The organism is Pseudomonas sp. GW822-FHT03F08, assembly GCF_058801265.1.
In genome coordinates, this window is sequence record NZ_JBXANC010000011.1 from 172,689 (window position 1) to 229,763 (window position 57,075).

The following is a 57,075-nucleotide window of genomic DNA, read 5'->3' on the forward strand; positions in this document are numbered from 1 at the left end:
TGCTTCTGGTGGAAGACCACGTTCCTCTGGCCGATGAACTGATCGCCGGCCTGCAACGCCAGGGCTACGCCGTGGACTGGCTGGCGGACGGCCGTGATGCGGTCTATCAGGGCCGCAGCGAGCCATACGACCTGATCGTTCTCGACCTCGGTCTGCCAGGCGTGCCGGGCCTTGAAGTGCTGGCGCAATGGCGCGCCGGCGGGCTGGCGACGCCGGTGCTGATCCTCACTGCCCGCGACTCCTGGGCCGAGCGCATCGAAGGCCTGAAGGCCGGTGCCGACGATTACCTGACCAAACCCTTCCACCCGGAAGAACTGCATTTGCGGATTCAATCGCTGCTGCGCCGCTCCAAGGGGCAGGCCAACCAGCCGACGCTCAAGTCGGCGGGGCTGCATCTGGACGAGGGCCGCCAGTGCGTCGTGCGCGACGGCGCCGATATTCAACTGACCGCCGCCGAGTTCCGCCTGCTGCGCTACTTCATGCTGCACCCGGAGCAGATTCTTTCCAAAAGCCACCTCGCCGAACACCTCTACGACGGTGAAACCGAGCGCGACTCCAACGTGCTTGAAGTCCACGTCAACCACCTGCGCCGCAAACTCGGCAAAAGCGTGATCGAAACCCGTCGCGGCCAGGGTTATCTGTTCGGCGGACAAGCTTCGTGAGATCGATCCAGCGCCGCTTGAGCCTGGGTCTGATCAGCGTCATGGTGATCGTCGGTCTGGTGCTGGCGCAAACCAGCCTGTGGCTGTTCGAAGTGGGTTTGCAGCGTTACCTCGAAGCCGGCCTGCGCAACGACAGCGAGAGCCTGCTGGTGGCGCTGGTGCGCGGCCCGCAAGGCTTGCAGCTGGACGAGCGGCACTTGTCGCCGGCCTATCAGCGGCCGTTTTCCGGGCATTACTTCCGCATCGATTTCGCCGAGAGTCACTGGCGCTCCCGTTCGTTGTGGGATCAGGAACTGCCGCTGCTGGAACGGCCAGGCCTGCACAGCAATCTGCAACTGGGGCCGGACGGTCAGCAACTGCTGGTGTTGCGCTCGGATTACAAACGGCTCGGCCAGTCGATCTCGATCAGCGTGGCCCAGGATTACACGCCTGTGCGCGAGAGCTTCCAGCGCATGCGCCAGATTGGGCTGGGGCTCGGGTTGGCCGGGTTGTTGCTGATCCTGATCCTGCAACGGCTGACCGTGCACCGCGCCTTGCGCCCACTGGAAAAGGCTCGCGAGCAAATCGCCCAGTTGCAACAGGGCCAGCGTTCACAACTTGACGAGCAGGTGCCGGCAGAACTGGAACCGCTGGTGGCGCAGATCAACCATTTGCTGGCGCACACCGAAGACAGCCTCAAGCGTTCGCGCAATGCCTTGGGCAACCTCGGGCACGCGCTGAAAACTCCGCTGGCGGTGCTGCTGAGCCTGGCCTCGAACGAAAAGCTCGATGCTCATCCCGAGTTGCGCAAGATCCTCAAGGAACAACTGGAACAGGTGCAGCAACGGCTTAACCGCGAGCTCAATCGTGCACGACTCTCCGGCGATGCGTTGCCGGGGGCACTGTTCGATTGCGATGCGGAACTGCCGGGGTTGCTGGCAACGTTGAACATGATCCACGGCGAACACCTGGCATTGAGCTACGTCGCGCCGACCGGGCTGCAATTGCCGTGGGACCGTGAAGACCTGCTGGAATTGCTCGGCAACCTGCTGGACAACGCCTGCAAATGGGCGGATGCCGAGGTGCGCCTGAGCGTGGTCGAGACGGCTGAAGGCTTTGTTCTGAGTGTGGAAGACGACGGGCCGGGGATTCCCGAGGCGCAGCGGGCTCAGGTGTTCAGTCGGGGGACGCGGCTGGATGAGCAGACCCATGGGCATGGGTTGGGGCTGGGGATTGTGCGGGATATTGTCGAGACGTGGGGCGGGGTTTTGGTGCTTGGCGAAAGTGAGTGGGGTGGGTTGAAGGTAGAGATTCAGTTGCCTCGGCGTTAAACCCGCTCCCACAGGGATCTGTGGTGAGCGGGTTTTAGCGTCAGACCCGGAACTGATCCATAAGACTCTGCTGCTGATTCGCCAGGCTATTGAGCGACTGACTCACCCGCGCCGATTCATTCGCCTGCCCCGACAGCGATTCCGTCACATCACGAATCGTCGCCACGTTGTTGTTGATCTCTTCGGCTACTGCGCTCTGTTCTTCGGCGGCGCTGGCGATCTGCAGGTTCATGTCGCTGATCACCGTCACCGCATCGCCGATCTGGCGCAGTGCGGTCACGGCCTGGCCGACCTGTTCGACGCTGCCCTGAGCCTGACGATGGCTGTTGCCCATCGAACCGACCACGTCCTGGGTGCCGCTTTGCAGTTGCTCGATCACCTGGCGGGTTTCTTCCACCGATTCCTGGGTGCGGCGAGCGAGGTTGCGCACTTCGTCGGCGACCACCGCAAAGCCACGTCCAGCTTCACCGGCGCGGGCGGCTTCGATGGCAGCGTTGAGCGCCAGCAGGTTGGTCTGCTCGGCGATGGCGCGGATGGTTTCCAGCACCGCGCCGATTTTCTCGCTGTTGGCGGCCAGGCCTTCGACCTGGATCATCGCGGCGCTCATGTCGGCGGCGAGGTGGTCGATGCTGGCGGTGGTGCGGTCGATCACGGTCAGGCCCTGACGGGTAGCGCGATCGGCATCTTTGGCGGCTTCCGCCGCTTGCGCGGCGCTGCGGGCCACGTCCTGGGCGGTGGCGCTCATTTCGTGGGACGCGGTGGCGACCTGATCGACCTGACGGTATTGCTGCTCCATGCCGGCGCTGGTCTGGGTGGCAATGGCCGAAGACTGGTCAGCAGTGTTACGCGCGTCCTGCACCGAGCGTTTCACCTCGGCGATGATCGGTTGCAGCTTGTCGAGGAAGCGGTTGAACCAACCGGCCAACTGACCGAGTTCATCTTTCTTGTCATAGGCCAGACGACGGGTCAGGTCACCTTCGCCGCTGGCGATGTCTTCCAGCATGTGGGCCACGCCGAGGATCGGCTTGGTCACGCTGCGTGCCATCAGCCACACCAACAACAGGCCGACCAGCGCGGCGAGCACGCCCAGGCTCAGTTCGATCAACGTGCCCGAGGTGTTGCTGGCATCCAGTTGTTGCTTGAGCGCTTCGGCGCGGCTGACCAGGACTTTCTCCGGCACATCGAGCAGCACGCCCCACGACGGACCACCGGGAATCGGCTGGAACGGCGACAGCACTTTCAGTTGCGCATTGCTGTGCAGGCTGCTGACGGTTTTGCTCGAGGCCAGCAGGCGCAGCAATTCAGCGCCGCTGGTGGTGTCTACCGCGTCGAGGCGCTGGCTGAGTTTGCTGGCGTCCGGGCTGTAACCGGCGAGCAGGCCGGCGGGGCTGATGATGCTCACGGCGGTCTGGCCGTCATAGAGCTTTTTGCTGGCGCCCTGGCTGATCGCTTGCAGGCTGTTGAGGTTGATGTCCACCGACAACGAGGCGATGACTTTGCCGTTGACCATCAGCGGGAACACGATGCTGGTCATCAGCACCTTTTGCCCGTCGATCACGTAGAAGTAGGGTTCGATCACGCACGGCTTGAGCGTGGTGCGCGGGCAGGTGAACCAGGCATTGGCGGCCTGGCCGCTGGGGCCGGTGCTGGTGTCGGCCATGTCGCTTTCCGGCAGTGCCATCGAGGTGACCTTGCCCGGGGTCGGCTGCGACCAGTACAGGGCGAAGCGGCCCTTGTCGTTGCTGCCCAGTTCAGCCTGACCGGCAAACAGTTCATCCTTGCCGTCCAGCGCGTTGGCTTCAAAAACCAGAGACAGACCGAGCAATTCCGGGTTGGCCTGCAACGCGGATTTCACCTGACGGGTCATGTCTTCGCGCAGGTCGAAGGCATCGAGGAAGCGCTTCTCGGCCTGTTCACGCAAGAACAGCACCTGGCGCGAGAAACCGTGGCCATATTGATAAGCGTCCATGAACTGCTGGCGAATGCCTGCCGCCTGAACTTCGCCCTGGGATTCGATGCGAGCCTGGGCCGACTCGGTGAGCATTTCCATGCTCGAAGCTTTCACCAGTTCAGAACTGTGCTCCATGCGATACAGCGAAAGACCCACCAACAGGGTCACGATACCGGCCAGGCAGAGCCCGGCGAGCAGGGTGATTTTCCATTGGATGGAAAGTTGTCTGAGCGACATGGAGACGTCCTTATTCGATAAATATCTGAGACTTTGCACTGTAACGGCCGCGTTTCGACTTTCTTTATGGCGCAAATGCAATATGGCGAATTGACGCACGTTGTGGCGGATATGCCATCGTTCGCAGTTTGATCATGGAAAGTTACACAGTGTCGCGACCGGTCGCTTTGACACTGCGCCCGCTCTGCGGCACAGTGCGCGCCCTTCTAATAAGACCCTCTATGCAAATCCGCTGGCGACCCTCGTGGCTTGCCGGACGGACTCATCCTGTCTGGCGGTGAATGGCTTTACCGTCGTGTTTTTGAGGTAGTGAAATGAATGCAGTGATTGCTGCGGTCGGCGTCATGCTGATCCTCAGCCTGTCCCGTGTGCATGTGGTGATCGCGTTGATCGTCGGTGCGCTGGTCGGTGGCCTGACTGGCGGCCTGGGCATCGACGCCACGCTCAAGGCGTTCAACAGTGGCCTGGGCGGCGGTGCGACGGTGGCGTTGTCCTACGCGTTGCTCGGTGCTTTCGCGGTGGCGATTGCCAAGTCCGGCCTGGCCCATGCGCTGGCCGACAAGGCTCTGGCGATGGTCGACCGTCAGCATGCGACCGGGGGCGGCAGCGTCAAATGGCTGCTGATCGGCCTGCTGTGGGTGGTGGCGATTGCTTCGCAGAACATCCTGCCGATCCACATCGCGTTCATTCCGTTGCTGGTGCCGCCGCTGCTTTATGTACTGACCAAGCTGCAACTGGATCGCCGGCTGATCGCCTGCGTCATGACCTTCGGCCTGATCACGCCGTACATGGTGTTTCCGGTCGGCTTCGGCAACATCTTCCTCAACCAGATCCTGCTGGCCAACGTCAGCAAGGCCGGCGTGGACATCAGCCAGGTCAACGTCATGCATGCGATGGCGATCCCGGCGGCGGGCATGGTGTTCGGTCTGTTGATGGCGGTGTTTTTCAGCTACCGCAAGAAGCGTGTCTACGACCTGGAAAAGATCGAACAGGTGGAGCAGGTCAGCGTCGCCTACAACCCGATGACGATCGGCATCGCCGGCCTGGCTATTGCCGCAGCCTTCATTATTCAGTTGCTGCTGGATTCGATGATTATCGGGGCGCTGGCCGGGTTTCTGATTTTCTCGGCGTCGGGCATCGTCAAGTGGCGCGAGACTGACGGGCTGTTCACCGAAGGCATGAAGATGATGGCGATGATCGGTTTCATCATGATCGCCGCCTCAGGGTTTGCCGAAGTGCTGAAGGCTACCGGCGAGGTGCGCACACTGGTCGAAAGCGCGGCGGCGCAGATTGATCACAGCAAGGCCATTGGCGCGCTGCTGATGCTGCTGGTGGGGCTGATGGTGACCATCGGCATCGGTTCGTCGTTTTCCACAGTGCCGATTCTGGCGGCGATTTTCGTGCCGCTGTGCGTGCAGCTGGGTTTCAGCCCGATGGCGATTGTCTGCATCGTCGGCACGGCCGGTGCTCTGGGCGACACCGGTTCGCCAGCTTCGGACTCGACCCTCGGCCCGACCTCCGGCCTGAACATCGACGGCCAGCATCACCACATCTGGGACACCGTGGTGCCGACCTTCCTGCACTACAACCTGCCGTTGCTGGCGGCGGGCTGGATGGCCGCGATGGTCTTGTAAGCCCCAAACCGGATCGTTACTGCTCAGTGAGTGGTAACGATCTGGTTAAGACCCAGCTCAACTTTTGCTTTCGCGTGCCGTTAACGCCTTTAACCACGCCAATAAAACCAAAAGAGTGAGCACCCATGCGCCTGAGTCTCAAGGCTAAAGTCCTGTCCCTTGCCGTCCTTCCGGTCTTGCTCTTTGCGCTGGTGATCAGCCTGACCACGCTGTTCATCCTCCAGGAGCAGGCGCACAAGGAAGTCGAACAGACCCGCGAACGCCTGCTCGGCGACGCCAAGGCCACCCTGGCCAGTTATGTCGCCGTGGCCATGACCACCATCAAACCGCTGTACGACGCTGCCGCCCCCGGTGACGCCGACGCGCGGGCGCAGGTGATCAAACTGCTGTCGAGCATCAAGTACGGCAAGGACGGCTACTTCTTCGGCTACGACTCCGAGACTGTGCGCCTGTTCAAGTCCACCGACCCTGACGGCGTGGGCAAGAGCTTCAAGGACAACCGCGACCCGAACGGCGTCTACGTCAATCGCGATCTGGTGAAGGTGGCGAAGGACGGTACTCACTACCTGCAATACAGCTCACCATTGCCGGGTAACGCGCAGGTGTTGGTGCCGAAACTCGGTTACACCGAATACCTGCCGAAGTGGGACATGGCGTTCGGTACGTCGGTCAACCTCGACGGCATCGAGGCGCAAGTGGCGCTGGTTCAGGCCCAGGTTCAGGACCGAATGGAAGGCGTGGTGCTGAGCATCGTCGGCGTGGCGGTGATCGTGTTGCTGGTGATCGCGGTGGCGGGGCTGGTGCTGGCCAATACCATTTTGCGGCCGTTGACGCTGATGAAAGCCAACCTCGACGACATTGCCGCGGGTGAGGGCGACCTGACTCGTCGCCTGACCATCACCAGCCAGGACGAGCTCGGCGAACTGGCCGGCTCGTTCAACCGTTTCGTCGACAAGATCCACGGCCTGGTGCGGCAGATCACCGAGATGACTTCGCAACTGACTGGACTGGTGACGCAAGTCTCGGATCAGGCCCAGCGCTCCGATCAGGCCATGGAACGTCAGCGCCACGAGACCGATCAGGTGGCGACGGCGATCAACGAAATGTCCGCCGCCGCGCAGGAAGTTGCCAAGAGCGCACAGAACGCCGCTGTCGCTGCACAGCAGACCGACGAAGAAGGCCAGACCGCCAAACGCGTGGTGGCCGGCAGCATCAAGCAGATTCATGCGCTGGTGGACGACATCCGCAGCAGCGGCGTGTCCCTCGACAGTCTGCAGCAGGATGTGTCGTCGATTGTTGGCGTGCTCGGGGTGATCCGCTCGATCGCCGAACAGACCAACCTGCTGGCACTCAACGCCGCGATTGAAGCAGCACGGGCCGGTGAGGCCGGGCGTGGGTTTGCGGTGGTGGCGGACGAGGTGCGGGCGCTGGCCTCACGCACGCAGATCAGCACTCAGGAAATTCAGGGGATGATTGATCGCTTGCAGGCCGGTACGCAGTCGGCGGTCGAGGCGATGCGCCGTTCCAGTGAAGCGGGTGACGGCACGTCTGCCCAGGCCAATCAGGCGGGGGCGTCGCTCGACGCCATGGCGGATCTGATTGCGACCATCAACTCGATGAACGCCCAGATCGCCAGTGCTGCCGAAGAGCAGACGGCGGTGGCGGAAGAGATCAACCGTAGCGTGCATCAGATTGCGGTGGCGGTGGATAACGTGGCGGATGAGACCCAGTTGGGGGCGCAGACTTCGCGGAGTCTGGCTGAGTTGGGGCAGCGGCTTGGGAAGTTGGTGGGGCAGTTCCGTATTTGACCCCTGAAAGCCCCCTCACCCTAGCCCTCTCCCGGAGGGAGAGGGGACCGATTGGGAGATATTTAAGAAATGCACCGACTTGAACGATTGGCTTTGAATCCATAATCGACACGACTTTTCAGGTCGATGTATGACGCAAGACACCGCGGTCAGTCCCCTCTCCCTCCGGGAGAGGGCTAGGGTGAGGGCTGGCTTTTGATCTTCAGGGACGATCCCAATAAGGAACCTCCCCAAAACACTCAACGAAGAAATCAATCACCGTCCGCACCTTCACCGACAACCGCCGACTCCCCGGCCACAGCACCGAAATCTGCTGCGGCTCCACACTGTTCGACACCTGAAACTCCCCCAACACCGGCACCAGCGTGCCCTCACGCACCGCCTCGCCGATCAGCCATGACGGAAACATCACCAGCCCCAGCCCTTGCACAGCGGCCTGGGTCAGGGTGTCGGCGTGGTTGCCAGTGATCGGGCCCTTGACCGAATACGGCGTCCACTCGCCCTGATCCTGACGGAAAAACCAGCGCTGCTGGCCGGTCGCGCCCTTGTAGGCCAGGCACTGGTGGCGGGCGAGGTCTTCGGGATGCTGCGGTGTGCCGAAGCGCTTGAGATACGCCGGGCTGGCCGCGACCTGAAACCGGTGCGGTGCCAGGATCCGCGCCTGCATGCTTGAGTCGTGCAGCGGGCCGATGCGGAACAGCAGGTCGGCACCTTCCTGCAGCGGGTCGATGTAGTGGTCGGTCTGCTGGATGTCCAGTTGCAGCTTCGGATAGCGCTCGCACAAACGGCCGAGCCACGGCGTCAAGTGGCGCTGGCCGAACACCACCGGGGCGTTGATCCGCACCAGTCCGGTCGGTTCGCTTTGCTGTTCCTGCAACGCCTGTTCGGCTTCCTCCAGTTGCACCAGCACCAGCCGCGCGTGGTGGCCGAGCATGCGCCCGGCTTCGGTTGGTGTGACCGCGCGGGTGTGGCGGTAAAGCAGTTGCTGGTTCAGCGCTTGCTCCATCAACTGGATCTGCCGGGATATCGAAGAGGGCGCCACGCCCTCGCGGCGGGCGACTTCGGAAAAGCTGCCGTGATCGAGCACGGCCACAAACAGCCTTAGCGCCTTGAATCCCAGTTCGTTGAGCCCGTGCATCGTGTGTCCTGCTGTGCGAGTTGCGCAAAAGTGTTGTCCAGATGCTCCCATTTATCGCACAGCTGCGCCAGCCGATAATCCGCGCCATCGTTTCCTTCAGAGGTTTTTCAGATGCAGTCGTTTGATGAAGTGAGTGCTGCGCCGGCACCTGTCGCCCGGTCCGGTTTGCGCTTGTTGCTGTTGCCGTTGGTGATTCTGGCCGGCATGGGTTTGTCGGTGGAGGCCGGGTTGCTCGGGCCGCTGGGTGAGCAGGTCGGGCACCTGTGGGCGACCTTGAGCATCTTCGGGGTTGGCTCGGCGATTCTGTTTTTGCTGTTGCTGTTTGCGGGGCCGCAGAAGGGGCCGGCGCTGACGGATCTGCCGCGCTGGCAGTTGATCGGTGGGTTTCTGGGGCCGATGTATGTGGTGGTGCTGACGTTGGCGACGCCGCATATCGGGATTGCGATGACGATGATTGCGATTTTGTCGGGGCAGGTTGGCAAGAGTGTGCTGATTGACCATTTCGGTTGGTTTGGGGCTACGCGCAAGAAGGTCAACGGTGAGCGGTGGCTGGCGTTGGGGTTGATTGTGGCGGCTTTGGTTTTGATTGCGCGGGGGTGAGGTGATGAGTCTGGTTATTTTGTTGGCGGTGGTGGTGTTGGCGGGTGCGGTGTTGAGTGTGCAGGCGGCGATCAATGGGCGTCTGGGTGAAACCGTCGGCGTTCTGCGCAGCAGTTTGTTGACGTTTGTGGTGGGGGCAGTTTCGACGGGGTTGTTGATTCTGTTTTTTGAGCCTGCGCAGGTGGTGAGTTTGTTGGAGGTGCCGAAGTGGCAGTTGAGCGGGGCGTTGTTTGGGGTGGTTTATATGATGGTGATGGTGGGGGCGGTGCCTCGGGTGGGGACGGCTGTGGCGACGGTGGCGGTGATTGTCGGGCAACTGGGGATGGGGATGTTGATTGATAATTTTGGGTGGTTGGGGAATCCGGCGATTGAGCTGTCTTCGAGTCGGGTTTTGGCGATGGTTTGTTTGGGGTTGGCGTTGGTGTTTATGTATCGCAGTAGCGTGCGGGGGGTTGATTGAGTACATATCCGTTGCTGCGGTAACGGCTTCTTAGGGTTCCGCCCTTACGGCGGGTCACTTTTGGCAAACGCCCCAAAAGTAACCAAAAGGTCTGTGCCCTGACGTACGGCCCTCGCTGTGGCTCGGGTTCCTTCGCTCCGGGATTGATCCGGGGGCATCGCCTACGGTTTGCTTCGCTGCACCTCCTCTCGATGCATGCGGCTTCGCCGCACGGTCGCTGCGCTCCCACCCCCGGACCAATCCCTCCACTCAGCCTGCCGACGGGCCTGTGCGTCAAAAGCGGTACTCGAGCTAACGCTCATTGTGGTGAGTGGTGAGTGGTGGGGGAGTGAGTGATTTGGTTGTTGGGTGGTTTTCACCTTCTACACTGGTAGCACGGCTTGTTCTTTCAGCCTCAGACAACCACCACCAAAGGAGTCTGTTCCATGGCAGATAGAAAATGCGATTGTCCGGGATGTCGTTGCACGATCAAGGAGGGTGAGCATTCTTATGTGGCGCACGGTAAGCATTATTGCTGTGAGGCCTGCGCGCATCACCACAAAAGTGGCGAGGAGTGTTCTGGCAAGGGTTGCCAGTGCGCGCACCCGAAATAACGGGCTGCATGAAAGAGTGGAGCCTAGTCAGGCTCCACTTCCAGTTTCAGGCTGTCGTCGTCCAGGCGTTCGGTGTGGCGGACGGTGCCTTGCAGGCGTCGGCCTTCGACTCGGACGTCGACGGTTGTGGCCTGTTCGAGGTCTTCCGGCTGTGGGGCCGGGACGCGCAGGGCGAAGCAGTAGGGATCGTTTTCGACGGGTTCCAGGCCAACCGGGCAGTCGATGCTTCTGGTGACTCTGCCGGAGGCGGTGTCCAGGCTGTAGTCCAGGTGCGCCGGGCTGCTGATGGTCGTCATGTGTGTTCCCCCGAATTAGTCCCCACCTGCGCCACAGCTTAGCTTGCCGGTCGCCACGTGACGTTTTCCACGCCGAATTTTTCCGCCGCAGGCTTGCTGGTCTTTTGCACCTTTTCCCGACCGAAACGCGGGATGCGGCCCACCCCGGCGTCGCAGCTTGCCCAGTGCCACGCCTCGGTGTTGTCCATTTTGTCCGAGCGGATAATGAACGACTTTGGCGCGCCGTGAAGGGTGTATTCGATGACAAACAGTTTTGCGTTGTTCATAAAGCCCGTCTTCCTCCCTGTGGTAATAGAAGGATCGTCGCGCACCGGGAAAATTCACTCGGATTGTCCGACGGTATCTATCAATGGCGAGCGAGGGGGCGGACTGGTTACCATGGCGTTTCCGTCAACCCCGATGAATGTTCGCCATGGCCCTCGCCGCGCCCCCCGATCTGAGTGATACCGATGTGCCGGTGCAACCGCTGGCGCGTACGTATCCGCGTGGGCTGTTCATCGAGCCGCATGAGCATGTCTGGGGGCAATTGCTGTATGCGATGAGCGGGGTGATGTGGGTCGAGACCCCGCACGAGGCGTTGGTGGTGCCGCCGCAGCGGGCGGTCTGGTTGCCGCCGGGCGTGCCGCACGGGATTCGCGTGGTGTCGGATTTGCAGATGCGCAATATCTACCTGCGCCCGGCGCTGGCGGCGACGCTGGATGAAACCGTGCAGGTGATCGAGGTCGGTGGTCTGCTGCGCGAGTTGATCGTCGGGCTGGTGGAGCAGGGCGATAACGGCGATGCCGAGTATTACGAAGCGTTGGTCGGGCTGGCGCTGCTGGAGCTGAGACGCGCAAGGCGTTCACAGTTGAAGATTCCGCTGCCGGACGATGCCGACCGGCGGCTGATGAGTCTGTGTCAGGCGGTAATGGCTGCGCCGTCGCTGGAGATTCCTTTTGAGCAACACGCCGAAAACGCCGGGGCCAGCGTGCGAACGTTGGCGCGGTTGTTCAAGGAGGGCCTGGGCATGGGCTTTGCCGAGTGGCGGCGGCAGGTGCAGTTGGCGACGGCGGTGGCGGAGTTGATTCAGGGCGTGCCGGTCAGCGCGATTGCCCGTGAGCTGGGTTATTCGCCGAGCAGTTTCAGCGACATGTTTCGCCGCGAGTTGGGTGTCGCGCCTTCGCAGTTCAGTGCCGGGCAGCTTCCAGGCTGATTTGGCCGAAATTCAGAAGTCCTTGGCCGGTGCCGGTCGCAGCCTTTCCCTAGACTTTGCCCATTCCCTTTATGTGGCGGAGTGATCCCATGAACTACCTGATTTCCCTGGGCATCGGTCTGGGCGTCGGCCTGCTGTATGGCGCGCTGGATTTCCGTTCCCCGGCGCCACCGGCCATCGCGCTGGTCGGCCTGTTGGGCATGCTGGCGGGCGAGCAGTTGTGGCCGATGGGCCGGCAACTGGTCAGTGGCTGGCTGTCCTGAATTTCCTTTTTTCATTCGGTGGATGAACTCATGAAAGCACTGCAATTCGATAAAACCGGCGACTTGTCTTCCCTGCGCTTCGTCGAGGTGCCGACGCCGGTGCCGGGGGTCGACGAGGTGCTGGTGCAGATCAAGGCGGCGGGCCTGAACCCCAGCGACGTGAAGAACGTGCTCGGGCGTTTCCCTTACACCACGCTGCCGCGTATTCCCGGTCGGGACTTTGCCGGTGTGGTGGTCGAGGGGCCGCAGGCGTTGATTGGTCAGGAGGTTTGGGGCACCGGCCGGGAGCTGGGCTTTTTCGCCGACGGCTCCCATGCGCAATTCGTCAAACTGCCGGCCAATGGCGTGGCGCACAAACCTTCGCACCTGAGTTTCACCCAGGCCGCCAGCCTCGGTGTGCCTTACACCACAGCGTGGGATGCGCTGGAGCGCAGTCTGGTCAGCGCTGAAACCCGTTTGCTGGTGATCGGTGGCGGGGCGGTGGCGACGGCGGCCTTGGCGCTGGCCAAGGTGCGCGGCGCGCAGTTGCTGGCGGCGGCGCGGCGGCCGGAGCAGGTCAAGGATTTGCAGGCGCAGGGCTATCAGACGATCCAGCTGGACAAGCCCGAGGAGCTCGGCGCTCAGGTCAACGCGGTGTACCGCGGTGGCGCCGACGTGATCTTCGACACCACCGGGTTCTGGCTGCCGGCCTCGGTGCCGGCGCTGGCACCTTTCGGGCGCATCGCGATCATCGCCGCGCCGGTGGACGGGCATGTGCAACTGCCGGCGCTGGCCCTGTATCGCAAGGGCGGTTCCGTGGTTGGCATCAACTCCCTGCTGTACGGCGTTGAAGCCTGTGCGGCGATGCTCGAACAGTTCGGCCGGTTCTTCGACGAAGGCTTGCTGCCACTGCCGCAAGGGCTTGTCGAAGCGCCGTTGGCCGAAGGACTGGCGCGCTATGCCGATGTGAATCAGGGCAGTGGCGACAAGATCATCCTGATGCCTTGATCCTCAGGCTTCAGGGACGCCGTTCTCCCACGCCGACCAGTGCTTCAGGATGTCCTGCACCAGCGGATGACCCGCGCGGTAGAGGTTTTCCAGTGCCGGGACAAATCCGCCCTGATCGGCGTACTTGAGCAGGTTGTCCACTTCGCTGCCGCCCGGCGCCGGGCGGTCGAAGTCGGATCCGGCGCGCACCACGGCCAGGCGCTGCACGTCGACCAGGCCTTCGCGGCTGGCGCGTAGCAGGGCCTCGTAGGTGGAGTTGTCTTCCTGTTGGGTGGTGCAGTATTCGCCTTTGTTGTCGGTCAACAATTTGGTCCAGACCTCGGCGCGTTCGCTCAGGCGTGTGCCGGAGAACCAAGTGTTGCCCGCCAGCGTGTCGCACCGGGTGACCACCGGCGGCTGGTTGGCGGGTGCTGCCGGGTATTTCAGGCGCCACGCCGCCGATTCCTTGCTCTCGCTCAGTTCGACCTTGTGGCTCAGGGCGAAGGCCTTGGCCTGTAGTTTCGGGTTGAGTTCGAAGACTTCGGTCTTGTAGTCCAGCGGCGGTTTTTCATTCGGGCCTTTAGTGTTGATGCCGAGGTAACCGGTCGGCCAACTCGATGGCGCATCGCGCGAATCCAGTTCCCACTGGGTGCCGAACTCGACCAGATAATGCGCCCAGGCAGCGGTGCCGATGGTTCCGTGTTTGGGGCTGATGCCGGCAATCCCGGCGATCAGGAAGTAGCTTTTGCGCAGGTCGAATTTCGGCGACAGCGCCAGTGCCAAGGTCGAGGCGGCGGCGTTGGTCTGACCCATGCCGGTGGTCATCAGGCACACCTGCTGCGTGTTGCAGCGGATGCTCGGGTACTCGGCCGACAGGCCCGGCACGCGGATTTCCTGCTTGAGTTCGAGGCGATCGATCCAGTGCTGAGCTTCCGGGGCGAACATGGTGATCAGCACGACTTTCGGCTGAATCGGTGCCTCGGCCGCCCAGGCGGTGGAAGAGAGCAGGGCTGCGGTGGCCAGTGATACTCGCGTCATTGCTTTCATGATTGCTCCTGGATTCAGAACTGATAACCGATGCCGGCGTAGTAACCCCAGCCGTTGGAACGTGCGCGGAAGTTGCCGTCGCCGAAGTTGAGCTCGCTGCCGTCCTCCCAGTTGCCGCCGTTGTGGAAGTAACGGCCGACGAGGGTGAAGCGCAGGTGCGTGAACGAGTACAGCAACACGTTGGTCGCCACCGTGGCATTGGCGGTGCGCGCCGGGTTGTCCTTGTGCAGGTCCGAGCCGAAATCGAAGTTGGTGAAACCAATGTAGGTCAGCGAAGCACCGTTGCTGAACTTGTCGATCGGCACGATGTACTTCAGTTGCGCGCGGTAGCCGTCCCACGAATATTCGTTGCTGGCGCCGTAGTTTTCCCACTGGTAACGCCCGTACAGGTTGGCCGACAGGTTGACCCGCGAGTGGGTGTCGATGTCGGTACCCAAACCGCTGTACAGCGTGTTGGCGCGGTTCTCTTTGCGGCTGCCGTGGTCGTAGATCCAGTCGAACGCCACGTACCATTCCTTGAACGGCCCGATGGCCAAGCTGCGGCCGGCGAGGTAGTCGATGGAGATGCGCGGTTCGTGTTCCATGAACACCGGCGAGCCGTGATCCCACACGCCTTTGTCGTGGCTGTTGCCGATGTTGAAGATCTTCGGGATGTCGATATAGCCGTACAGCTCGAACGGGCCCTTGCGTCCGAAGTACTCGTATTCCAGATAGATATCGTCGGCCGGTTGCGGGCCGAAGCTGATGTCCTTGCTGCCGATCAGCATCAGGTCCTGGTTGTACCAGTCCGACAGGTACGCGCCTTTTTTCGGCGGGCTGGCTTCGGGGCTGAGGGCTTCGCCCTGGGCAGATTCTTCGGGCAGGGCAGGTTGCGCCAGCGCGGTGTGGCTGAGAACTCCGGTAACGCCGGCCAGTAGCAGGGAAACAGCAACGGTGCGCGCACCACGACGGCGGCGGCAGGAAGAAACGTGCATTCAAAGTCCTTTTTGCGGATCAAGGCCCGAAAAAGCGGGCTTGTACGGTTCTGTAACGAAATTGTGAGTAACGGCGACTCGCAAACGTTTGCACAACCCGTACCAGTTTCGCAAGACGCTGAAAAACAGATCAATTCAGTGATTTACCTGGCCCTTCGGTCAGGCATGGCTCAGGCCTTCCCCGAAAGCACTCAAGCCCGTGCTCAGAACGGCTCGGAGCATCGCTCAAGCGGCTTATCGCACAAAAGTATTAACACTATTTAACCGGTGCCCCATCGCAGGGCATCAACTAGCGTGTGTCTGGAATAGACGGTTTATCTGATGACCGTCATACGCTTGATACGCGTGTCGGATCTTGCCGCAGTTGCACGCCTTCAAGGATGAATTGGCCACGAAAGGAGTAGCCCGTGGAAGCAAGGTTTGGTGTCGCCCTCGTTTCGCGTTTTTCCCCACTTTCCCTTGCTGTGCACCTGAGCGTCGCCGGGCTACTGTTCGGCGGGGTCAGTGAGCAGGCGTTCGCCACCTGCTCGGCTGCCGGCTCCACGATTACCTGTTCGGGTGTCCCGACGCTGCCGCTGTTTCTCAATGACTACAGCAGTGCCACCAGCGGATTGACGGTCAACGTCACCAACGGTGCACAGATGAACGCGACCCTGGGTGGCAAGGTGATCAACCTGACCGGGGCCAACATCAACCTGAACAACTCCGGCACCCTCGACCCAGCCTTGCTGGGCCTGGTCTCGATCCTCAGTGGCGGCGCGTTCATCGGTACCGGCGCGACCAGCACGGTGAGCATCGTCAACAACACCACCGGGCTTATACGCGGCACCGGCATGCTGCTCGGCCTCAACCTGACCAGCATCGACGGGTTGGGGATAGCCGTGAACAACTCGGTGTCGGGCACTACGACCATCACCAACGACGGCACGATTACCTCGACCGGGCTGTCGGTCGGCGGGATCACCCTGGCCGATACCCCGGTGGTCGGGGTGTATGGCGGTTCACAAGTCAACATGACCAACAGCGCCACCGGCACGATCAACGGCCGGGTCGCGTTCGAGACGTCGGTGGCGGGCAACACTTTCACCAACGCCGGTAACATCACCGGCGGCGTGTCGATGGGGGCGGGCAGCACCAACACCTTCTACGCGATCACAGGTTCCAGCGTTAACCAAGGTGACGGTGCGCAATTGTCCGTCGGCCTCGGTGGCTTGATCGGCGTCAACCTGACCTTCGCCCCGACCGGGACGATCGATGGCGGTGCGGCCGGTACCAACACGCTGATCCTGCAAAACCCGATCGGCCTCGGCGGCGGTACCACCGGCACCGGCACGGCGTCCAGCCTGGTCTACGTCAACTTCAACAACCTGACCCTCAACAGTGGCACCTGGACCGTGCAGGGGCCGTTGGTCAGCGGCGCGACCACCCTCAATGGCGGTGTCGCGCAGTTCAACGACAACGCGGCGTTCGGCAGCGGTGTGCTGACGTCCAACGGCGGGATTCTCCAGGCCAGCAACGCCGGACTGTCGCTGGCCAACCAGATCAACCTGGGTGCCGGCGGTCTGACCCTGCAGGGCATCAACGGCATGACCCTGAACGGGGTGATCTCCGGCACTGGCGGCCTGACCAAGATCGGCAGCGGCCAGATCAACCTCAGCGGCATCAACACGTACAGCGGCAACACCGTGCTCAACGGCGGTGTGGTGCTGGTCGGCAACAACCAAGCGTTCGGCACCGGCGGCATCACCGTTGGCGGTTCTTCGAGCATCTCGGCGACGGCGCCGATTTCGCTGGCTAACGCGATCACGCTCAACAGCACCCTGACCGCGACCGGCACCGGTGCGCTGACCCTGGGCGGAGTGATCAGCGGCGCCGCGAACCTGACCAAAACCGGCAGCGGCAGCCTGACCCTCAACGGCATCAACACCTACACCGGGATCACCAGCCTCAGCGCCGGCACCTTGCGCGTCGGCAACAACAACGCCCTGGGCACCGGGGTGCTCAACACCAGCAACGGCACCAGCCTCGACAGCACCGGCAACGTGACCCTGGCCAACAACGTCGGCATCACCGGTGCGTTGAACGTGCTCGGCAGCAATGCGCTGACCCTCTCTGGCATCGTCTCCGGCACCGGCGCAATCACCAAGAGCGGCAGCGCCAGCCTGACCCTGACCGGCAACAACACCAACAGTGGCACCACCGCGCTCAACGGCGGCACTTTGTTCGTCGGCAGCAACACCGCCCTAGGCACGGGAGCACTTAACGCTGCGTCCGGCACCACCCTCGATGCAACGACGGCGGTGACGCTGGCCAACGCGGTTGCACTGGCGTCGGACCTGACCATCGGCGGCACTCAGGCTCTGGGCCTGAGCGGCGTCATCAGCGGCGCCGGCAACCTGATCAAGGGCGGCACCGCGAACCTGACCCTCAGCGGCAACAACACGTTCTCCGGCGGTACGGCGCTGAACAACGGGACGCTGATCGTCGGCTCCAACACCGCGCTGGGTACCGGCGCACTGACCACGGCGGCGGGCACTACCCTCGACGCCAGCACCACCGTGGCACTGAGCAACGCCGTCGCCCTCGGCGGCAACCTGAACATCGCCGGCAACGCCAACCTGACCCTCGGCGGTGTGGTCAGCGGCAGCGGCGGGCTGACCAAGAACGGCGCGGCCAACCTGATTCTCAACGGCGCCAACACCTTCAGCGGCGGCACTACCCTCAACGCCGGGACGCTGACTGTCGGCAACGCCGCCGCACTGGGCAGCGGCGCCCTGACCGTCGCCAATGCCGCGACCCTCGACAGCAACACTTCGGTCATCCTCAACAACAACGTCGCCCTCAACGGCAACCTGGCCATCGGCGGCAGCAACGGCATGATCCTGGGCGGCGTGCTCAGCGGTGCCAGTCAGTTGATCAAGAACGGCACCGCCAACCTGACCCTCAACGGCGCCAACACCTTCACCGGCGGCACGGCGCTCAACGCTGGCAGCCTGACCGTCGGCAACGGCGCGGCACTCGGCACCGGCACGCTGACCGTGGGCGGGGCGGGGGCAACGCTCAACAGCAGCGCCAACGTGACGCTGAACAACGCGATCGCGCTGAACTCCAACCTCACCGCTGGTGGCGCCAACCCGCTGACCCTCGGCGGGGTCATCAGTGGTGGCAGCAACCTGATCAAGACCGGCTCCTCGACCCTGACCCTGACCGGCAACAACACCTACACCGGTGCGACGTCGCTGAACGCCGGGACACTGATCGTCGGCTCCAACACCGCCCTCGGCACCGGCGTGCTCAACGCTGGCAACAACACCACGCTGGACGCCAGCACCACGACAAGCCTGGCCAACAACGTCAACCTCGGCGGTAACGTGACCATCGGCGGCAGCAACGCGCTGACGCTCGCGGGTGTGGTCTCCGGTGTCGGTGGCCTGACCAAAAGCGGCCCCGCCGACCTGATTCTCAACGGTGCCAACACCTACTTCGGCAACACCGCACTCAACGTCGGCAAGCTGATTGTCGGCAGCAATACCGCGATCGGCAGCGGCGCATTGAACGCAGCGGCCGGCACCACACTGGATACCAACACCGCCGTCACTCTGGGCAACCAGGTCAACCTGGCCGGTGCGATGAACATCGGCGGCAGCGCCGATCTGACCCTCACTGGCACTGTTGCCGGTGCCGGCAGCCTGGTGAAAAACGGCGCAGCCAATCTGAACCTCAATGGCACCAATTCCTACGTCGGCGGCACCACGCTGAACGCGGGTACGGTGACCGTCGGCAACAGCTCGGCACTGGGGACCGGCGCCTTGACCGTCGGCGGCGCAGCAACGCTCGACAGCAGTTCGCCGCTGGCCAGCCTGGCCAACGCGGTCGTGCTCAATGCGGCGCTGAGCGTCGGCGGCACCCAGGACCTGACCCTTGGCGGCGTGATCAGCGGCGCAGGCCAGTTGATCAAGAACGGTGCAGCCAACCTGACCGTTAACGGCACCAACACCTTCAGCGGCGGCAGCACGCTCAACGCGGGTACGCTGACACTGGGCTCGGCCGCTGCGTTGGGCAGTGGCGATCTGACCGTCGGCGGCGCTTCGACGCTGGATACCAGCACCGGCATGAGCGTCGGCAACAACATCACCCTCAACGCCGGCCTGACCCTGGCCGGCAGCAACACCCTGAACCTCAGTGGCGTGATCGATGGTGCCGGTAGCCTGACCAAGGACGGTTTTGGCGACCTGACGCTCAGCGGCAACAACACCTTCACCGGTGCGCTGAACATTGCCTCCGGCAGCGTCACCACCGTGAGCAGCGGGGCGCTGGGCAACACCTCCGGCGCCAATATCAGCGCCGGCGCCAATCTCTATCTCAACAGCAGCGCCAGCCTCAACGGGCTGAGCGGCAGCGGCAGCGTGCAGATCGCCGGCGGCAACACCCTGACGGTGGGCGGCGTGAGCGGCACCAGCACCTTCGACGGTGACCTCGGTGGCAGTGGCGCCCTGACCAAAGTCGGTACCGGGACGCTGAACCTCACCGGCAGCAGCGGCCTCACCGGCAACACCAACGTCAACGCCGGTACGCTGAATCTCACCGGTTCGCTGGCCAGCACCCAGCTCAACATCAACAACGGCGCCACCCTCACAGGTACCGGTTCGGCGCTGGGCTTCATCACCATCAACAGCGGCGGTCATCTGGCGTTGTCCTCGGGCAACACCTTGTCCACCTCGTCGCTGATCCTCACCGCCAACAGCAATGTTGACGCGAGCCTCGCCACGCCTTCGACCAGCTCGCTGATGAACATCGGCGGCAACCTGACCCTCGACGGTAACCTCAACGTCACCGATGCCGGCGGTTTCGGTGTCGGTGTCTATCGCTTGTTCAACTACATCGGCGCGCTGACCGACAACGGCCTGACCGTGGCCGGTGTGCCGGTGGGTTACGGCCTCGGCGACATCCTCGTGCAGACCCTGGGTAACCAGGTGAACCTGGTGGTGTCGGCGCCGAACACCAACCTGCGTTTCTGGGACGGCAGCCAGACGATCGCCAATGGCACCGTGGATGGCGGCACTGGTACATGGACTGCCGGCGGCACTAACTGGACCAATTCCAGCGGCACGGTGAACCAGACCTGGGCCGGCGACTTTGCGGTGTTCCAGGGCACGGCGGGCACGGTGTCGGTCAACGGCACGCAACTGTTCACCGGGATGCAATTCCTCACCGATGGCTACAACGTGGTCAACGGCACGTCGGGTCTGCTGACCGCCGTCAACGGCACTGGCGGCACCACGGCGATGCGGGTCGATCCGGGCGTGACCGCCACGGTCGGTGTGAACATCGACGGCAGCGGCATCCTCAACAAACTCGATGCGGGCACACTGGTGCTCAACGGCGCCAACAGCTACACCGGCGGCACGCAACTGGACGGCGGCACATTGGTCGTCGGCAGCAACACCGCCCTGGGCACTGGCGCTTTGATCGCCAACGCCGGCACGCAACTGGACAGCAACACCGCCGTGACCCTGGCCAACGCGGCCACGCTCAACGGCAACCTCACCGTGCTCGGCAGCAATGCGCTGACCCTCAACGGTGTCATTTCCGGCACTGGCGGCGTGATCAAGAACGGTTCGGCCAGCCTGACCCTCGGTGGCAACAACGCCTTCCTCGGGCCGGTGGCACTGAACGCGGGCGGATTGATTCTGGCGTCGAACAGCGCGCTGGGCTCGGCCACCCTGAACGCGGCGAACGGCACCACCCTGGATGCCAGTGGCGCCTTCACGGCGGGTAACGCGATCAACCTGGCGGGCAACCTCGGCATCGTCGGCAGCAACGATCTGACACTCAGCGGGGCCATCAACGGCGCCGGCAGCCTGACCAAGAACGGCGCGGCCAACCTGATCCTGAGCGGGGCCAACAACTTCCTCGGCGGCATCACCCTCAATGCCGGCACCCTGACCGCCGGCAGCAACGGCGCCCTCGGTCTGGGCAACCTGACCGTGGCCGGTGCGTCGTCGCTGGACAGCAACACCTCGGTGTCGCTGGGCAACAATGTGGTGCTCAACGCCAACCTGACCAACACCGGCAACAGCGACGTGGCCCTCAGCGGCGTGGTCAGCGGCAGCGGCGGACTGATCAAGAACGGCGCCTCCAACCTGACCCTCAATGGCATCAACACTTACAGCGGCGGCACCACGCTGAACGCCGGCACCGTGACCCTCGGTACCTCGGCGGGCCTGGGCTCCGGCGCGGTGACCGTGGCGGGCGCATCGACTCTCGACACCACTGCGCCGCTGGTGCTGGCCAACAACGTCAACGTCAATGCCAACCTGAGCGTGGCCGGTAACAACAACCTGACCCTGGGTGGCGTGATTGCCGGGGCGGGCACCCTGACCAAGAACGGTCTGGCCGACCTGACGCTGTCCGGCAACAACACCTTCAGCGGCACCTTCGATGTGCAGGCCGGCAGCCTGACCACGCTGGGCAACTCGGCACTGGGCAGCAACGCCGGGGTCAATCTCGGCGCTGCGGCGACCCTCAACCTCGGCGGCTCGGGCAGCCTCGCCAGCCTGACCGGCAGCGGTACCGCACTGATCGGCGGCGGCAACACGCTGAGCATCGGCGGCAACAACGCCAGCAGTATTTTCGGCGGTGTGCTCACCGGTACGGGCGAATTGAACAAACTCGGCACCGGTACGCTGACCCTGACCGGCCTCAACAGCCTGACCGGCAACACCACGGTCAACGCCGGCACCTTGAACGTCAGCGGCTCGCTGGACAGCGCCAGCGTACTGGTCAACAGCGGTGGCACCCTGACCGGCGGCGGCTCGCTCGGCGGGGCCGTGACCGTGGCGGACGGCGGTCATCTGGCCGGCGCCACCGGCAGCACGCTGTCGGTGAATTCGCTGGTGTTCAACGCCAACTCAAACTTCGACGTCGGCCTCGGCGCCCCGGTTTCCGGTGGCGGCAACGCGTTGGTCAACGTCGGCGGCAACCTGACCCTCGACGGCACCCTCAACGTCAGCGACATCGGCGGCTTCGGCAGTGGCGTGTACCGGTTGATCAACTACACCGGCGGCCTGACCGACAACGGCATGCTGATCGGCACCGTGCCGGGCAGCGTCACGCCGGGCGACCTGGCCCTGCAGACCGCGCTGGCCAACCAGATCAACCTGCTGGTCACCGCACCGGGCGTCACCGTGCAGTTCTGGGACGGCAACCAACTCGTTGCCAACGGTTCGGTGGATGGCGGCAGCGGCACCTGGGGCACCGGCACCACCAACTGGACCGACGTCAACGGCACGACCAATCAGGCCTGGACCAACAGCTTCGCGGTGTTCCAGGGCACGGCGGGCACCGTGACCGTCAATGGCGCGCAAACCATCACCGGCATGCAGTTCGTCACCGATGGCTACAGCCTGCAGAACGGCACGGCCGGTTCGTTGAATCTGGTCAACGGTTCGCTGGGCAATGCCACCGTGCGGGTCGATCCGAACGTCACCGCGACCGTGGGCGTCGCGCTCAATGGCGCCGGCACGCTGGGCAAATACGACACCGGCACCCTGGTGCTCAACGCGGCCAACGGCTACACCGGCGGCACCGCGCTCAACGGCGGCAAGATTGTGGTCGGCAACAACGCGGCCCTCGGCACTGGCGTATTGACCGCCGCCAACGGCACTGCGCTGGACAGCAACACGGCGGTCAGCCTGGCCAACGATGTGGTGCTCAATGGCGGACTCACCGTCGCCGGCTCCAACGCATTGACCCTCGGCGGTGTAGTCAGCGGTAGCGGCAGTCTGATCAAGACCGGCGCATCGAGCCTGACCCTCAACGGCAGCAATACTTACAGCGGCGGTACCCAACTGTCTGGCGGTTCGCTGATTCTGGGCAACAACAGCGCGATCAGCAGCGGCGCTCTCAGTGTGCTGGGCAACGGCACCGTCGACAGCACCTCTGCGCTGCAACTGGCCAACGCCATCAACCTGGGGGCGCAACTGACCCTGGCCGGCAACCAGAACACCACGTTGATCGGTGCGATCACCGGCAGCGGCAGCCTGGTGAAAAACGGCGCTGGCGACCTGGTGCTCAGCGGCGCCAACACCTACAGCGGCGGCACGACGCTGAACAGCGGCAGCACCCGTGGCGACACCAGCAGCCTGCAAGGTGCAATCGTCAACAACGCGGCGCTGACCTTCGAGCAGAACAGTGACGGCAGCTACACCGGCAATCTGACGGGCGCCGGCACCCTGAACAAAACCGGCACTGGCGCCTTGTTGCTCACTGGCAACAACACCTTCACCGGCAACACCGCCGTGCAGGCCGGTACGCTCAACGTCAACGGCGTGCTCAACAGCGCCAACGTCAATGTCGCCAGCGGTGCGAAGATCGGTGGCAGCGGTCAATTCGGTGGGACTGTGCAACTGGCCAGCGGTGCGACGCTGCTTGGCGGCAGCAACGCCGCACCGTTGTCAGTCGGCTCGCTCGCGTTGTCTTCGGGGACCAATCTGGACTTCACCCTCGGCTCGGCCGCCAGCTCCACGACCGTGGTCAACGTCGCCGGCAACCTGACCCTCGACGGCACGCTGAACATCACTAACGCCGGTGGCTTCGGCGTCGGGGTGTATCAGCTGTTCAGCTACGGTGGCACGCTGACCAACAACGGTCTGGTCTACGGCAGCCTGCCGGTTTCGGCGGCCAATCTGACCCTGCAAACTGCGCTGGCCAATCAGGTCAACCTGCTGGTGCAAGGCACGCCGGGCGAAGTGCAGTTCTGGAACGGTGGCAAGACCAACCCGGACGGCAGCATCGGTGGCGGCAACGGCGTGTGGGGGCCTGGCACCAACTGGACCGACCCGACCGGCACTCAGGCACTGGGCTCCAACGGCCAGTTCGCAGTGTTTGGCGGGCAGGGCGGGACGGTCACCATCCAAGGCAACCAGAACTTCACCGGGCTGCAATTCCTCGTCAACGGCTACAGCCTGGAACCGGATGCCGGCGACACGCTGACCCCGGTCAACGGGCCTGGTGGCACCCCGGCGCCAATCCGCGTGAATGCCGGCGCCAGCGCGCAGATCGATGTGCCACTGATCGGTACCGGCGGTATCGAGAAACTGGACTCCGGTACGCTGATCCTCACCGGCGCCAACACTTACAGCGGTGGCACCACGGTCAGCGGCGGTACGCTGATCGGTAACACCACCAGCCTGCAAGGCAACATCATCGATAACGCTTCGTTGGTGTTCCAGCAAAATACCAATGGCCAGTTCAATGGTGTTCTCAGCGGCCTCGGTGCGCTGGCCAAGCGTGGTGTCGGGACTTTGCTGTTGACCGGCGATCAACCGTTCAGCGGCACCGTGTCGGTCGATCAAGGCGTGCTGCAGGTCGGAAGCCGTTCAGCGCGGGCCTCCCTGGGCGGACAAGTGACCGTGGCCAACGGCGCGGCCCTGAGCGGTAACGGCAGCGTCGGTTCGGTGGTCAACCACGGTGTGGTGGCCTCCGGTGGCGCAGACGGCACCTTGAGTGTGGCGGGCAACCTGACCAACGCTGCCGACGGTGTACTGGCCCTGACCGTCAGCTCGCCCACCGCTACGCCTCTGGCTGTCGGCGGCACCGCAACCCTTGGCGGTGGCCTGCAAGTGAACAGCCTGGCGCCGTTCACCGGCAACACCGTGTATTCGCTGATCACCGCCGGCGGTGGGGTGACCGGCACCTTCAGCGCCGCCGATCTGCCGCAATATGCGTTCCTTGACACGGCGCTGGTGTACAGCCCTGACGCGGTGAACCTGGTGGTCAGCCGCAACGGCAATTCGTTCGCCGACGTCGCCGCCACGAGCAACCAGCGCAACACCGCCTCGGCGTTGATGAGCAACGGGCCGGCGGGTGCTGCGTTGCAGAACGAGATCGTCAACCTCAGCGTGGCCGGCGCGCGTCACGCTTTCGACAACCTGTCCGGGGAGATCCATGCCAGCACCGCCAGTGCGGTTCTCGAGGATTCACGCTTTGTGCGTGAAGCGGTCAACGACCGTATGCGTCAACCGACCTGCAGCGCATCGGATGATCCACGCCGTACATTGGCACCGAGCGACACCCAACTGAGCAGCAACGGCTGTCACGGTGAAATGGTCGGCTGGGCCCGGGCCATTGGTGCCTGGGGCGACATGGGCGGCGACAGCAACACGGCGAAAGTCGATCGCAGCCTCGGCGGTTTCATGCTCGGCACGGACAAGCAACTCGACGATCAATGGCGCGCCGGGATGGCAGCGGGCTACACCCGTGGCAACCTCAACGCCCACGATCGCAACTCCGATGCCAAGGTCGACAGCTACCACCTGGCGGGTTACCTGAGTTCGCAGTTCGATGCACTGGCCGTGCGCCTCGGCGCGGCTTACAGCTGGCACAGCATCGAGACCAAACGCGACGTCAGCGTCGGTGCCTACAACGATCGCCTGAAAGCTGACTACGATGCCCGCAGTGCCCAGGTGTTCGGCGAAGTGGGTTACGCCATCAATGCGGCAGGCGTGGCCATCGAACCGTTCGCCGGCCTGGCCTACGTCAACTACGACAGCGACACCGCCAAGGAAAAAGGCGGAGTGGGGCGCCTGAAGGGCGATGCCGATCAGGACATCACCTACTCGACCCTCGGTGTGCGCATCGGCAAGTTGGTGACCCTGGCCAACGGCAGCCAACTCACGCCACGGGCGGCGATCGGCTGGCGACATGCCTACGGTGATACCAAACCTGACGCCGACCTGACCTTCATCGATGGCGGCGCGTCGTTCAGCACCCAGGGCGTACCGATCGCCAAGGACAGTGCGCTGCTCGAAGCCGGCGTGGACTTCCAGATCAGCCCGACCGGCAAGCTCGGCATCGGCTACTCGGGTCAGGTGTCCAGTGACAACAACGACAGCGCGATGACCATCAGCTTCAGCCAAAGCTTCTGATCATGGTCGAAGCACTTTAGCCGCCCGAAAGGGCGGTTTTTTTTGGCTAAATACGCTCGAATCCGTGATCTCGGATCATGAGTGTCAGTTCGGCGGGTTAGTCGCAGGAAGAACGGCGGCAGGTGTTGTTTTATCCACGCATGTTTGGAACCCGACTTTGCAAAGTATGGCGTCATACCAGGCTCCGCTTTTGCTTGCTGTCGAAGGTTGTGCCCGCGCACTGGAGGACTTCATTTGCAGTTGCAGCTCAATCTCTACTCGCCGATCTGCGGCCAGGCACTCTTTGAGCTCGACGGAACCGAGATTCCTGGGGCAGTTCGATTTGGGAAAAAGCGAGCCTTGTCCAGTACTCTTAACCGGGACCGCTGGCACGCCGATGAACAGACTCTCCAACTCTGCATGCACACTTTCTGCGCGTCGCAAAGACAAGGCCGCGTTTGAATCTCCCGATTTCATGACCGGTGTTCTGTCCGTGTATCCGATGATTTTTGCTGACAGGATGTGTAAGTGATCCTTTTCGAGCTTTTGTTTGGTTTCGCTGCTGAAGGTGATCAATTGTTGCTTTCCGCTTGTGCTGACTTCGTCTTCGTAAGTGTCAAAAAGTGCATCGGAGTTAAGCGTGTGGCAGGTACTGAAACTGGCTTCCTTATTGGAGGCTTTCAAAACTTTCAAGCCACTGCGATCCAACTCGATTCTGGCTTTTGGTGACCAGTCTTTTCCGTTGTATGCAAGTATTTCCACGAGACTCCGTTCGCCCAAGCCATGCCAGAGAATATTGAAGTGATGAACGATGTTGGTTTGACTGCCGCTTTTCAGGCATCCGTAGACGGAAATATCGAATTCCTTTGCAACATCGCTGACGACTTTCTGGTTCTCTTCACTCAACGCCAACGAGACATCCTTCTGTGCGATGCCGATGAATCCGAAGGTGCTGCCAATGATGAGGCCCATGACAGGCACCGCCACTGCAATCGGCAGAATCAAGGCAGTGATGAACGTGGCCACGCGCATCCGTGCACGTTGGCGAATCTGTTCAATCGTCGCGCCGGCAGCGTCAGGTTTCCAATAGATGATTGAAAGGAACAACAGGGCGCCACTGAAGACGGGCGCTGCGAGTGGTGAAAAATCATGCATTAAAAGGGCGACGATGATCAGGCAGCCGATAAAAACAAAACACATGAAAACCGCGAAGGCTTTGTCCATTTTTTTGGAGCTTTTAGTGAAGTCGTGCGCGAAATACACGCCCAAAAATCCGAAAAGCAACCAGTAGAAATAGAGCAGTCCGAAGCCAAGCGCGATAAAAATAAACACCAGGCTGTCGGCGAGAGTTAATCCTGTGGGGAAGAAGTTGATGATGAAGGCGCAGTAGCCCCAGGTAATTCCTATACCCAGCGCCACTATCAGTTTGGCAGCCAGCGTTCCGTGTTTTTCCACTGCATCCAGTAACTCAGACATGTTCTTCCTTAAATGGTGTAGAAGCGGGGGGACGTGACCGTCCACTCGGCGAGCGCCGATTCTGGTGGACTGCACACTGATGTCAATATGCCCAATCCTGTTCAGGGTGTGACGCACTCGCAGCTCCATTGAGGCCCTCTGCTAGAATTCGCCCCTGTCCCTTCCCGGAGATTGCCCCGATGAGCGAGCCCATTCGTCTGACCCAGTACAGCCACGGCGCCGGTTGTGGCTGCAAGATTTCGCCCAAAGTGCTGGAGGTGATCCTCGCCGGCAGCGGGGCGCAGAACCTTGATCCGAAGCTGTGGGTCGGCAACGCCTCGCGCGATGACGCGGCGGTGTATGAGATCGATGCCGAGCGCGGCGTGGTGTCGACCACCGACTTCTTTATGCCGATCGTCGATGATCCGTTCGATTTCGGTCGGATTGCCGCGACCAATGCGATCAGCGATATCTACGCCATGGGCGGCGATCCATTGATGGCCATTGCCATTCTGGGATGGCCGGTGAACGTGCTGGCACCGGAAGTCGCGCGCGAAGTGATTCGTGGCGGTCGCGCGGTGTGCGATGCGGCGGGAATTCCCCTGGCGGGCGGGCATTCGATCGATGCGCCGGAGCCGATTTTCGGTCTGGCCGTCACCGGACTGGTGGAAAAACGCTTCATGAAGCGCAACGACACCGCCACCGCCGGATGCCTGCTGTACCTGACCAAACCGCTAGGGATCGGCATCCTCACCACCGCCGAAAAGAAGGGCAAGTTGCGCAACGCCGACATCGGTCTGGCCCGGGACTGGATGTGTACGCTGAACAAACCCGGCAGTCGCTTCGGCAAACTGGCCGGCGTCACCGCGATGACCGACGTCACCGGTTTCGGCCTGCTCGGGCATCTGGTGGAAATGGCTGACGGCAGCCACCTCACCGCACGCATCGTCTATGACCGGGTGCCGCGTCTGGACAGCGTCGAATATTACCTCGAACAGGGCTGTGTGCCGGGCGGCACCTTGCGCAATTTCGACAGCTATTCGGACCGGCTCGGGCGGGTGCAGGAGCTGCACAAACGGCTGTTGTGCGACCCGCAGACCAGCGGCGGGTTGCTGGTGGCCGTGACCCCGCAAGGCAACGCCGAATTCCTTGCCGTGGCGGCGGAGCTGGGCTTGAGCCTGGAACCGATTGGCGAACTGGTCGAGCGACAGACCCACGCCGTCGAGGTGTCTTGATGGACCTTGACTACGGCGATTACCGGGACATTTTCCTCAACGACCGACCGCTGATGGATGTTCGCGCGCCGGTCGAGTTTCACAAAGGTGCGTTCCCCGGCGTGGTCAATCTGCCGCTGATGAATGATCTGGAGCGGCAGAAGGTCGGCACTTGCTACAAGCAGCATGGCCAACACGCTGCCATCGAACTGGGCCACCGCTTGGTGTCCGGCGCGGTGAAGGCCGAACGTATCGAGGCCTGGGCCGAGTTTGCCCGGGCCCATCCCGACGGTTATCTCTATTGCTTTCGCGGCGGCTTGCGTTCGCAGATCACCCGGCAATGGCTCAAGAGCGAGGCCGGGATCGACTATCCGCGCATCCGTGGCGGCTACAAGGCGCTGCGCAATTTCCTGATCGACACCCTCGAGCAAGCCGTGACCCAGTGCGATTTCGTGTTGTTGGGCGGCATGACCGGCACCGGCAAGACCGAACTGTTGGTGCAGTTGGACAACGGTCTGGATCTGGAGGGCCACGCCAATCATCGCGGCTCAAGCTTCGGCAAACGCGCCACGGGGCAACCGTCGAACATCGATTTCGAAAACCGCCTGGCCATCGACCTCCTCAAGAAACGTGATGCCGGCATCGGTCAGTTCGTGCTCGAAGACGAGAGCCGGGTAGTCGGCAGCTGCGCCTTGCCGCTGCCGTTGTATCAGGGCATGCAGCAATACCCGATGGTCTGGCTGGAGGACAGTTTTGAAGATCGTGTACAGCGCATCCTGCGCGATTACGTGGTGGACCTGTCGGCCGAGTTTTCGGCAGTGCACGGCGAGCAGGGTTTTGCACTGTTCTCTGAACGGTTGCTCGAGAGCCTGAACAATGTGCAGAAACGTCTGGGCGGCGAACGCCACCGAAGGATGCTGCTGTTGATGGAAGACGCACTGGCAGAGCAGGGGCGCAGCGGCGCGGTGGATTTGCACCGGGGCTGGATCGAAGGGTTGCTGCGCGAATATTACGACCCGATGTATGTGTTTCAGCGCGAGAAGAAGGGCGCGCGGATCGAGTTTGCCGGAGAGCGCGGGGCGGTGATCGAGTATCTGCGCGAGCGGTTGAATCACAAACGCTGAAGCCGGAGACCCGGCACCGGCTCCAGAACACTCAAGTCGGGCAAGTGACCTTGCCGTTATCCAGCCCCTGCTTGTAACTGTGGCTCTGCAGGCTGGCCTTGCCGTTGTGCCAGGTCAGGGTCAGCACGTACAGCGAGTCATAGTCGCCGGACGCCCAGTCTTCGGTGATGGACTGTTTCTCGCCCACGGCCTTGCCGGCGACCTTGTTGATCAGCTCCGGCAGGTAGCCGTGGGACCAGGCGGTGTAGATGGTCGAGTTGTGATACTTGTCGGCGGTCAGCTCCCGAGCCAGGTCGCTGGTGTCGTTGGCCGAGAATTCGATGTTCACCGGCAGGCCGAGCTTGATCGCGGCGGGGCTGATAGTCATCAGCGGGCGGATGTAGCTGTAGGAGTTGTCCAGCTCGCCTTCCTCGACATTGCGCGTCGGGTTGGCGGCAAACACGTAGTCGGCCTTGCCGAATTTCTCCGGCAGCAGCGTCGACAGCTCGATGGCGCGGTTCAGGCCCTGGCAGTTGAGCTGGCCGAGGCCGCCGGCAGGTTTTTCCCCGTGGCGCAGGAAGATCAGGGTCTGGGTGCCATCCACCGGTTGTGCGCGGCTTTCGCTGGACTCGAGCGACAGGAACAGCGCGCTCATCGCCAGCAGCGAGGGCAGGGCCACGTAGGCGCGATGTTTGAAGCGTTTGGCGACTTTCATCAAGTTCGTCATGAGATCAGGATTCTTCAGCGTGTTCGGTTAAGGCTGACAAACCTCTACACCGCGGGCTGCCGGGCCGGGTGTTTTTCCCTGTCTTGATTGGCTTGCTTGGAGCCCCCGCAGGCCTTTTGGTTCGATCCGCTTGCCGGGGCGCACTCTAAAGGCATCGCCCAAAGGCTTGAGGGAAGGTTAGCGACAGGATGTTGCGGAATTAAGTAAGCGTGGTGTCCACGGCAAAAAAGAACCCGAGCCAGAGCGGAAAACGTGGATTATGCTCAGGCCTTTCATTTTGTGACTGGATGCTACACATGACCGATCTGTCCGCGTTCCCGATCACCCAGAAATGGCCGGCGCAGTACCCTGACTGGATTCAGCTCTATTCCCTGCCGACTCCCAACGGCGTCAAGGTCTCGATCATGCTCGAAGAGATCGGTCTGCCCTACGAGCCGCACCGTGTGGGGTTCGACACCAACGACCAGATGTCCCCGGCGTTCCTGTCGCTGAACCCGAACAACAAGATCCCGGCGATCCTCGACCCTCACGGCCCGGATGACAAACCGCTGCCGTTGTTCGAGTCCGGCGCGATCCTGATTTATCTCGCCGACAAAAGCGGCCAGTTGCTGGCCCAGGAAGGCGCGCTGCGCTACGAGACGATCCAGTGGCTGATGTTCCAGATGGGCGGCATCGGCCCGATGTTCGGCCAGCTCGGCTTCTTCAACAAATTCGCCGGCAAGGACTACGAAGACAAACGTCCCCGTGACCGCTACGTCGACGAAAGCAAACGCCTGCTCAACGTCCTGAACGCCCGCCTCGAAGGGCGCGACTGGATCATGGGCGAGCGCTACACCATCGCCGACATCGCCACGTTTCCGTGGGTGCGCAACCTGATCGGGTTCTACGAGGCGGGCGATCTGGTCGGCATCAAGGACTTCCCGAACGTCACCCGGGTACTGGAGCGTTTTCTGGCGCGTCCGGCGGTGGTGCGCGGGCTGACCATTCCCTCATAACCCTGTGGGAGCCGGGTGCGCGGATTATTGCGCGCCCGGTAATGCACTGTTGATTGATCCAGGTTTGTACCCCGTCCCCCGCAAGGCATAAGCTTCGCCCCCTACGACTTTCGTCTCATCTGCCCGTTTTCAGGAAAGGCCCCATGTCCAGTCAGTTCCCCGAAGCACGTCCACGCCGTCTGCGCCGCAATGCGAGCCTGCGCAGCCTGTTCCAGGAAACCGAGTTTTCGCTCAACGATCTGGTGCTGCCGATCTTCGTCGAAGAAGAGATCGACGACTTCGTGCCGATCAAGAGCATGCCCGGCGTGATGCGCATTCCAGAGCGCAAACTGGCCAGCGAGATCGAGCGTTACGCCCGGGCCGGGATCAAGTCGGTGATGACCTTTGGCGTATCCCATCACCTGGACGCCAACGGCAGCGACACCTGGCGGGAAAACGGTCTGGTGTCGCGCATGTCGCGGATCGCCAAGGACGCCGTGCCGGAAATGATCGTGATGTCCGACACCTGCTTTTGCGAGTACACCGACCACGGTCACTGCGGCGTGATGCACAACCATGAAGTCGACAACGACCAGACCCTGATCAACCTCGGCAAACAAGCAGTCGCGGCAGCGCGTGCCGGTGCCGATGTGATCGCACCGTCGGCCGCGATGGACGGTCAGGTGCGGGCGATTCGCCGGGCACTGGACGATGCCGGCTTCACGCAGATTCCGATCATGGCCTACTCGACCAAATTCGCCTCGGCGCTCTACGGCCCGTTCCGCGAGGCCGGTGGCAGCGCGCTGAAAGGCGACCGCAAAAGCTATCAGATGAACCCGATGAACCGCCGCGAAGCCCTGCGGGAATCGTTGCTCGACGAGCAGGAAGGCGCCGATGCGCTGATGGTCAAACCGGCCGGCGCGTACCTGGACATCATCCGTGACATCCGTGAAGCCTCGAACCTGCCGCTGTCGGCGTATCAGGTCAGCGGCGAGTACGCGATGATCAAGTTCGGCGCCCAGGCCGGGGCCATCGATGAGGATCGTGTGGTGCGCGAAAGCCTCGGTGCGATCAAACGCGCGGGGGCGGATCTGATCTTCACCTACTTTGCGATGGACCTGGCCCTGGCCGGGATATAAAAATCAAAGTCTTCATTTGAAGTTTCAGCTGATATAGATGCTCATATACCGAGTTGAGTATCTATTTCGGTTGAAAGGGGTTGCTGTTTAAAGGGTTGCGACAGGGTAAGTACCTCCAAAAGCAGATTCGCGATAAAGGTGGAGTAAGTTCTGGTTCGGAAGAACTGTCCGTGGGATTGTCTTAAGAAGTGCAAATTCTTCTACTAGTGGTTTGAATTTTTCGTTTCCAAAATCAGAAATGCAGTTGTAAAAAATCAACATCAACTCTGCGCTTGAGAGTTGGGCTCGTACGATATTTGTATAAAACTTTTTATCAATGTCAGGGGTGGTCTTGATTAGTTTTATTATGTTGTACAAGAGTCTAAAGTAGTGTCCGAGTTCGGGTTCGTGCTCTATGAAATAAACTGAGTATATTGCTTTGAACTCTTGTTCGTTGCAGTTTTTGATTTTTGAGATTTCACCTTCGATCCGTTTTAGAAAGACTCTGAAGCAATCTCTACCTTTTTTTGTTTTTTTTGCGGAATCGAGATCGATAGAGTTTACTATCGTGTTGTGTAGGTTGAGTAACTGAAAGAACGACCCCTCAAATTTTTGTTGACGGAGTGTTTCATTTTGCTTGGTTAACGCCGATGCCGAGTTTTTTAGCTCCTTTGTTGATATCTTTAGTTCTTTAATTTGTAAGCTAAAAGTTGCGAGTAAAGCGATTAATGCTAAAAAACTAAAAGTTGGGTTTAGTACACCTCCAAGAAAATCACCAAATTGCCCCCAGTGTTCTGGGTTTGGCGATAAGGGTCCGTAGAAATTGATCGCGTAAGCACAGATAAATATTAGGGAAAGTGAGATACCTATGTAGATTAGCCTGTTGAGTTGAGTGAAATGTTTTTCGGCCAATAGCAATTCATTTTCTGTGTTGACTTCTTGGTTGTTCAATGAAAAGTTCCTCTTGCCCTAAACAGCCTTGTTCGTTGTTAAAGGCCTACGACCCTGTTCCAGTCGGAAATGTACATGTACATTCTTTGGAATTCACTTGGTAGTAACATTCTGTTGTGAACGATGAAATTTCTGCTTTTCTCTAGTTCGTCCATACGTTGTTTTAACCAATGTTGAGATGGGATTATCGATTCAAAATGAACCCACTTGTTGAGTATTATTTGTGCAAGGTGTCCGAAATCCAGAAAACCTAGAATGTCCGTTTTTTCTCCCTCAAGCCATGAATCTAAATTTGCAGTTGTCTGTCTGTTATGGGCATGGGTCTTTATTTTTTCCGGTATCTTTTCCACCCATCCAATTCCTTCAGTTTCTTGGAGCGTTTGTCTTATAAAGTCGCGGACGTGATTCTCGAATGCGAAAAGCACTGCATACAATCTTGCCATCTCAAGCGAATTGTTTCTCAAACTGACAGGGAAAGGGGCAAGTGCCTCCGCTAGAAGCCTTTCTTCCGTTTCAGTTTGATCGGCACCTATTTTTATCCCCGCTCTCTGAAATACAGAAGCTTCTGCTTCAAATAACAGTCCCCTAAACATAAAGTCTCGCAGTTCTTTGTATTTCAAAATAAATGCTCTTTTAGTGATTTGAAAATTGCGTTGTACACTTCTATGTCTTTTGTGGCGGGTAAGTGAATTTGAATGTTGTAGTGTAAGCCGGGGGTTTTTATAAGCTGCGGCGGGGGTTGTGTTTGTTCCACCGTAACAGAAGATTTTTCCTCCGTGTCTTCGGTGGTCCGAGTTTTTGCGCTGGTATGTTTGGTGTCTGCGAGCTCTAAAAGCGACATAAATGTGCGTCGCATATTGGTAGCAACATTGTCGCTCGCGTTGTGATAGCTTTTGAATTTTCCTTCAATTGCGGCGCTGTCGGCGGAAGTTGGGTGCTCTTTGATGAGGAATATATCGGCGTAGGCTTCTTTTAGTGCTTCACCCATGATTGCTTTTGATTGAGAGTGGTCCCGGTAATCCTTATATCGAGCGGTTGGTTTTCCGTCTGGAGTTAAAAAGCCCAAAGCCTTTAGTAGAGGGATGTAAGCGCGCTGTTTGTTTGATTTGAAACCAAGATCTATTAGAAATTGGTGAGTGAATAGCGGAGGCGCTTGTCCATCTCGTATTCTGTTAAAAAACTCGCCTAGTTTTCCATAGGCTTCGGTATAGGCATTTGTTAAGGCCATTACTTTCCTCGACTATAGTCGCTTGCTGTTGACTCTCAGGATAGTAGTTGGGTTTTTTATGTTTTCCACTCTGCTGTAGGAAACGAAGAAAATACGAAAAAAGATTATTAGATTAAGCCAAAAAACGGCCGGATCCCGTGGTCACGGAAATACCGTTCGATCACCTTTGGATCCGCGCTGTTGTCGGCAATCGCCACGTAAGTATCCGGGCGCAGCAGGTAAAAGCCGTTGCGCCCCAGTCCTGCCGATTCAAACGCCGGGCGCCAGTCGAACACGTGCAGCGGCAAGTGGTGTTCATTGCACCAGGCGATCATCTCGTCGCTGGTGTCGCCGTACACATGCACCTGCCAGCATGGATTGCGCAGCGGTTCGTAATTATCCCCCTCGCCATCATGGGCCCACGGCAAACGGTCGCCGCCGTGCACATGCCCGGCCACGCCTTCGCTCAACGCCATGCCCCGATAATTGACGGTGATTTGCGAGACGGTGCGAAACAGGAATTCGCGACTGGTTTCGAATGAGGCCATTTTCGGGATCAGGAACGGTGCCAGTCGCGTGCGCAACAGATCGGCCATGCGGCCCTCGGCGGTAACGAAACTGAAGACTTTGTCGGTGGTCGATACCAGCCGCCGGGCGAAGGCAATACGTTCGGTTTCGTAGCTGTCGAGCAGCTTCGCCGTGGCGCCACCGCTGAGTACCGCCGCGAGTTTCCACGCCAGATTGATCGCATCGCCGATGCCGGTGTTCATGCCTTGGCCGCCGGCGGGGCTGTGCACGTGCGCTGCGTCGCCGAGCAGAAAGGCCCGGCCCTTGCGAAAGTGATCCGCCACCCGATGATGCACGCGATAGGTGGAGAACCAGTTGACGTCCTCGATGTGCACGTTCAAGTGCTCGATGGCGCGGCTGCTGACATCGGAGAATTCCAGGGTTTCAGCGCGATCTGCACGTTCGTCGCGCACGGTGCCGATCAGCCGCGCACGGCCTTCGCCGGCCAGCGGGAATACCGCCAGAAAATCCGCCTCATCCAGGTCCAGATGCAACTCGCCGTTGAGCGCCGGGCCGCTGGCCTGCACGTCGGCGACGTAGAAAATCTGTTGATAGGTGCCACCGGGGAAACCGGTGTCGAGGGTTTTGCGCACGACTGAACGGGCGCCGTCACAACCGGCCAGGTAGCAGGCCTGGCAGATCTCCTGCTCGCCATCCGGCAGGCGCAAATGTGCGGTGAGGCCGTCGCCGTTTTCCGTGAAGCTTTCGAGGGTGGTATTGCGCTCGACGAACACGTCGTAGTCTTCGAGGCGGTCGATCAGCAACCGCTCGTGTTCGTCCTGCGGGTAGATTTCCAGAAAGGCGTAAGGCGTCAGGCCTTCGCCGATGCGGTTAAGCGGCAGTTGTGCCACGGGGTTGCCCTTGACCCAGAAATTCGCCGCCGCCACCCGGTGCCCGTTGCGTACCACGGCTTCGGCGAGATCCAGTTGCCGGTACAACTCCAGCGTGCGCGCCTGCACCGCCAGCGCCCGTGAGGTGGTACCTGGCACGGAGCTCTTGTCGATGATGCGCACCCGCACGCCCAGTTTGCTCAGCCACAGGGCCAGTACCAGTCCGGTGGGGCCCGCGCCGATGATCAGAACGTCACTGCGGTTCATGGTCTGTCCTCCTCGCGTGCCCTTTGCCACTGAGTGTGCAGCAGCAAGTATGGATCAGCAGGCGAGGGCAGCCAGTCGGCCTGCCAAACGGGACGATGGAACAGCGCCGCCGGCCCGCAGTCCTATCCTGCACCCTGCGATTGAGCGTAGGGTTAACCCGCCTCAACGGACTGGATGAAGCGTTATGCACACCCCTCGATTATTCGTCAGCCTCGCTGCATTGCTGGTGCTGGCCGGTTGCGCAGGCCAACGCGGGCAGGAACCGGCCCCGCGTTCGCCGGCCGAGGTCAAGGCGCAGATCGTGCGTTTGCTGCCAGCGAAAACCGTCGACCGCCAGGGCTGGGCCACGGACATCTACACCGCGTTCGCCGCACAGGGCATCAGCCCGACCACGCAAAACCTGTGTTCGGTGCTGGCCGTCGCCGAGCAGGAATCCAACTTTCAGGTCGACCCGCCGGTGCCCGGCCTGGGCAAGATTGCCCGCGACGAGATCGACCGGCGCGCGGCCAAGGTCCACATCCCGAGCCTGTTGGTCAGCGGCGCCTTGCAGGTGCGCTCGCCCAACGGCAAGAGCTACAGCGAACGCCTGAGCGCGGCACGCACCGAGAAAGACCTGAGCGCCATTTTCGATGACTTCATCGGCATGGTGCCGATGGGGCGCACGCTGTTTGGCGGCTTCAACCCGGTGCACACCGCCGGGCCGATGCAGGTCAGCATCGAATTCGCCGAACAGCATGCCAAGGGTTATCCGTATCCGGTGAGCGGCACGATTCGCCACGAAGCGTTCACCCGTCGTGGCGGCATGTATTTCGGCATCGCCCATTTGCTGGGGTATCCGGTGAGTTATCGCGAGCCGCTGTACCGCTTTGCCGATTTCAACGCCGGGTGGTACGCCAGTCGCAACGCGGCGTTTCAGAATGCAGTCAGTCGCGCCTCGGGCGTTCCGCTGGCGCTGGATGGTGACCTGATTCGCTATGACTCGATCATGCCGGGCACGACCGAACTGGCGGTGCGCAAACTCGGCAAGTCATTGGGTATGCGCAATCCACAGATCCGTGACCAGTTGGAGAAGGGCAACACGCTGGGATTCGAGGAGACCAGGCTGTATCAACGGGTCTTTGAACTGGCGGACAAGGCAGAAGGCAAATCATTGCCCCGGGCGGTGCTGCCGGGGATCGTTCTGCAGAGCCCTAAGATCACCCGCAAACTGACCACTGCGTGGTTCGCCAAACGGGTCGATGAGCGCTATCGGCGCTGCATGGCCAGGGACTGAAGCGGCAAAAAAAGACGTAAAAAAACCCGGCTGAAGGGAGCCGGGTTTTTTCTGGATTGCTGCGGTAAAGCCCTTCATTCAGGCAACGCGGCGTTCGATCAGACGATCCGAGCCACCTTCGGCAACGCGACGTTCTTGCAGACGATCCGAGCCACCTTCGGCAACGCGGCGTTCTTGCAGACGATCCGAGCCACCTTCGGCAACGCGGCGCTCTTGCAAACGATCCGAACCACCTTCAGCGACGCGACGTTCCAGCAGACGATCCGAGCCACCTTCGGCAACGCGGCGTTCCAGCAGACGATCCGAGCCACCTTCAGCGACACGGCGTTCCAACAGACGATCCGAGCCACCTTCGGCAACACGGCGTTCCAGCAGACGATCCGAACCACCCTCGGCAACGCGCTGTTCGATCAAGCGATCCGAACCGCCTTCAGCGATCATGGTGTGGGCAGGTTTGGCGGCAAATGCGTTGAAGGCCAGAACCGAAAGGGCAATGCTGAGGATGACTTGGCGTTTCATGATTTTGTGCTCCGGGGGTGTTGTTTGTTTGGTATGGAGCAGATGTTACGCCCGGGATTTTTTAAGAGAACTTCATTGACGTGATGGTGAACATCGACGCCGATGATGGTTCTTCAGAGCACCTTCACCGCTCGGCCAATCGCCTGGATCGGCCCGGTGGGTTTGCCGATCGGCGAACCATTGGCGCCTTCCAGCGTCAGCTCGAACAACTGGTTAGGTTGCAGCGGCGGCAGCTTGTCCAGCGGGATCGACAGCGCTTGCCCCGGCTTGACCAGACCCAGCGACACCGGGCCTTGCCAGCCGTCGGCCTTGGTCCAGAACTCCAGCGCCTTGTCCGCCGGCACCTCGACCACGCCCAGCGGAATCAACTGAATCTCCCGGGGACTGCTGGCCTGGATCACCCAGCCCGGCGCCTTGTCCTGCGGGGCGACCAGTACCACCAGATAACTCGGTTTCGGCGTGGTCTGGGTTAACAGGATCGAACCCAATAACAAGGTTGCGGCCAACCCGGCAGCGCTCAAACCGCGCCACAGTGACAGGCGGTTCCACCATGAAGTCTCTGGCGCCATCTTATGGGGGAGTTGCCCGACACTGCGTTCAATGCGTTGCCACAACTGCGACGAGGGCTGATGCGCCGGGGCGAGGTCGGTCAGTTCCAGCAGACGCCGTTCCCAGGCATCCACGGTCGCTTGCAGCTCGGGCTCGTTCGGCAGGCGTCGCTGCACTTCGGCGCGTTCTTCGGCCGAGAGCGTGCCAAGCACGTATTCGCCCGCCAGTTCATCGCGTTCCTGCGCCGATTCGGTGGTCATCCCATGCACTCCCGCAACGCATTGAGGCTGCGTTTGATCCAGGCTTTGACGGTGCCCAGCGGCGTGTCGAGGCGTTGGGCGATCTGCGCGTGGCTGTAACCGTCGACGTAGGCGTGAAGGATGCAGCGGCGCCGTTGCGGTTCCAGTTGATGCAGGCAGCGGTGGATGCGCGTCGATTGCGCCAGCGTGTCGATGCCGTCATCACTCGCCAGTGATTCGTTGTGTTCGTTCAGCGATGTTTCCCGGCCATGATCGCGCAACACATTCAGCGCCAGATGCCGGGTCACGCTGAACATCCAGCCTCGGGCCGAACCGCGCGCCGGATCGAACCCCGACGCGCCGGCCCAGATCTTGATGAACGCATCATGGACGATGTCCTCCGCCAGCGCCGTATCACGCACCAGACGCCGGGCCACACCGAGCAGCCGCGGACCTTCCTGCACGTACAATTCGCGCAGCGCCTCGCGCTCGCCACGAGAACAGGCGGCGAGGCGGGCTTCGTAATCGAACAGGTTTTCGGGCAAGGGCATGTCCTGCAATCTAGCAAGCATCGACCAAACGTCCAGTCAGGTTCAGTTCGCCGCCCAGAAAATGTAATCGGCCTGGTACTTCACTGTTTCCTGTTTACCCTTGTTTGCGGCCGTGCATTCGCTGCCCGGCGCCACACCGCCCTTGAGGGCGACGCGTTGGATGTAGCTCATGCCGCTCATCGCGCCTTTGCCTTCAGCGGGGTTGGCCTTCACCAGTTGATAGGGCAGGTTGCCCGGACTTGAGGGGGCAACGGCCAGTTGCGTGCCGGTGACTTTCGAACCGTCCTGCGCCTGCCAGGTGGCGGGCGGGCCGAAGTAGGTGCCCACCTGTTTGCCGCTGCGATCATTGAGCACCGCCTTCGGGCCGACGAACACCCACTCGGTCTGGCCGGCGACATTGGCCTTGTCCCGGCACTCGTAGGTGATCTCGCCGACCCCGGTGGTTTCCATCGCGATCTTGTGGCCGTCCGGCACCTTGATCGCGTCGGGATAACTGCTTTGGGCAAAGCTTGTCGAGGCGACAGCGAGCAAACCGGTGAGGCCAATCAATTGGGTGATGTTCATCAGTGTTTCTCCGAAAAGGGTAAACCGCTGACAGCCGAAAGAGGGCTGTTACAGGGACTACCCGTGACGGAGCGGTTTGGATGCAGGGCTCATGAGAAAATTTTTGCAGCCGTTGCAGATCCCTCAATTTGGCGTGCCTGCACGAGCCCGGAAGCCTTGAGCAACGCCTGGGTATAGGCATGCTGCGGCGCCGCAAAAATCTCGCGCGACGCTCCCTGTTCCACCACCTTGCCATCCTTGATCACCATCAAGTCGTGCGCCAGCGCATGCACCACCGCCAGGTCATGGCTGATGAACAGGTACGTCAAGCCATGGCGGATCTGCAACTGCCGCAGCAATTCCACCACCTGTTTCTGCACCGTGCGGTCCAGCGCCGAGGTCGGCTCGTCGAGCAGAATCAGCGCCGGTTCCAGCACCAGCGCCCGGGCGATGGAAATGCGCTGGCGCTGGCCGCCGGAGAATTCGTGGGGATAGCGATGGCGGCTCTGCGGGTCGAGGCCCACTTCCTCCAGCACGCGGATCACCGCTGCCTCACGTTCCTCGGCCGTGCCGATGCCGTGGGTCAGCAGGCCTTCGGCGATGATCTGCTGCACCGACATCCGTGGGCTGAGGCTGCCGAACGGGTCCTGGAACACCACCTGGATCTGCCGGCGAAAAGGGCGCATCAAACGCTGATTGAGCAGGCTCAATTGCTTGTTGCCGAACCGAATATCGCCCTCGGATTCCACCAGCCGCAGAATCGCCTGGCCCAGCGTCGACTTGCCCGAGCCGGACTCGCCGACTATGCCCAGGGTCTTGCCCCGTTGCAGACGAAAACTCACGCCGTCTACCGCCTTGATGTATTCCTGGGTGCGGCTGAACAGCGCCTTGGGCAGCGGGAACCAGACTTTCAGATCGTCCACCTCCAGCAGGTTGTGATCGTAGCGGCTCGGCACCGGCGCGCCGGATGGTTCCGCCTCGATCAGCAGGCGGCTGTAAGGATGCTGCGGGGTGTGGAACAGCGTTTCGCACTCGGCCTGTTCGACGATTTCCCCGTGGCGCATCACGCACACCCGTTGGGCGATGCGCCGCACCAGATTGAGGTCATGACTGATCAGCAGCAGCGACATGCCGAGGCGTTGCTGCAACTCGATCAACAGCTCCAGAATCTTCTGCTGCACGGTCACGTCCAGCGCTGTGGTCGGCTCATCGGCGATCAGCAATTCGGGTTCGTTGGCCAGCGCCATGGCGATCATCACTCGTTGCCGCTGGCCGCCGGAGAGCTGGTGCGGATAGGCCTTCAACCGTTGCAACGGTTGGCGAATGCCCACCAGTTCCAGCAGCTCCAGCGTGCGCTGGCGAGCGGCGCGACCCTTGAGCCCCTTGTGGATCTCCAGCACTTCGCTGATCTGTTTTTCCACCGTGTGCAGCGGGTTCAGCGAAGTCATCGGCTCCTGGAAAATCATCGCGATGCGGTTGCCGCGCAAGCCGCGCAGTTGTTTTTCGCTGGCGTGCAGCAAGTCCACGCCGTTGTAGCGGATGCTGCCCGTGCTGCTGACGGTTTTGCCTGGCAGCAAACGCAGAATCGAGTGCGCCGTCACCGACTTGCCCGAGCCGGATTCGCCGACCAGTGCCAGGCACTCGCCACGGCGGATGTCGAGGTTTACGCCGTGCACCACTTCATGCCCGGCGAAGGCGACGCGCAGGTCGCGGATTTCAATCAGGTTATCGGTCATTTCAGCTCCGGGGATCAGGATCGCGGATCGAACGCGTCACGGCAGGCTTCGCCGATAAACACCAGCAAGGACAGAATCAGCGCCAGGGCGAAAAACGCCGTCAGCCCCAGCCACGGCGCTTGCAGATTGCGCTTGGCCTGGCCGATCAGTTCCCCCAGCGACGCGGTGCCGGCGGGCATGCCGAAGCCGAGAAAGTCCAGTGCGGTGAGGGTGGCGATGGCGCCGGTCAGAATGAACGGCAAGTAGGTGAGGGTGGAGGTCATGGCGTTGGGCAGAATGTGCCGGCGCATCAGTTCGCTGTCCGTCAGACCCAACGCCCGCGCAGCCTTGACGTATTCCAGGCTGCGCCCGCGCAGGAACTCGGCGCGCACCACGTCCACCAGTGCCAGCCAGGAAAACAGCGCCATGATCCCCAGCAGCCACCAGAAACTCGGCGAGACGAACCCGGACAAAATGATCAGCAAGTACAACACCGGCAGCCCCGACCAGATCTCCAGCACCCGTTGCCCGAGCAAGTCGACCCAGCCGCCGTAGTAACCCTGCAACGCCCCGGCGACGATGCCGACCAGCGCACTGACGGCGGTGAGGATCAGCGCAAACAGAATCGAAATCCGCGTGCCGAAGATCACCCGCGCCAACACGTCCCGCGCCTGATCGTCGGTGCCCAGCCAGTTGCTGGAGGACGGCGGGCTCGGCGCCGGTTCCGTGAGGTCGTAATTGACCGTGTCGTAGCTGAACGGGATCGGCGGGAACAGCATCCAGCCGCCCTGATCCTCGATCAGCCTGTGTACGTAATTGCTGGCGTAATCCGGCTGGAACGGCAGTTCGCCGCCGAAATCGGTTTCCTGATAATCGCTGAGGATCGGGAAGTAAAAGGCGTTGTGGTAGCGGATTACCAGCGGCTTGTCGTTGGCGATCAGTTCGCCGCCGAGGCAGATCAGGCACAGCCCGATGAACAGCCACAGCGACCAGCGCCCGCGACGGTTGGCCTTGAATTGCGCGATGCGCCGCCGGCCCAGAGGGGAGAGTGTGAACATCAGGCAGTCCTCGCCGAAAAGTCGATGCGCGGGTCGAGCAGGGTGTAGCAGAGGTCGCCGATCAGCTTGATCAACAGGCCGAACAGGGTGAACAGGAACAGCGTGCCGAACACCACCGGGTAGTCCCGCGACACCGCCGCTTCGTAGCTCATGCGCCCGAGGCCGTCGAGGTTGAAGATGGTTTCGATCAGCAGGGAACCGGCGAAAAACACCTCGATCAATGCCGACGGCACACCGGCCACCACCAGCAGCATCGCGTTGCGAAACACATGGCCGTAGAGCACGCGTCTTTCGGTCAGCCCCTTGGCGCGCGCGGTGATCACGTACTGGCGGCTGATCTCGTTGAGGAAGCTGTTCTTGGTCAGGATCGTCAGCGTCGCAAAACCGCCGATCACCAGCGCCGTCACCGGCAACACCAGGTGCCAGAGGTAGTCGCCGACCTTGCCCCACAGGCTCAGACTGTCGAAGTTGTCCGAGACCAGCCCCTGCACCGGAAACCAGTTGACGTAGCTGCCCCCGGCGAACACCACGATCAACAGGATCGCGAACAGAAACGCCGGCATTGCGTAGCCGACGATGATCGCCGTGCTACTCCAGACATCAAATGCGCTGCCATTTCGGATCGCCTTGCGAATGCCCAGCGGGATCGAGATCAGGTAGGTGATCAAGGTTGCCCACAGGCCGAGGGACAGCGACACCGGTAGTTTCTGCACGATCAGATCCGTCACCTTCGCACCGCGAAAGAAACTGCTGCCCAGGTCCAGTTGCGCGTAGTTCTTGAGCATCAGCCACAGGCGTTCGTGCATCGGTCGGTCGAAACCGTAGTGGTGTTTGATTTCTTCGATCAGCGCCGGGTCCAGGCCACGGCTGCTGCGCCCGGCACCGCCGATGGCGGTTACCTCGCTGGCGCCGCCCATGCTGTGCCCGCCGAAGCCTTGCAGGCGGGCGATGGCCTGTTCCACCGGGCCGCCGGGCGCGGCCTGCACGATGACGAAGTTGACCACCAGAATGCACAGCAGCGTCGGGATGATCAGCAACAGACGTCGACTCAGATAACGCCACATGTCACTGGCCCCCCGCGAGTTGGTGCAAGGCACTCATTTGCGGGTTGGTCAGCGGCTTGGTCGAGACCTCCCACCAGGTGTCGAGGCCTTCGCTGTAGATCGGCTGCACCGGCGGCATGCCGAAGCGGTTCTGATACACCGTCGGCGTGCCTTTGGAGTAGTAGTTGGGAATCATGTAGTTACCCCATTGCAGCACCCGGTCGAGGGCGCGGGCGTAACGCACCATGGCGTCGCGGGTATTGGCCTGCACCAGGCCGTCGATCAGTTGGTCCACTGCCGGATCAGTCAGCACCATGGAATTGGAACTGCCAACCTGGGTGGCGCTCTGCGAGGCGTACAGGCTGTACAACTCGCGGCCCGGCGAGACGATCGGATCGCCGCTGCGCGGGAAACTGGTGACGATCATGTCGTAGTCCCGGGCGTTGAGCCGGTTGACGTACTGCGCCGAATCGATGCGTCGCAGATTGAGGGTGATGCCGATCTGCGCCAGGGTGCGTTTGTACGGCAGCAGCATGCGGTCGAAACCGCCCTGGCCGTCGAGGAAGGTGAATTCGAATGGCTCGCCGGCGGCGTTCACCAGCCGATTGTTTTTCGGCGTCCATCCGGCTTCGGCCAGCAGCTTTAATGCTTGCAACTGCTTGTCGCGGATGTAGCCGCTGCCATCGGTTTTAGGCGCCTGATAGACCCTGCTGAAAGCCTCGTCCGGAATATGTCCGCGCAGCGATTCGAGGATCGCCAGTTCCCCGGCGTCGGGAAGTGCGGTGGCGGCCATTTCACTCTTCGGCCAGTAGCTGTTCTGGCGCACGTAGAAGCCGCGCATCATCTGCTTGTTGGTCCACTCGAAATCCCACAGCAGGCTCAGCGCCTGACGCACGCGGCGATCCTTGAACAGCGGGTTCTGCAGGTTGAACACAAAACCCTGGGCGCTGGTCGGTTTGTCCGGGGCGAGAATCGCCTGTTGCAGGCGTCCGTCGCGCAGGGCCGGACTGTCGTAGCCGACCACGTAGCCAGACGAGGAAAACTCGCGGTTGTAGTCGAACGCGCCGGCCTGCAGCAGTTGCCGGGCGACGTCGGTGTCGCCGTAGAAATTCACGGTCAGGCTGTCGAAGTTGTACATGCCGCGACTGACTGGCAGGTCCTTGCCCCACCAGTGCGGATCACGCTGGAAACTGATGCTGCGCCCCGCATCGACCTTGCTCACCCGGTACGGGCCGCTGCCCAGCGGCGGTTCGAAGCTGCCGCCGTTGGCGAAGTCGCGGGTCTTCCACCAGTGTTCGGGCACCGGTCGCAGCGACGCCAGATCCAGCGCCAGCGTGCGGTTGAGGTTGTTCTTGAAGGTGAAGCGAATCTGCCGCGGGCCTTCGATCAGCACATCCTGCACGTCGGCGTATTGCTGGCGATAACTCAGGCTGCCCTTGGTCATCAACAACTCGAAGGTGTAGCGCACGTCCTCGGCGGTGATCGGTGTGCCGTCGGCGAAACGCGCCTCGGGATTCAGGTTGAAACGCACCCACAGGCCGTCGGGGTCGCGCTCCATGGATTGCGCCACCAGGCCGTAGACGGTGTAGGGCTCGTCCAGCGAACGGAACGCCAGCGGCGAATACACCCAGTCGTTGACCTGCACCACGGAAATGCCCTGATCGGCATACGGGGTGATGTAGTTGTACTGACCGATTTCCATCGAGGCGCGGCTGAGCGAGCCGCCCTTGGGGGCGTCGGGATTGACGAAGTCGAAGTGCTGGAAACCGGCAGGGTATTTCGGCGCCTCGCCGTACACCGTCATCGCGTAGCTGCCGCCGGCCAGCGCAGCTGCCGCGTTGCACAGCAGCGCGCTGCCGAGCAGCAAGCCGGCCATGTTGCGCATGAATGTCATGAAGTCGTTCCTCTGAGCCGGAAAAACCCGAAGCGGCGGCTGGCCGCTGCGGGATGCGAATTCGCAAGGGGAGGGGGCCGGCCGGAGTCTTGCTCGGCCCCGACCGTGACTCAGAAGTGGTACGTCATGCGCGCAAACAGCGTGCGGCCCAGCGGATCGGTGTAGCGCGGGTCATAGCCGCTCTGGAAGTTGTAGGCCTGGTTGGAGAACGGCGGATCGCGGTCGAACAGGTTCTTCACCCCGGCATCCACGTCCAGCACCTTGTCGAAGGTGTAACCGGCCGACAGGTCCCACACCGAATACGACGCGACCCGCGCGTTGGTTTCGCGGTCGTAGTCGTTGTAGCCGGTGGTGAAGCGGTTGGTCAGCGCCGCACGGGCCGCGCCGAAGGTCCAGGAACCGGTCAGGTTGTGTTTCCAGCGGGCAATCACACCGTCGCCCTTGAAGTCGCCGACCTTGTCGGTGAACGGGCCCTTGATGGTGCTCTGAAAGTCGTACTCGTCGACATAGGTGCCTTGCAGGCCCAGACCGAATTGACCGTACGGCGTGTTCGGGAAGCGATAGTCCAGCGACACATCGACGCCGTTGGTTTCGACGATGCCGAGGTTGGCGTTGCCGGTGACGATGTAATTGAGCGTGCCGTCGGCGTTGCGCACGAAGCGGTCGGGGTAGCTGCCTGCCTGATCGAACACGGTGGATTCCGGGAACGGCTGGATCTGGTTGGAGATGTGAATCCACCAGAAATCCAGGCCCACGGACAGATTGCTGACCGGCTGATAGACGAAGCCCAGCGTCACGTTGCGGGCTTTCTCCGGGGCCAGGTCTTCGTTGCCGCCGATCTGGTTGAGGAACTGCTGACCGCAATCGCGCCCGCCGTTGCCGCCCGGTTGCACGACACCGCCGGTACACAGCACCGGGTCGTTGTAGTAGCCCTGGGTGTAGGTGATGCTGCGCGGCGAATACAACTCATACAGCGACGGCGCGCGGAAACCTTCGCTGTAGGCGCCGCGTACTACCAGCTCCTTGAGCGGCTGATAGCGGAACGAATATTTCGGGTTGGTGGTGCTGCCGAAGTCGCTGTATTTGTCGTGACGTACGGCGGCGGACAGTTCCAGGCTGTCGAGCACCGGCACGTTGATTTCCGCGTAGGCGGCTTTTACGCTGCGGTCGCCCTCGACGCTGCCGGCCGGGTCGATGCCCAGGCTCTGGATGTCGCCGGCGAACGGCTCGAAGTCCTGGTGGAATTTCTCTTTGCGGTACTCGCCGCCCAGCGCCAGACCCGACGGGCCGGCACCGAACCAGTCACCGATTTCGCGGCTGATCCGCCCGTCGAAACCGGCGACCCGACCGACCGCCGTGGAATAGGCGCCGTGGTACATGGCCTGATCGATGTACTGCTGACCGGCGCTGCTCTGCGGCCCGAACGGGTTGAGCAGACCGCTGGCCAGACCGCTGATCATCGCTTGATCGCTGACATAGCCGCTGGTGACGCTGGAGACGATCTTGTTCTGGTTGTACGAGGCGCCGACGTTGTAGTCCCAGCCGCCGACCAGACCGTCGAAGCTCAGCAAAAAGCGCTGGCTGGTGTTCTGGTCTTTCGATTCGCGCGGACCAGCGGCGGTTTCGCGCCAGTTCACATCCACCGGTTGCGTCGGGTCGAGGGCGAAGCCGGTGGGCGCCGGGGTGATGCCGTTGCCGGGGTAGTAGGGCGAGGACGAATCCAGGCTCAGGCCGGTCAATGGCGCCGGGCCGACAGCGGTGGCGTTGTTGTTGCGCGACCAGAAGTATTCGAGGTTGACGTTGTGATCGTCGGCCAGTTTGCCGGTGGTCTTGCCGAAGAACGAGGTCTTCTCGGTCTGCGGCACCAGGTCGATGTATTCGCGGGTGCTGAAGCGGCAGAGGCCGTCACGGGCCACGAGGTTGGGGCCGTTGCAATTGCTGTTGGCCAGCGGGTTGGTGGCATTGCCGTTCTGGCTGTAATTGCCGGGGAACGCGGTGCCGGAGGTCTGGTCCAGGCCACGGCCGGGCACGTAGTCGCGGGCGAAGGAGCGGTCGTTTGCGTCGAGGTTCTGCTGCTTGTTGTAGTTGAACACGCCGAGCACGTTGAAGCGGTCCTGCTCCAGGTCGCCGTAACCCCAACTGGCGCTCATGTCCTTGGTCGCACCGCCGCCGCTGTGGGTCGGGGTTTCGCCGCCGAGGGTGAGCTGGCCGTCGGTCATGGATTTCTTGGTGATGAAGTTGATCACGCCGCCGATGGCGTCGGTGCCGTACAGGGCCGAGGCGCCGTCGCGCAGCACCTCCACGCGCTCGATCGCGGCAAACGGGATCATGTTCAGATCCACCGCGCCGCCGGCCGAGTTGGTGCCCGACAGGGCGTTGTTCGCCAGCCGGCGACCGTTGAGCAGCACCAGCGTCTTGTTCGCGCCGATGCCGCGCATGTCGGCAAACGATGCGCCGCCGGTGGCCGCGCCGACCGAGCCTGCGCTGTTGTTGATCGACTGGCTGCCGGTGATGCGCTGCACCAGTTCGGCGGTGGTGGTCACGCCCTGTTTGCGCAGTTCCTCGGCTTTGAGCACGGTGATCGGCACCGCCGTTTCCGCATCGACCCGACGGATCGCCGAACCGGTCACTTCGACCCGTTGCAGTTGCGTGGTCGGCGCGACCACCGCAGCGGCGGCCGGGACGTTGTTGTCGTCCTCGGCAGCCTGAACCCCGGCGCCCATCCCCATGGCCACCAGGTACAACGGAACGAAACGGTGGCGGGAAATCGTCGCCACCAAGGGTTTGAGCGTGAAGCGTGGAGTGTTCATCAGCATGGTTGTTTCCGACTTTGTTAGACGTTTATCGAAATGGCCTTGTGAGCCCTCTTTGCACGGAGCACGGTGGTGCCGCGCCGCGAAAACCACTTTCTTCAAGCAAGCCGATCCCCTCCGAAGACGCGGTGCGTTTTTTCGGTCGGCCGATTGCGACGGGATTCAACGAACGGTGCCGGGCGCGTCCCTCACGGCGCGCCCGGCACCGCCGTCAGCGGGTGGTCATCACCGATATTTTGGTGATGCCCGAGCGCTCGATGGACGCCATGGCTTTGGCTACCTGGCCGTAATTCACGGCGGAGTCGGCCTGCAGCTGCACGCGCACTTCGGCGTCCTTGGCCTTGACCTCCTTGAGGCTGGCTTCCAGTGATTCCGGCGCCAGCTCGGTCTTGGCCAGGAAGAACTTGCCGTCCTGGTCGACGCTGACCACCACCGGGTCTTTCTTTTCGGCGGGGGCGACGGCGTCGGTTTTCGGCAGGTTGACCTTGATCGCATTGGTCATCAGCGGCGCGGTGACGATGAACACCACCAGCAGCACGAGCATTACGTCCACCAGCGGCGTGACGTTCATTTCGCTGAGCACTTCATCGCTGTCTTGAGTGGAAAAGGACATCAGCTGGCCTCCCGCACGGCGGCCGTGGACTTGGCGATGGCCTGGCGGCTGATGGAAAACGCACTGCGCGAGGCGAGGGCGTCGAAGTCGTGGGCGAAGTCATCCATGTCCGCCGAGGCCAGCTTCAGGCGCCGCAGGAAGAAGTTGTAAATCAGCACTGCCGGCACCGCGACGGCAATGCCCACACCGGTGGCGATCAGCGCGTGGCCGATGGGCCCGGCCACGGTTTCCAGGCTGGCCGAACCGCTGGCGCCGATGCTTTGCAGGGCTTCCATGATTCCCCACACGGTACCGAACAGGCCAATGAACGGCGCGGTGCTGCCGATGCTGGCGAGGATCGCCTGGCCGTTTTCCAGCGAGCGGCGTTCCTTCTGGATCTGTTGGCGCAGGTTGCGCTCCAGTCGGTCGGAACGGTTGATGGTGTGCGCCAGTTGTTGGGTGGTGCGAGGGGATTCTTCCACCAGCAGGGCTTCGAAACCGCTGCTGGCGATCCGCGCCAGCGAGCCCGGATATTGACTGGCGTGTTCGGCGGCGGTCAGCAGGTCCGGCGCGCCCCAGAAGGCTTTGCTGAACTGTCTGTTCTGGGTTTTCTGGCGCAGGTACTGCGCCGACTTGACCAGCAGGATCGCCCAACTGACCACGGAAAACAGCACCAGCCCCCAGAGCACGCCGGGGACAATCATCGAAGACAAAGAATCGTTCATGGCTACACCTCGCTTGCGTTAATCGGTTGTGAGTTCGGTTGTCGCGCCGTCATTGCGGCAATTTGAAATCGATGGTCTGGGTGGCGAAGCCGTCGATCGGCGTGTCGCCGCGCTTGGCCGGGATGAACTTCCAGGCTTTCACCGCCGCGACCGCTGCGTCATCCAGTTGCGGCTTGCCGCTGGATTTGGTCACCGTCACCGAGCCTGCACGACCGTTGGCCAGCACCTGAATCCGCAGCACCACGCTGCCTTCCCAGTTGCGCCGCAGGGCCAGCGACGGGTATTCCGGCGGCGGGTTGCCAAGGCTGGCGAGGCCGGAAATCGCCGCCGACTCTTTCACAGGGCCCGGTGCCGCCGCAGGTGCCGGAGGCGCGCTCGGGGTGGCCGGGGCGGCAGGCGCTGCCGGTTGCGCAGGGGCGGGTGGCGCTTTCGGCGGCTCGACCTTTTTCACCGGTTTGGGTTTCTCGACCGGTTTCTGTTTTTCGATCGGCTTGGGTTTCTCCACCGGTTTGGGCGGTGGCTTGACCGCGTCCTCGTCTTCCACCGGTTGTTCCGGTTCGGGAGGCGGCGGTGGGGGCGGCGGCTCCGGTGTCGGCGGGGCCGGAGGTGTCGGGCTGGTGAGCTCGACGGTCATTTCCGGAATTTCCGGTGGCGTGGGCAACGGCTCGGCCCTGGCCTGCTGGAAAAACCACCAGGCGCCGCCGTGTATCAACGCCGACACCGCCACCAGCAACAGCATCTGCTGTTTGTTCAGGGCGCCGGGCTGCGAAGTGTTGGCCTTATAGACGGGCCGACCCGCCACCGACGCAAGTGGTGCGTTCCGTAATGGCCCCGGCGGCGTTTTGTGCTTTACCGCATCGTTCATTAAAGCTCCCTCGGGTGGATGAAGGGCAATAAGGTGCCGTTCGAACAACACAGCGTTGTTCGAGTGAGTGGTCGCAACTTTCATACAGGTGTGCAGAAGCCGATAGTTGAACTATCTATTGAACAGGGCTTGTGCAGCTTATTGCTTCAGTAACATCGACTTCGATTGTTCATTGATCCGGTCCGTGGCTGTTCTTTTATGAGTAAGTGTGCAATTGAGTGGCTTGTCTCATTCTTGCCCTCATGATTGATGCAATAGCAACCGCTGTGCCAAAGAGTGACCCATTGTGTAGCGTTTATTTCTCGACTGATACGTATGTCGCATTTATATAAGTTTCATCAAGCACGCCGGTTTTCATGGGCGCATAACCTCCCGAAGGCCCTGTTTGCAGGGCTTTTTTCAAGGCGAGACAGGCCGGGCACGGTATCGCGCTGTTCAGCGAGATAGAGCGGCTGTTCTCGTGTCAGCCAGGGCGCGTGATGGTGCGTGGCGGACTAATTTGGTGCGGGTCAGTGTTTTAGCGGGTCACAGGCGATGTTCCTTGTTCTTGTTTAAGTAAAGTCGGTCGTTCCGCTTGAGCGGTGTATTGACTGAAAGTGCAGTTTTGGTGCGCTCCGAACATTAACGCCGAACAGTAAAAGTTGTAGCGGTGTGCTGTCTGGAAGTTATTGTCGAACAATATTTTCTGACGTTCATTAATGCAGCGCGCACGCAATGACTTCTTGCATGCTATTTAAAAAATAAATAGTGCTGGCGTTCAGGTAATAAAAGGAATGCACGGACTGTTCGGAGGACGAACACCGCGCAGGTACAGGGGTACGGAGAGAAGAGAGTGGCGCAGCAGATGAAGATTCACGCGGTGAACTCCTTGTTGCCAGCTCGGATACGCGAACTTTTGGTTCGGTATCGCACCTTACAAGAACGCGGATAGCGTTCGCTGATTGCTCTTGGTGCGGGATGGGCACCGCCAGCGCTGTTTTGCGAGATCAGGGATTCGCAAGCTGCCGATGAATGCGCAATCCGTGCCAAATTCGATACAACAGCTATAAATAGGGCCAGGCAGGATGCCTTTCGCAGTGGAGGAGGGGATATGTATCAGCTCTACGGACATCGCAATTCAGGGGCGGCGGCCATCGAGGCGGCGCTCGAGCTGTGCCAGATCGCTTATCGCTTCATCGACATCGAAGCCAGCGCCGAAGCGGCGCAGGAACTGGCCAGGCTCAATCCGCTCAAGCAGATTCCGACTTTGCAACTACCCGATGGCAGTGCGCTCACTGAAAGCGCGGCGATCCTGATTCACCTGGGGTTGAGCTTTCCCGCGTCCGGTTTGTTGCCGGCCAACGCAGCCGATCGTGATCAGGCGATTCGCGGTCTGGTGTACATCGTCAACAATTGCTACGTGGCCATCGGTGTCATCGATTACCCCGAGCGTTGGCTGGTGATGCCGGACGAAGCATCGCGACAGAACCTGATGGCGGGCGCGCGGGAGCGATTGCACTGGATGTGGGAAGTGTTCGCCGACCAGTTTTCCGCCGAGCTGTACCTGGACGATGAAACACCGGGAGCACTGGATGTATTGGCGGCAGTGGTGACGCGCTGGGCCGGCACCCGCGAACACCTGCGCCAGGCCCGGCCGGGGTTTTATGCATGGCTGCAACGCATTGACCGGCACCCGGTACTGGCGCCGGTCTTTGCGCGACATTGGCCTTCTTGAGACTTCGGCCGATCACTCCCCGCGAATGTACTGCTCCAGCTGTTTGATCAGCTCGGCCTGTTCGGCAATCGCTTCCTTGACCAGGTCGCCGATCGACAGCAGGCCCAGCAGCTTGCCGTTTTCCACCACCGGCAAGTGGCGCAGGCGTTTGTCGGACATGATGCTCAGGCAAGTGTCGACGGTCTGGTGGGTGTCCACCGTGATCACGTTTGCGACCATGATGTCGCGTACCGGCGTGCCTACCGAGGAACGCCCGTGCAGCACCAGTTTGCGCGCGTAATCGCGTTCGCTGATGATGCCCACCACTTTATCGTCCTCCACCACGAGCAAGGCGCCGACGTTTTTCTCGGCCATCTTCATCAGCGCTTCGAGCACCATGTGATCGGGTTTGATCTGGTGCACTTCCTGATTTTTCTGATCTTTGAGCTTGAGCAGCTGGGCGACGGTTTTCATGGTGGTTACTCAGGTGTTGTCGTTGTTCTCCAAGCATCGTAGACGCAGGCGCGCAGAGCAAGGCCGCAAAACGGCAGATAACACGCAAAAAACGTCATTTGGCGGGTTTTTTCGTTGCGAGGCCTGTGCCACCGGTTGCTGCAATGCCGCGTAGAATGCCTTTCTGAATCAATTCTTGAGGTCGCAGTGGTGGATTTACAGCAGGGCTTCGTCCTGACCCGGCATTGGCGCGACACCCCGGCCGGCACCGAAGTCGAGTTCTGGCTGGCGACCGACGCCGGGCCGCGCCGTGTGCGCCTGCCGCATCAGCCGTCGGTGGCGTTCATCCCGGCGGCGCAGCGTGAGCAGGCCGAGCGGGTGCTGGCGGACGAAAAGAACGTCGAACTGCGCCCTCTGGCCCTGCAGGATTTCGAGCATCGCCCGGTGCTCGGGCTGTATTGCCAGCAACACGGCCAGTTGATGCGCCTGGAAACGGCGCTCAACCGTCACAGTGTCGATGTCTTCGAAGCTGATGTGCGACCGCCCGAGCGTTACCTGATGGAGCGTTTCATCACCGCGCCGGTGTGGTTCAGCGGCACACCCGATGCCGACGGTGTGCTGCTCGACGCCCACCTCAAGCCTTCGCCCGACTATCGCCCGACACTGCGGCTGGTTTCGCTGGATATCGAAACCACCGAGCAGGGCGAGCTGTATTCCATCGCGCTGGAAGGCTGCGGCGAACGGCAGGTGTACATGCTCGGCGCGCCGAATGGCGATGACAGCATTGTCGACTTCGACCTTGAGTACTGCGAATCGCGCACATTGATCCTGAAGAAACTCAACGACTGGTTCGCCCGCCACGATCCCGACGCAATCATCGGCTGGAACCTCGTGCAGTTCGACCTGCGCATTCTCCACGAACACGCCCGACGCCTTGGTGTGCCGCTCAAGCTCGGGCGCGGCGGTGAGGAAATGCAGTGGCGCGAACACGGCAGCCGCACTCATTACTTCGCGGCAGCGGCGGGGCGGCTGATCATCGATGGCATCGAATCCCTGCGTTCGGCGACCTGGAGCTTCCCCTCGTTCAGCCTGGAAAACGTCGCCCAGACTTTGCTCGGCGAAGGCAAGTCGATCGACAACCCGTACCAGCGCATGGACGAAATCAACCGCATGTTCGCCGAGGACAAACCGGCGCTGGCCAAGTACAACCTCAAGGACTGCGAACTGGTCACGCGGATCTTCGCCAAGACCGAGTTGCTGAAGTTTTTGCTGGAACGCGCCAGCGTCACCGGCCTGCCGGCGGATCGCAGCGGCGGTTCGGTGGCGGCGTTCACTCATTTGTACATGCCGTTGATGCACCGCCAGGGCTTTGTGGCGCCGAACCTTGGCACCAATCCACCGCAGGCGAGCCCCGGCGGATTTGTCATGGACTCGCAACCGGGGCTGTACGAATCGGTGCTGGTGCTCGACTACAAGAGTCTTTATCCGTCGATCATTCGCACATTCCTGATTGATCCGGTGGGGTTGATCGAAGGCTTGCAGCATCCTGACGACAGCGATTCGGTGCCGGGTTTTCGCGGCGCCCGTTTCTCCCGTACCCGTCATTGCCTGCCGTCCATCGTCGCCCGGGTCGCCGAGGGCCGCGAGACCGCCAAGCGTGAACACAACGCGCCGCTGTCCCAGGCGTTGAAGATCATCATGAACGCTTTTTACGGCGTACTCGGTTCCAGCGGTTGTCGGTTTTTCGATACGCGGCTGGCGTCATCGATCACTCTGCGCGGCCACGAAATCATGCTGCGCACCCGGCAGTTGATCGAGGCTCAAGGGCATGCGGTGATCTATGGCGACACCGACTCGACGTTCGTCTGGCTGCGTCGCCCCCACGGTCAGGAAGAGGCGGCGACCATCGGCCGGGCGCTGGTGCAGTACGTCAACGACTGGTGGCGCGAGCATGTGCGTGAGCAGTACGGGCTGGAAAGCGCCCTCGAATTGCAGTTTGAAACCCACTACAAACGCTTCCTGATGCCGACCATTCGCGGCGCCGAGGAGGGCAGCAAAAAGCGCTACGCCGGCCTGGTGACCCGCGCCGACGGCACAGAAGAAATGGTCTACAAAGGCCTGGAAACCGTGCGCACCGACTGGTCGCTGCTGGCCCGGCAATTTCAGCAGGAGTTGTACGAGCGGATCTTCCAGCGCAAACCGTATCAGGATTACGTGCGCGAATACGTGCGCAAGACCCTGGCCGGCGAGTTCGACGAGCGACTGGTTTACCGCAAGCGCCTGCGCCGAACCCTCGACGACTACGAACGCAACGTGCCGCCCCACGTGCGCGCCGCACGGCTGGCCGACGACTACAACGCGCAGCACGGTCGCCCGCGGCAATACCAGAACGGCGGCTGGATCAGCTATGTGATCACCCTGGCCGGCCCCGAACCGCTGGAAGTGCGCCGCGCGGCCATCGACTACGACCACTACATCACCCGCCAGCTGCAACCGGTGGCGGATGCGATTCTGCCGTTTGTCGACGACGATTTCTCAACCCTGATCGGGGGGCAACTGGGCTTGTTTTGAGTCCAGCAGTTGCAGGGTCCATTCGTCCTGAATGCCGTGGAAATAACGCTCCAGCGCTTGATGCCAGAGGCTGTTTTCGTCGGCGAACTGGGCGAACAGGGTCATCGATGAGTGGAATTTCAGATCGTCCGGGTGGCCGAAAATCTCGGCAATCGAACGCTGCTGCACGTTCAGCACCAGTTGCGCGCACGTGCGCAACCTGGCGCCGAGCAGCTCATGGGCCAGATAAGCCTTGGCTTCCCCGGCCGAGCCGATGGCAAAGCGTCGGGACATCTCGCTGCCCCCGAGCCCGGCGAACTGCGGAAATACAAACCACATCCAGTGGCTGCGCTTGCGGCCCTCGTCGAGTTCGCGTTGCACCCGTTCGAACACCGGGTCCTGGGCCAGGACAAATCGTTGCAGGTTGAACGGGTCGTACTGATCAGTGCTTCTCATGGCGAAGCCCTCTGCCCGTCGGCGGTGGCTCAGACCATGGCCAGCCGCTGCTTGCGTTGTGGCGCGTGAAACGCCTGGTCCAGCGCCGCCAGATCCCCGGCATCGAGCTGTAGCTGCGCCGCTTGTGCATTGAGCTGCACATGTTCCGGACGCACTGCCTTGGGAATCGCAATCACCCCATCCTGACGCAGAATCCACGCCAGCGAAACCTGTGCCGGGGTCACGCCGTGACGAACGGCAATCTGTTTCAGCACGGTTTCCGCGAGCATCGCGCCGCCCTGGCCGATCGGGCAGTACGCCATCAGTGGCATGCGCTGTTGCTGACACAACGGCAGCAGGTCGAATTCGATGCCGCGCTCTTCCAGGTTGTACAGCACCTGATTGGTCGCGCAGGCCGAATTCGACAGTTCTTCAAGATCGCCGACGTCGAAGTTCGACACGCCCCAGCGGCCGATCTTGCCGTCCTCGCGCAGACGCTCGAAGGCCTCGACGGTTTCTTCCAGCGGATACTGGCCGCGCCAATGCAGCAGATAGAGGTCGATGTAATCGGTGTCGAGCCGACGCAGACTGCGTTCGCAAGCCTGGGGAATGCCTTTGCGACTGGCGTTGTGCGGGTAGACCTTGCTCACCAGGAACACTTGATCGCGCAGGCCGGCGATGGCTTCACCGACCACGGTTTCGGCACCGCCCTCGGCGTACATTTCGGCGGTGTCGATCAGGGTCATGCCCAGTTCGATGCCACTGCGCAGGGCCGCGACTTCACGCGTGTGCGCCGAGCGGTCTTCGCCCATGCGCCAGGTGCCCTGGCCGATCACCGGAACCTGCACGCCAGCCAATTCGAGGGTACGCATTCAAACCTCCTTTCTGAAACGGTCGATACCTTTAAGTGGGCAGCAGGATAGCCCATGGGTTCCAAATGAGGTGTGTCGGCCCGTTGAGGCGTTTATGGCGAGGTTCTGTTGCTCCGATGTATTGAACGGGCGTTTCGCAACTGCGCAAGAAGTTGCGCAGTTGTCCGTAATAAAACCAGGTTAAAAACCGCTACAGGCCTTGCCGATCAAGGCCTACAGCCAAGTGCGCAAGAAGTTGCGCA

Annotated in this window: 45 protein-coding genes and 1 pseudogene (1 of these 46 cut by a window edge); 18 read left to right on the forward strand and 28 right to left on the reverse strand. The window is 61.5% G+C overall.

The features are described 5' to 3' along the window. Positions 1-662, forward strand: partial view of a response regulator transcription factor gene (locus AC1RME_RS25420; RefSeq protein WP_096822000.1) — the 3' portion only. 7 nt of this gene lie to the left of the window's left edge; 662 of the gene's 669 nt are visible here — the last part of the coding sequence; the start codon falls outside the window, past its left edge; its stop codon occupies positions 660-662. After that, complete coding sequence (locus AC1RME_RS25425) at positions 659-1,972, forward strand: ATP-binding protein (RefSeq protein ID WP_493091922.1); 1,314 nt, start codon at positions 659-661, stop codon at positions 1,970-1,972. Before AC1RME_RS25420 ends, AC1RME_RS25425 begins: the two co-directional genes overlap by 4 nt. A gap of 40 nt (positions 1,973-2,012) precedes the next feature. On the opposite strand, the gene AC1RME_RS25430 is transcribed toward AC1RME_RS25425, so the two are convergent. Together AC1RME_RS25430 and AC1RME_RS25435 are read right to left on the reverse strand one after the other, a co-directional pair. Continuing rightward, entirely contained in the window at positions 2,013-2,768 is a 756-nt protein-coding gene (locus AC1RME_RS25430) for a methyl-accepting chemotaxis protein (protein ID WP_404943238.1), read from the reverse strand. A gap of 102 nt (positions 2,769-2,870) precedes the next feature. After that, positions 2,871-4,160, reverse strand: a pseudogene (locus AC1RME_RS25435) (cache domain-containing protein); the annotation flags it as partial. Between the two features lie 314 nt (positions 4,161-4,474). Here AC1RME_RS25435 and AC1RME_RS25440 point away from each other — a divergent pair. After that, positions 4,475-5,794, forward strand: a complete 1,320-nt coding sequence (locus AC1RME_RS25440; RefSeq protein ID WP_096821997.1) for a Na+/H+ antiporter family protein — start codon at positions 4,475-4,477, stop codon at positions 5,792-5,794. A 125-nt stretch (positions 5,795-5,919) separates the two neighbouring features. Further along, positions 5,920-7,602 (forward strand): methyl-accepting chemotaxis protein CtpM, encoded by a 1,683-nt coding sequence (ctpM, locus tag AC1RME_RS25445; protein WP_493091924.1) that lies wholly within the window; start codon positions 5,920-5,922, stop codon positions 7,600-7,602. A gap of 202 nt (positions 7,603-7,804) precedes the next feature. Here the strand turns inward: ctpM and AC1RME_RS25450 are convergent, their stop codons facing one another. After that, positions 7,805-8,740, reverse strand: a complete 936-nt coding sequence (locus AC1RME_RS25450; protein WP_493091925.1) for a LysR family transcriptional regulator — start codon at positions 8,738-8,740, stop codon at positions 7,805-7,807. A 111-nt stretch (positions 8,741-8,851) separates the two neighbouring features. On the opposite strand from AC1RME_RS25450, the gene AC1RME_RS25455 reads away from it, so the two are divergent. The 3 genes from AC1RME_RS25455 to AC1RME_RS25465 all read left to right on the forward strand — a co-directional run bounded on the left by AC1RME_RS25455 (position 8,852) and on the right by AC1RME_RS25465 (position 10,393). Continuing rightward, complete coding sequence (locus tag AC1RME_RS25455) at positions 8,852-9,340, forward strand: DMT family transporter (protein ID WP_249489963.1); 489 nt, start codon at positions 8,852-8,854, stop codon at positions 9,338-9,340. A 4-nt stretch (positions 9,341-9,344) separates the two neighbouring features. Continuing rightward, positions 9,345-9,800 (forward strand): DMT family transporter, encoded by a 456-nt coding sequence (locus AC1RME_RS25460; protein WP_493091927.1) that lies wholly within the window; start codon positions 9,345-9,347, stop codon positions 9,798-9,800. 425 nt (positions 9,801-10,225) lie between these two features. After that, complete coding sequence (locus AC1RME_RS25465; RefSeq protein ID WP_074689145.1) at positions 10,226-10,393, forward strand: metallothionein; 168 nt, start codon at positions 10,226-10,228, stop codon at positions 10,391-10,393. Between the two features lie 23 nt (positions 10,394-10,416). Here AC1RME_RS25465 and AC1RME_RS25470 read toward each other — a convergent pair whose 3' ends face one another. Then, positions 10,417-10,689 (reverse strand): hypothetical protein, encoded by a 273-nt coding sequence (locus tag AC1RME_RS25470; RefSeq protein WP_096821994.1) that lies wholly within the window; start codon positions 10,687-10,689, stop codon positions 10,417-10,419. 38 nt (positions 10,690-10,727) lie between these two features. Beyond that, positions 10,728-10,955 (reverse strand): DUF6555 family protein, encoded by a 228-nt coding sequence (locus AC1RME_RS25475; protein ID WP_096821993.1) that lies wholly within the window; start codon positions 10,953-10,955, stop codon positions 10,728-10,730. A gap of 146 nt (positions 10,956-11,101) precedes the next feature. Here AC1RME_RS25475 and AC1RME_RS25480 point away from each other — a divergent pair, with 146 nt between their 5' ends. The 3 genes from AC1RME_RS25480 to AC1RME_RS25490 all read left to right on the forward strand — a co-directional run bounded on the left by AC1RME_RS25480 (position 11,102) and on the right by AC1RME_RS25490 (position 13,131). Next, on the forward strand, positions 11,102-11,881 hold the full coding sequence (locus AC1RME_RS25480; RefSeq protein ID WP_493066560.1) for an AraC family transcriptional regulator: 780 nt from the start codon (positions 11,102-11,104) through the stop codon (positions 11,879-11,881). Between the two features lie 89 nt (positions 11,882-11,970). After that, positions 11,971-12,144 (forward strand): DUF1427 family protein, encoded by a 174-nt coding sequence (locus AC1RME_RS25485; RefSeq protein WP_085733565.1) that lies wholly within the window; start codon positions 11,971-11,973, stop codon positions 12,142-12,144. Positions 12,145-12,174: 30 nt separating this feature from the next. Continuing rightward, positions 12,175-13,131, forward strand: a complete 957-nt coding sequence (locus AC1RME_RS25490; RefSeq protein WP_493091928.1) for a quinone oxidoreductase family protein — start codon at positions 12,175-12,177, stop codon at positions 13,129-13,131. 3 nt (positions 13,132-13,134) lie between these two features. Here AC1RME_RS25490 and AC1RME_RS25495 read toward each other — a convergent pair whose 3' ends face one another. Further along, entirely contained in the window at positions 13,135-14,157 is a 1,023-nt protein-coding gene (locus AC1RME_RS25495; RefSeq protein ID WP_493091929.1) for a purine-nucleoside phosphorylase, read from the reverse strand. A 14-nt stretch (positions 14,158-14,171) separates the two neighbouring features. After that, complete coding sequence (locus tag AC1RME_RS25500) at positions 14,172-15,131, reverse strand: nucleoside-specific channel-forming protein Tsx (RefSeq protein WP_102622591.1); 960 nt, start codon at positions 15,129-15,131, stop codon at positions 14,172-14,174. A 407-nt stretch (positions 15,132-15,538) separates the two neighbouring features. Here AC1RME_RS25500 and AC1RME_RS25505 point away from each other — a divergent pair, with 407 nt between their 5' ends. Next, positions 15,539-26,059: an autotransporter-associated beta strand repeat-containing protein gene (locus AC1RME_RS25505; RefSeq protein WP_493091931.1), complete on the forward strand. Its 10,521-nt coding sequence runs from the start codon at positions 15,539-15,541 to the stop codon at positions 26,057-26,059. Between the two features lie 84 nt (positions 26,060-26,143). On the opposite strand, the gene AC1RME_RS25510 is transcribed toward AC1RME_RS25505, so the two are convergent. Continuing rightward, positions 26,144-27,514 (reverse strand): hypothetical protein, encoded by a 1,371-nt coding sequence (locus AC1RME_RS25510; RefSeq protein ID WP_158243873.1) that lies wholly within the window; start codon positions 27,512-27,514, stop codon positions 26,144-26,146. 179 nt (positions 27,515-27,693) lie between these two features. Between AC1RME_RS25510 and selD the strand changes: the two genes are divergently transcribed. Then, positions 27,694-28,728 (forward strand): selenide, water dikinase SelD, encoded by a 1,035-nt coding sequence (gene selD / locus AC1RME_RS25515; RefSeq protein ID WP_096823073.1) that lies wholly within the window; start codon positions 27,694-27,696, stop codon positions 28,726-28,728. Continuing rightward, a complete protein-coding gene (mnmH, locus tag AC1RME_RS25520) occupies positions 28,728-29,831 on the forward strand; it encodes a tRNA 2-selenouridine(34) synthase MnmH (RefSeq protein WP_493091933.1) in 1,104 nt (367 codons plus the stop codon). The genes selD and mnmH overlap by 1 nt, the downstream gene beginning before the upstream one ends. A gap of 31 nt (positions 29,832-29,862) precedes the next feature. On the opposite strand, the gene AC1RME_RS25525 is transcribed toward mnmH, so the two are convergent. Further along, positions 29,863-30,537: a histidine phosphatase family protein gene (locus AC1RME_RS25525; RefSeq protein ID WP_493091934.1), complete on the reverse strand. Its 675-nt coding sequence runs from the start codon at positions 30,535-30,537 to the stop codon at positions 29,863-29,865. A gap of 296 nt (positions 30,538-30,833) precedes the next feature. Here AC1RME_RS25525 and AC1RME_RS25530 point away from each other — a divergent pair, with 296 nt between their 5' ends. Both AC1RME_RS25530 and hemB read left to right on the forward strand, forming a co-directional pair. After that, positions 30,834-31,532 carry a glutathione binding-like protein gene (locus AC1RME_RS25530; RefSeq protein WP_096823070.1) on the forward strand — a complete coding sequence of 233 codons (699 nt, stop codon included), beginning with the start codon at positions 30,834-30,836 and terminating at the stop codon, positions 31,530-31,532. A gap of 143 nt (positions 31,533-31,675) precedes the next feature. Then, positions 31,676-32,650 (forward strand): porphobilinogen synthase, encoded by a 975-nt coding sequence (gene hemB, locus AC1RME_RS25535; RefSeq protein WP_003223551.1) that lies wholly within the window; start codon positions 31,676-31,678, stop codon positions 32,648-32,650. Positions 32,651-32,737: 87 nt separating this feature from the next. On the opposite strand, the gene AC1RME_RS25540 is transcribed toward hemB, so the two are convergent. The 4 genes from AC1RME_RS25540 to AC1RME_RS25555 form a co-directional block, all read right to left on the reverse strand. After that, positions 32,738-33,580, reverse strand: a complete 843-nt coding sequence (locus AC1RME_RS25540) for a putative phage abortive infection protein (protein ID WP_493091936.1) — start codon at positions 33,578-33,580, stop codon at positions 32,738-32,740. A 38-nt stretch (positions 33,581-33,618) separates the two neighbouring features. Next, on the reverse strand, positions 33,619-34,200 hold the full coding sequence (locus tag AC1RME_RS25545) for a Swt1 family HEPN domain-containing protein (protein WP_493091937.1): 582 nt from the start codon (positions 34,198-34,200) through the stop codon (positions 33,619-33,621). Beyond that, on the reverse strand, positions 34,197-34,808 hold the full coding sequence (locus AC1RME_RS25550; RefSeq protein ID WP_493091938.1) for a DUF5343 domain-containing protein: 612 nt from the start codon (positions 34,806-34,808) through the stop codon (positions 34,197-34,199). Before AC1RME_RS25550 ends, AC1RME_RS25545 begins: the two co-directional genes overlap by 4 nt. A 107-nt stretch (positions 34,809-34,915) precedes the next feature. Beyond that, complete coding sequence (locus tag AC1RME_RS25555; RefSeq protein WP_493091939.1) at positions 34,916-36,451, reverse strand: FAD-dependent oxidoreductase; 1,536 nt, start codon at positions 36,449-36,451, stop codon at positions 34,916-34,918. Between the two features lie 184 nt (positions 36,452-36,635). Here AC1RME_RS25555 and AC1RME_RS25560 point away from each other — a divergent pair, with 184 nt between their 5' ends. Beyond that, positions 36,636-37,724 (forward strand): DUF1615 domain-containing protein, encoded by a 1,089-nt coding sequence (locus tag AC1RME_RS25560; protein WP_493091941.1) that lies wholly within the window; start codon positions 36,636-36,638, stop codon positions 37,722-37,724. 78 nt (positions 37,725-37,802) lie between these two features. Here AC1RME_RS25560 and AC1RME_RS25565 read toward each other — a convergent pair whose 3' ends face one another. The 12 genes from AC1RME_RS25565 to AC1RME_RS25620 form a co-directional block, all read right to left on the reverse strand. Next, positions 37,803-38,243: a phage infection protein gene (locus AC1RME_RS25565; protein ID WP_493073174.1), complete on the reverse strand. Its 441-nt coding sequence runs from the start codon at positions 38,241-38,243 to the stop codon at positions 37,803-37,805. Positions 38,244-38,356: 113 nt separating this feature from the next. Continuing rightward, complete coding sequence (locus AC1RME_RS25570) at positions 38,357-39,052, reverse strand: anti-sigma factor (protein ID WP_493091942.1); 696 nt, start codon at positions 39,050-39,052, stop codon at positions 38,357-38,359. Continuing rightward, positions 39,049-39,582, reverse strand: a complete 534-nt coding sequence (locus tag AC1RME_RS25575; RefSeq protein WP_493091950.1) for a sigma-70 family RNA polymerase sigma factor — start codon at positions 39,580-39,582, stop codon at positions 39,049-39,051. Before AC1RME_RS25575 ends, AC1RME_RS25570 begins: the two co-directional genes overlap by 4 nt. Positions 39,583-39,624: 42 nt before the next feature. Then, complete coding sequence (locus tag AC1RME_RS25580; RefSeq protein WP_493091943.1) at positions 39,625-40,146, reverse strand: DUF3455 domain-containing protein; 522 nt, start codon at positions 40,144-40,146, stop codon at positions 39,625-39,627. An 89-nt stretch (positions 40,147-40,235) separates the two neighbouring features. Continuing rightward, positions 40,236-41,861, reverse strand: coding sequence for an ABC transporter ATP-binding protein (locus AC1RME_RS25585; RefSeq protein WP_493091945.1), 1,626 nt, complete (start codon positions 41,859-41,861; stop codon positions 40,236-40,238). A 14-nt stretch (positions 41,862-41,875) separates the two neighbouring features. Then, entirely contained in the window at positions 41,876-42,898 is a 1,023-nt protein-coding gene (locus AC1RME_RS25590) for an ABC transporter permease (protein ID WP_096823062.1), read from the reverse strand. Then, entirely contained in the window at positions 42,898-43,962 is a 1,065-nt protein-coding gene (locus tag AC1RME_RS25595; protein ID WP_096823061.1) for a microcin C ABC transporter permease YejB, read from the reverse strand. The genes AC1RME_RS25590 and AC1RME_RS25595 overlap by 1 nt, the downstream gene beginning before the upstream one ends. A 1-nt stretch (position 43,963) precedes the next feature. Then, a complete protein-coding gene (locus AC1RME_RS25600; RefSeq protein ID WP_493091946.1) occupies positions 43,964-45,835 on the reverse strand; it encodes an extracellular solute-binding protein in 1,872 nt (623 codons plus the stop codon). A 110-nt stretch (positions 45,836-45,945) separates the two neighbouring features. Beyond that, entirely contained in the window at positions 45,946-48,651 is a 2,706-nt protein-coding gene (locus AC1RME_RS25605) for a TonB-dependent receptor (protein ID WP_493073167.1), read from the reverse strand. A gap of 208 nt (positions 48,652-48,859) precedes the next feature. After that, entirely contained in the window at positions 48,860-49,261 is a 402-nt protein-coding gene (locus AC1RME_RS25610; protein WP_007959059.1) for an ExbD/TolR family protein, read from the reverse strand. Continuing rightward, a complete protein-coding gene (locus tag AC1RME_RS25615) occupies positions 49,261-49,965 on the reverse strand; it encodes a MotA/TolQ/ExbB proton channel family protein (RefSeq protein ID WP_007959058.1) in 705 nt (234 codons plus the stop codon). Before AC1RME_RS25615 ends, AC1RME_RS25610 begins: the two co-directional genes overlap by 1 nt. Positions 49,966-50,014: 49 nt before the next feature. Then, positions 50,015-50,830: an energy transducer TonB gene (locus AC1RME_RS25620; protein ID WP_493091947.1), complete on the reverse strand. Its 816-nt coding sequence runs from the start codon at positions 50,828-50,830 to the stop codon at positions 50,015-50,017. A 1,090-nt stretch (positions 50,831-51,920) separates the two neighbouring features. Between AC1RME_RS25620 and AC1RME_RS25625 the strand changes: the two genes are divergently transcribed. Next, positions 51,921-52,544, forward strand: a complete 624-nt coding sequence (locus AC1RME_RS25625; protein ID WP_192558495.1) for a glutathione S-transferase N-terminal domain-containing protein — start codon at positions 51,921-51,923, stop codon at positions 52,542-52,544. A gap of 12 nt (positions 52,545-52,556) precedes the next feature. Here AC1RME_RS25625 and AC1RME_RS25630 read toward each other — a convergent pair whose 3' ends face one another. Beyond that, positions 52,557-52,997: a CBS domain-containing protein gene (locus tag AC1RME_RS25630; RefSeq protein ID WP_096823056.1), complete on the reverse strand. Its 441-nt coding sequence runs from the start codon at positions 52,995-52,997 to the stop codon at positions 52,557-52,559. Positions 52,998-53,186: 189 nt separating this feature from the next. On the opposite strand from AC1RME_RS25630, the gene AC1RME_RS25635 reads away from it, so the two are divergent. Further along, positions 53,187-55,547: a DNA polymerase II gene (locus tag AC1RME_RS25635; RefSeq protein ID WP_493091948.1), complete on the forward strand. Its 2,361-nt coding sequence runs from the start codon at positions 53,187-53,189 to the stop codon at positions 55,545-55,547. Here AC1RME_RS25635 and AC1RME_RS25640 read toward each other — a convergent pair. Continuing rightward, positions 55,512-55,982 carry a DUF1810 domain-containing protein gene (locus AC1RME_RS25640; RefSeq protein WP_096823054.1) on the reverse strand — a complete coding sequence of 157 codons (471 nt, stop codon included), beginning with the start codon at positions 55,980-55,982 and terminating at the stop codon, positions 55,512-55,514. The two genes, AC1RME_RS25635 and AC1RME_RS25640, sit on opposite strands and share 36 nt — an antisense overlap. A 29-nt stretch (positions 55,983-56,011) precedes the next feature. Then, entirely contained in the window at positions 56,012-56,833 is an 822-nt protein-coding gene (locus AC1RME_RS25645) for an aldo/keto reductase (protein WP_493066576.1), read from the reverse strand. Between the last annotated feature and the right edge of the window lie 242 nt (positions 56,834-57,075).

Excerpts from the sequence above, each read along its gene's own strand:
- AC1RME_RS25430 (WP_404943238.1), bottom strand. The coding sequence starts at position 2,768 with ATGGAGCAGCAATACCGTCAGGTCGATCAGGTCGCCACCGCGTCCCAC.
- AC1RME_RS25440 (WP_096821997.1), top strand. The coding sequence starts at position 4,475 with ATGAATGCAGTGATTGCTGCGGTCGGCGTCATGCTGATCCTCAGCCTG.
- ctpM (WP_493091924.1), top strand. The coding sequence starts at position 5,920 with ATGCGCCTGAGTCTCAAGGCTAAAGTCCTGTCCCTTGCCGTCCTTCCG.
- AC1RME_RS25450 (WP_493091925.1), bottom strand. The coding sequence starts at position 8,740 with ATGCACGGGCTCAACGAACTGGGATTCAAGGCGCTAAGGCTGTTTGTG.
- AC1RME_RS25455 (WP_249489963.1), top strand. The coding sequence starts at position 8,852 with ATGCAGTCGTTTGATGAAGTGAGTGCTGCGCCGGCACCTGTCGCCCGG.
- AC1RME_RS25460 (WP_493091927.1), top strand. The coding sequence starts at position 9,345 with ATGAGTCTGGTTATTTTGTTGGCGGTGGTGGTGTTGGCGGGTGCGGTG.
- AC1RME_RS25465 (WP_074689145.1), top strand. The coding sequence starts at position 10,226 with ATGGCAGATAGAAAATGCGATTGTCCGGGATGTCGTTGCACGATCAAG.
- AC1RME_RS25470 (WP_096821994.1), bottom strand. The coding sequence starts at position 10,689 with ATGACGACCATCAGCAGCCCGGCGCACCTGGACTACAGCCTGGACACC.
- AC1RME_RS25475 (WP_096821993.1), bottom strand. The coding sequence starts at position 10,955 with ATGAACAACGCAAAACTGTTTGTCATCGAATACACCCTTCACGGCGCG.
- AC1RME_RS25480 (WP_493066560.1), top strand. The coding sequence starts at position 11,102 with ATGGCCCTCGCCGCGCCCCCCGATCTGAGTGATACCGATGTGCCGGTG.
- AC1RME_RS25485 (WP_085733565.1), top strand. The coding sequence starts at position 11,971 with ATGAACTACCTGATTTCCCTGGGCATCGGTCTGGGCGTCGGCCTGCTG.
- AC1RME_RS25490 (WP_493091928.1), top strand. The coding sequence starts at position 12,175 with ATGAAAGCACTGCAATTCGATAAAACCGGCGACTTGTCTTCCCTGCGC.
- AC1RME_RS25495 (WP_493091929.1), bottom strand. The coding sequence starts at position 14,157 with ATGAAAGCAATGACGCGAGTATCACTGGCCACCGCAGCCCTGCTCTCT.
- AC1RME_RS25500 (WP_102622591.1), bottom strand. The coding sequence starts at position 15,131 with ATGCACGTTTCTTCCTGCCGCCGCCGTCGTGGTGCGCGCACCGTTGCT.
- AC1RME_RS25510 (WP_158243873.1), bottom strand. The coding sequence starts at position 27,514 with ATGTCTGAGTTACTGGATGCAGTGGAAAAACACGGAACGCTGGCTGCC.
- selD (WP_096823073.1), top strand. The coding sequence starts at position 27,694 with ATGAGCGAGCCCATTCGTCTGACCCAGTACAGCCACGGCGCCGGTTGT.
- mnmH (WP_493091933.1), top strand. The coding sequence starts at position 28,728 with ATGGACCTTGACTACGGCGATTACCGGGACATTTTCCTCAACGACCGA.
- AC1RME_RS25525 (WP_493091934.1), bottom strand. The coding sequence starts at position 30,537 with ATGACGAACTTGATGAAAGTCGCCAAACGCTTCAAACATCGCGCCTAC.
- AC1RME_RS25530 (WP_096823070.1), top strand. The coding sequence starts at position 30,834 with ATGACCGATCTGTCCGCGTTCCCGATCACCCAGAAATGGCCGGCGCAG.
- hemB (WP_003223551.1), top strand. The coding sequence starts at position 31,676 with ATGTCCAGTCAGTTCCCCGAAGCACGTCCACGCCGTCTGCGCCGCAAT.
- AC1RME_RS25550 (WP_493091938.1), bottom strand. The coding sequence starts at position 34,808 with ATGGCCTTAACAAATGCCTATACCGAAGCCTATGGAAAACTAGGCGAG.
- AC1RME_RS25555 (WP_493091939.1), bottom strand. The coding sequence starts at position 36,451 with ATGAACCGCAGTGACGTTCTGATCATCGGCGCGGGCCCCACCGGACTG.
- AC1RME_RS25560 (WP_493091941.1), top strand. The coding sequence starts at position 36,636 with ATGCACACCCCTCGATTATTCGTCAGCCTCGCTGCATTGCTGGTGCTG.
- AC1RME_RS25565 (WP_493073174.1), bottom strand. The coding sequence starts at position 38,243 with ATGAAACGCCAAGTCATCCTCAGCATTGCCCTTTCGGTTCTGGCCTTC.
- AC1RME_RS25570 (WP_493091942.1), bottom strand. The coding sequence starts at position 39,052 with ATGACCACCGAATCGGCGCAGGAACGCGATGAACTGGCGGGCGAATAC.
- AC1RME_RS25575 (WP_493091950.1), bottom strand. The coding sequence starts at position 39,582 with ATGCCCTTGCCCGAAAACCTGTTCGATTACGAAGCCCGCCTCGCCGCC.
- AC1RME_RS25580 (WP_493091943.1), bottom strand. The coding sequence starts at position 40,146 with ATGAACATCACCCAATTGATTGGCCTCACCGGTTTGCTCGCTGTCGCC.
- AC1RME_RS25585 (WP_493091945.1), bottom strand. The coding sequence starts at position 41,861 with ATGACCGATAACCTGATTGAAATCCGCGACCTGCGCGTCGCCTTCGCC.
- AC1RME_RS25590 (WP_096823062.1), bottom strand. The coding sequence starts at position 42,898 with ATGTTCACACTCTCCCCTCTGGGCCGGCGGCGCATCGCGCAATTCAAG.
- AC1RME_RS25595 (WP_096823061.1), bottom strand. The coding sequence starts at position 43,962 with ATGTGGCGTTATCTGAGTCGACGTCTGTTGCTGATCATCCCGACGCTG.
- AC1RME_RS25600 (WP_493091946.1), bottom strand. The coding sequence starts at position 45,835 with ATGACATTCATGCGCAACATGGCCGGCTTGCTGCTCGGCAGCGCGCTG.
- AC1RME_RS25605 (WP_493073167.1), bottom strand. The coding sequence starts at position 48,651 with ATGCTGATGAACACTCCACGCTTCACGCTCAAACCCTTGGTGGCGACG.
- AC1RME_RS25610 (WP_007959059.1), bottom strand. The coding sequence starts at position 49,261 with ATGTCCTTTTCCACTCAAGACAGCGATGAAGTGCTCAGCGAAATGAAC.
- AC1RME_RS25615 (WP_007959058.1), bottom strand. The coding sequence starts at position 49,965 with ATGAACGATTCTTTGTCTTCGATGATTGTCCCCGGCGTGCTCTGGGGG.
- AC1RME_RS25620 (WP_493091947.1), bottom strand. The coding sequence starts at position 50,830 with ATGAACGATGCGGTAAAGCACAAAACGCCGCCGGGGCCATTACGGAAC.
- AC1RME_RS25625 (WP_192558495.1), top strand. The coding sequence starts at position 51,921 with ATGTATCAGCTCTACGGACATCGCAATTCAGGGGCGGCGGCCATCGAG.
- AC1RME_RS25630 (WP_096823056.1), bottom strand. The coding sequence starts at position 52,997 with ATGAAAACCGTCGCCCAGCTGCTCAAGCTCAAAGATCAGAAAAATCAG.
- AC1RME_RS25640 (WP_096823054.1), bottom strand. The coding sequence starts at position 55,982 with ATGAGAAGCACTGATCAGTACGACCCGTTCAACCTGCAACGATTTGTC.
- AC1RME_RS25645 (WP_493066576.1), bottom strand. The coding sequence starts at position 56,833 with ATGCGTACCCTCGAATTGGCTGGCGTGCAGGTTCCGGTGATCGGCCAG.